Origin of the sequence: Polaribacter sp. MED152 (assembly GCF_000152945.2) — a bacterium.
Taxonomy (GTDB): domain Bacteria; phylum Bacteroidota; class Bacteroidia; order Flavobacteriales; family Flavobacteriaceae; genus Polaribacter.
In genome coordinates, this window is record NC_020830.1 from 2,810,051 (window position 1) to 2,867,721 (window position 57,671).

Consider the following 57,671-nt stretch of genomic DNA (forward strand, 5'->3'; position numbering starts at 1 on the left):
AGAAAAAGGTGTTGAAGGTCATTTTGATGGCGAAAATCCTTGGGTAACTTACCCTGAGTCTTTATCTGAAATGATGGCAAAAGTTGTAGGAGCAAAACCTATAGAAGTCATAATTATGGATACACTTACAGCTAATCTTCATTTTTTAATGGTTTCTTTTTACAGGCCAACAAAAAAGAGGCATAAAATTCTAATTGAGAGTGATGCGTTTCCTTCAGATAGGTATGCTGTACAATCTCAATTAAAATTTCATGGTTACTCAGAAGAAGATTTAATTTATTGGTCTCCACCAAAAGGTAAAGATCTTTTAGAAATAAAAGACTTAGAAAATATCTTGGAAGAACAAGGTGATGAAATAGCGTTGGTATTAATAGGAGGTGTAAATTATTACACAGGCCAAAGATTCGATTTTAAAAAAATAGCAGAACTTGGTCATGCAAAAGGTTGTGTAGTTGGGATAGATTTAGCTCATGGAGCAGGAAATATTCAGGCTAATTTACATGAATCTGGAGTAGATTTTGCTGCTTGGTGTACATATAAATATCTAAATTCTGGGCCAGGAAGTTTATCAGGAATTTTTGTTCATGAAAAACACGCTCATAATACTGAGTTACCACGTTTTGCAGGTTGGTGGAATCATAACAAAGACACACGTTTTAATATGAGGTTGCCTTTTGATGTAATGCCTGGAGCTGAAGGTTGGCAGTTGAGTAACCCTCCAATTTTAGCAATGGCACCAATTAAGGCGTCTTTAGAAATGTTTGAAGAAGTTGGTATGGATGCTTTAAGAGAAAAATCTATAAAATTAACAGGTTTTATGGAGTTTCTTTTTGAAGAATTAGGTTCAGATGCAGTGTCTATTATTACACCTAAGAATCCTGCTGAAAGAGGTTGTCAATTATCAATTCAAGTGAAAAATGCTGATAAAAGTTTACATCAAAAGTTAATGGACAAACACATAATTACAGATTGGAGAGAGCCTAATGTAATTAGATGTGCACCTGCACCAATGTATAATAGCTTTGAAGATGTTTACAAAATGGTGTCAATTTTAAAAGAAATTCTAAAAGATTACTAAAACCTTATATCGAATTCTATGAATAAAGACGATAAAATATTAATTATTGGAGCTGGTTTATGTGGAAGCCTTTTGGCACTTCGTTTAGCGCAAAGAGGTTTTAAAATAGAATTATTTGAAAGTAGACCAGATTTGCGTAAAGTAGATATTTCTGCTGGTAGATCTATAAACTTAGCATTGTCAGATAGAGGTTTAAAAGGGCTTAATTTATGTGGTGTTGCAGATAAAGCAAAAGAAATCTGCATACCAATGTTAGGTAGGCAAATGCATGATGTAAATGGTAATACTTTCGATTCTAAATATTCAGGTAGAGAAGGTGAGTATATCAATTCTATTTCTAGAGGAGATTTAAATGCAATTTTATTAGATGAGGTAGATTCACATAAAAACGTAAACATACATTTTAATAAAAAATGTACTCATGTAGATTTAGATGAAACCAGTATTGAGTTTTACGATTATGAAACGAAAGAGGAGTTTACAGTTACTGGTGATGTTATTTTTGGCGCAGATGGTGCAGGGTCTGTATTAAGAAAGCACTACATTTCAGAGCGAAAATTTTTATTTAGTTATTCTCAAAATTACTTAACTCATGGTTATAAAGAGTTAGAGATTCCTGCAGATGAAAACGGAAAACATCAATTAAGTAAAGGACATTTACACATTTGGCCTAGAGGAGATTTTATGCTTATTGCCCTACCAAATACGGATGGTAGTTTTACAGTAACTTTATTTTTAAGTTACGATGAAGGTGAATATAGTTTCGCTAATTTAACATCCGAAGAAAATATTACAGCATTTTTTGAAAAAGAATTCCCAGACGCTTTAGCTCTAATTCCGAATATAAAAGAAGAATTTTTGAATAATCCAACAGGATTTTTAGGTACTGTAAAATGTTCTCCTTGGAGCTATCAAAACAAAACTGTGCTAATTGGTGATGCCTCACACGCAATTGTGCCTTTTTATGGCCAAGGTATGAATGCTTCTTTTGAAGACGTTTTCGTGTTTGATGAAGTATTAAATAAAGGATTTAAAACGTGGCAAGAGGTCTTTAAGGCCTTCGAAAAAGAGCGTAAAAAAGATACAGATGCTATAGCAGATTTAGCAGTAGATAATTTTCATGAAATGAAAGATCATGTGGCTAATCCTTTATTTAAGGAGAAAAGAAAAATTGAGATGGATTTAGAAGAGCAATTCCCAGATGAATATTTTTCTAAATACGCTATGGTTACTTTTAAGGAGGATATACCTTACAGTGAAGCTATGAAAAAGGGTAGGGCTCAAGACAAAGCGTTATTGAATTTAATTGCTGACGATGAAATTAACACGCATTTAAATATGTCTAAAGAGGAATTACATCAAATTTTAAAAACGGTAAAGGAAGAGACAAACGAAATTTTACAAGAAGATAAAATAGCAGGTTTATAATTATGGATAAAAAAGTTACACCTAGAGGCGCCTATCCACATGTAAAAGTGGTTGGTGATTTTATTTTTGTATCAGGAACAAGTTCTAGAAGACCAGATAATTCGATAGCTGGTGTTGATATTATTGATGAAATGGGTACAAAAAGATTAAATGCTGAAACACAAACTAGGGAGGTTTTAAAAAATATAGATAGAAACTTACAGACTGTTGGAGCTAGCTTGAAAGATGTAGTAGATGTTTCTTCTTTTCTGGTAAATATGAATGATTTTGCTGGCTATAATAAAGCCTATGCAGAGTTTTTTGATAAAGAAACAGGGCCAACCAGAACAACTGTAGCTGTACATCAATTACCACATCCAGATTTGGTGGTAGAAATTAAAGTTACAGCTTATAAAAAACAGGACTAGACTTACATTTATGCAAATACAGAACTACATCAATGGCGAATTTGTAAATCCAATTTCAGATAGTTGGTTAGATAACTATAACCCAGCAAATGGTGAGGTTTATGGGAAAATTCCAAACTCGGATATCGCTGATGTAGAAAAAGCAATTGAAGCAGCTGAGCTCGCTTTTAAGAAATGGTCTAAAACTACCTTAGAAGAAAGAGGTCAGATATTATTAAAAATCTCAGAACTTATTTTAGCTAATCTGCAATCATTGGCAGAAGCAGAATCTAAAGATAATGGTAAGCCAGTTTCTTTGGCCAAAGAAGTAGATATACCAAGAGCTGCAAGTAATTTTAAATATTTTGCAAATTCCATTACTCAATTTTCATCAGAAGCTCACGAAAGTATAGGTCATAATGCAGTAAATTTTACGCTTAGAGAACCTTTAGGAGTGGTAGGTTGTATTTCTCCTTGGAATTTACCTCTCTATCTTTTTACATGGAAAATAGCACCAGCAATTGCAACAGGTAATTGTGTAATTGCAAAACCAAGTGAGGTTACTCCTGCAACAGCTTTTTTATTGGCAGGAATTTGCAAGGAAGCAGGTTTGCCAAAAGGAGTTTTAAATATCATTCATGGTTTAGGTTCTACCACAGGTCAAGCAATTGTTGCTCACCAAAAAATAAAGGCCATTTCATTTACAGGTGGCACCAAAACAGGAGCACATATTGCTAGAGTTGCTGCACCAATGTTTAAAAAATTATCTTTAGAATTGGGTGGTAAGAATCCTAATGTCATTTTTGCAGATTGCGACTATGATAAAATGTTAGCAACTACAGTTCGTTCTTCATTTGCAAATCAAGGTCAAATATGTTTGTGTGGCAGTCGAATATTTGTGGAGCATAAAATTTACGAACAGTTTAAAACAGATTTTATTCAGAAAGTATCAGAATTAAAAGTCGGTCATCCCTCTAAAGAAGAAACACAAATAGGTGCCTTAGTATCGCAACAACATTTAGAAAAAGTAAAATCTTATATTGATATTGCTGAAAAAGAAGGGGGTAAAATACTTTATGGAGGAAATAAGGTTGAGGTTGCTAATTTCGAAAACGGATACTATTTACAACCAACCATTATTGAGGTTAATAGTAACCTATGCAAATTAAATCAAGAAGAAATATTTGGGCCAGTTGTAACAATTATGCCTTTTAAAACTGATAAACAAGCTATAGAGCTAGCAAATGATACAAAATATGGATTATCAGCTACCTTATGGACGAACAATTTAAACAGAACCATGCAATTTTCGAAACAATTAAAAACAGGAATTGTTTGGGTTAATACATGGATGTTACGTGATTTAAGAACGCCTTTTGGTGGTCAAAAAGAAAGTGGAGTAGGCAGAGAAGGAGGTTTTGAAGCACTTCGATTTTTTACAGAACAAAAAAACGTTTGTATTAAATATGACTAGCAATATTTAGAACTAAACTAAAACATTAAAAACGAGTTAAAGAAAATAATATAGAAAAGTGTTTGAAAAAATCTTTTCTAGAAATACTGAATATGAATTTAGAATTAAAAAATAAGAATGCTTTGGTTTGTGGTAGCACACAAGGTATAGGTAAAGCAACAGCAATTATTTTAGCTGAAGAAGGTTCAAATGTTACATTGTTAGCCAGAAATGAAGAAAAGCTAAAAAAGGTGTTAGAGGCATTGCCAAATAATAATCAGCAACATAATTATTTAGTGGCAGATTTTTCTAATCCAGAAGAGTTAAAATCTGTATTAGAACAAAACTCTACAGAATACCACATTTTAATTAACAACACTGGTGGTCCTAGAAGTGGTGCTATTTTAGAGGCGACTTTAGAACAATTTCAAAATGCATTTTCGCAACATTTGTTATGTAATCATATACTTGTACAGCACCTTGTACCTTTTATGAAAAAAGAAGCATTTGGTAGAATTATTAATGTAATATCTACCTCTGTTAAAGAGCCAATTCCAGGTTTAGGGGTATCTAACACCATTAGAAATGCAGTAGGCAATTGGGCAAAAACCTTATCAGAAGAAATTGGTAGCTTTGGTATTACAGTAAATAACGTTTTACCTGGTTTTACAGAAACAGAACGTTTAAATGAAATTATTAAAATTAAAGCACAAAAGGCAGATACCAGTATAGAAAATATGACAGCAATCATGAAAAATTATACGCCAGCAAAGCGTTTTGCGATACCAGAGGAAACAGCATCAGCAATTGCATTTTTAGCAAGTAACAAGGCAAGTTATATTAATGGTATTAATTTGCCAGTAGATGGAGGCAGAACAAAAAGTCTTTAATTTTTTTAGAAGCTATTTCCTGCTTTCACTACTCGCTTTTTTATACTGAAAGCATCCAGTATAAAAAGAGCTCAAACAAAACGTTCAATCAGGGCTAAACTTGTTTGCTAGCTTTTAGAAAAAATCAGACTAAATATTGTCTTATTTAAGCATAAAAAACTAACTTTAACCAACAATATCAACGTTAATAAATAACAATTTATATGAATTTAGTACAACCTTTAAACTTTAAAAAATGGATAGACGAACATCGTCATTTATTAAAACCACCAGTTGGTAATAAACAAGTTTGGGATAATGGAGAGTATATTGTTATGGTTGTAGGTGGCCCAAATAACCGAAAAGACTATCATTATAATGAAACTCCAGAGTTTTTCTATCAATTAGAAGGTGATATGGTTTTAAAAATTATAGATGATAAAGGCAAACAAATTGATGTTGAAATAAATGAAGGAGATATTTATTTGTTACCTGGTAAAGTACCACATTCACCACAAAGAAAGGCCAGTACAGTTGGTTTGGTAATAGAATATCCTCGTTCAGAAGGCATGTTAGATGCATTAGAATGGTATTGTGAAAACTGCGAAAATCAATTGTATAGAGAAGAGTTTCCTCTAGACAATATAGAAACAGATATGCCAATTATTTTTGATAAGTTTTATTCTGATAAAGAAAAATGTACTTGTAATAATTGTGGTACTGTAATGCAGCCACCCAACAAAATAAAGTAAATGAATAGAAAAACTTTTTTAAAGAAAAGTTTGTACTCTGCAGTGGGTTTAGGCTTAGCTACAGGTCTTTATTCATGGCAAATTGAGCCTTTTTGGTTAGAGTTTGTTAAGGTTAAAATGCCAATTAGAAATTTGCCAGACAATTTGGTTGGTAAAACTTTAATGCAAATTAGCGATATTCATGTAGGTAATAAATTCGATTACAATTATTTAATTGAATCCTTTAAAAAAGCCAAAGAATTCAACCCAGATTTTGTAATGTATACAGGAGATTTTGTAGATTATGAAAACGAAGAACAATTTGCAAAATTAGAAACGGTTTTAAAACATACAGTAACTGGCACATTAGGTACTGTTGGTGTTTTAGGGAATCATGATTATGGTAAAGATTGGGTAGAACCAGAAGTGGCAAATAAAATTGTTTCAATATTAGAGGCAAATAATATTACTATTCTTAGAAATCAAGAAACACAACTGAATGGATTAAATATTATTGGTATTGATGATTATTGGGGTTTGAATTTTGACCCTAAAAAAGCCACACAAAATTTTAAAAAAGAACAGCCTTACATTGCTTTATGTCATAATCCTGATGTTTGCGACTTAGATGTTTGGAACAATTACGATAGTTGGATTTTAAGTGGACATACACATGGAGGTCAAGTAAAACCACCATTTTTAAAACCACCAATTTTACCCGTAAAAAACAAAAGATATACATCAGGTAAAATAGCCCTAGACAATAATAGAACTTTATATATCAATAGAGCTTTAGGTTGTTTATGGCAAGTTCGATTTAATGTTCGCCCAGAAATCACCATATTTACCTTAGAAAAAGCATAAAAATAAAAGTATAATTGCATCAATTTAATTTTTAAGATACAACATGCCAAACAGAAAACTAAGAATTAACGGCCATTCGCACTTATTACCTTATCCAGAAGAAATTCCGCAATTTATGAAGGATAAAGAAATTTTTTGGGTAGATGATGAGCGTAAACATATGTTGCAAAAAGGTTGGAAAAGACCTGTAACACACTCTAGTTTCTTTCTTGATGAAAAATTACTTTGGATGGAGAAAAACAAGATAGATCATGCAGTTGTTTTAAATCTTTCTCAATTGTATGGAAATGGTTTGCGTTTAGAGGAAATGAAGAAAGCTTTACGTTTTCAGAATGATTTTAACGCAAAGGTTCAGAAAAATCATCCAGATAAATTTACTTGCGGTTTTGTGGTGCATCCTGGTTTTATTTATGGAGCACTCTACGAAATGGAAAGATGTATTGAAGAATTAGATTTAAAAGTGTTGTGTTTGCCTACCCATTTTATGGATTCTATTGGACAATGGAGATGCGTGTTCGACGAAGAAAATGAACGAATTTTTGAACTAGCAGATAAATACAAATTGGCCATAGAAATTCATCCTTATGATGGAGATAAAATGATAAAACTAGAAAATACCAATTGGCGTTTTCACTTAATTTGGATGTTAGCTCAGTGTGGAGATGCGTATCATTTTTATACATTGAATGGTATGCAAGAGCGTTTTCCAAATATTAGAACGTGTTTTGCACATGGAGGTCAATTGGCTCAAATGAATCTAGGAAGAAGAATACAGGGTTTTGATGGTAGGCCAGATTTGTTTGAAGGTAAACATCACCCAAGAAAAGCGGTAGGTCATAAAAACATCTTTTTTGATACGCTTGTGCATGATACAGACTCTTTAAAATTAATGTTTCAAAGACAAGGAACGAGTCAGGTATTAATGGGCTTAGATGATCCTTATCCTTTAGGAGAAATGGAAAGTGATAAGCAATCTTCTTATCCTGGTAAAATTTTAGATTTGGCTATAGAGAAAGATTTAATTTCTGAGCAAGAAAAAAATGAAATTTGGGAAGATAATGTGCTTCAATGGATTTTTGGAGATGATGACGCAGCCAAACAAAAGTTGATCAATAAGATTATAAACTAAAAAAAAGCTTTCAGAACATCTCTGAAAGCTTTTTTATTCTTTACTCACTGCATTTTTTTAGAACATCTTCTGCTCTTTCTACCATAAATTTTGGGTAAAATTCTACAGTAATTTCTTCTGCTTTTCCTAGCTCAATTGCTTTTTTAATTTGCTCACAATAAGGTTTTGTAGATTTTCCAAAATATTGTGCAAAGCCCATATCCCATTCAGCTTTTCCTAAAATAACTCTTGGATTATTTGGTGCAATAGCCAAAGCTTGTTCGTACAACTGACTGTTTCTACCAGATAAAGTCATGCCGTATTTTTGTCCGTCAAAAGATATGTAGGCTAAGTTTAGTAAAGCTTGTGTTATTATAATTTCAGGATTATTTTCAGAATTAGCTTTAGCTGCATCTAAGAACGATTGTGCTTTTTTAAGTTTTGCAGTTAACTTGGCTTCATCTTTCATGCCAAAACTACTTAAAATTTCTACTTGAGCGGCATAATACGCAGGTAGCCAATTCTCTGATTCCGCTTTAGAAATTCTTTCAAATAATTGAGAAGCTTCTGTCATTTTTCCTTGTTCCCAAAGAGCAAAACCTTGTTGCATTCCTTTTTGGTATTTTGTTTGTCCAGTTACATTTAGAGCAAAGGCTAGCCCTATGAATAAAAATAAATTTTTCATAATTTGTTGTTATTAAGTTAGTTGTGTGTTTTTTTTGTTAAATTATTTAACGGTGATAGAAATGGTTTTATGATCGTCTAAAACAAATTTTGCTTCGTCAAAAGAAGGTGGTCCCATAAATCCTTTTGCATTATTAGAGAAACCATAAGGTTCTTTAGGAATACCAAACATTTTGGTATCCATAATATTATTGTCATTTGCATCATGAAAAACAGAAGCAGCATAAGCACCTTTTTTTAATCCTTTAAAATAGATAATTGCTTTACCATCTTTTACAATGGCATTTGCGCCTTTTGTGCCATCGCCTTTTTTTAGAAAACTTTCGGCTCTATCTGAAAGAGCTAAGAAAACTTTTCCACTATCTACTTCCATGCCTGAAACTTCAATAGTTAAGTCGTAGGTTTCTTCTTGTGCTTGTAGCGAAAAAATTCCTGTTAAAGTTAAAAGGCAAATGAATATTAAGTTTTTCATGATCTTATTTTTTGATGATTCAAATATCTGATGTTTTTGTGAAAATAAAACAATAATGATACCGAATTGTAAATTTAAACAGATGAATTGTAAATTTTATAAATTATCTAATTGATTTGATTTGTTATCGTCACTAATTGTCCAGAAAAAACCAATAAAGAAAAATCGATCTGCATTTGGTAAAATGGCTTGTCTATCAAAGTTTCCATTTATATCTGCTGTGTTATTGTAATTATAACCAAATACATTTTTAGTGCCTAAAACATTGTTTACAGAAAGATATAATATTTTCTGAGCATCTATTAAATAAGCCCAATTTAAACTAACAGAATTGTAATTTTTGGTTTTATTATTTAAAAAACCTGCTTCATTTGGGTTGGTATAGGTTCTACCAGAGGCAAAATTATAGGTAATACCAACTTGACTTTTCCAATCCTCGATCAAATGTTTTGCAACAAAAGAAAAGTTATGTTGAGATGCAAAGTTAGGTGTGGCTTTTATGGGGTAATTTCTATACTCTCTTTCTGTATCTAAAAATGAATAAGATACCCAATAATCTGTATTTTTAATTTTTTGATTTTGTCTCCAAAATACATCAATACCTTTGGCATAACCATTTCCATTATTATTAAAGTTGGTGTTAAAATTGGGCAAGTTTGTGTCGAATTTTATTAAATCTTTATAATTCTTAAGATAGGCTTCAACTCTAAATATCTGATTCTTTTTAGTATGTTGATAATTTGCAATTAAATGAGAGGTATTTTCTGATGAAAATTCTTGAGAAAACTTTAGATAATCATTTTTTGGATTTTGATAAAACATTCCATAAGCCAATGAAAATTGCGAGTTTTTACTTGCCTTTAATGATAAAGACATTCGTGGAGCAATCGTAAATTCATTTAAAACATTTGTGTATTCACCTCTAACACCTATTTGCGCTGCTAAGTTTTTCGAAAAGAAAATATCGGTTTCAGCAAAACTTGCAAAAATGGATTTGTTAAATCCGTAATTAAATTCTGGTTGATTTGTAGGAGTGTAATTTTCATCAAAATTGGTAATAAAATACTCAGAACCAAAACTTACTCTAAATCTGCTTGTAAATTGCTTTCTTAACTTTACTTTAAAATGAGCTGAATTTTCATTGCTATTAATAACATCATCAAATATTTTAATTGTAGAATTGTCGTTAGTAAAACTTAATCCTCCTTGTATTCTCCAATTATTACCAATCTTATTTTTGTAAGAACTATTTACATAAAGGTTTCTATTTTGTAAGCCAAAACGAAATCCGTCATCAAAATTGATGTCCTCTTGAATAATATCTAAATCAGAATAACTATAAGCGCCATAAATTTTAAGCATAGAATCATCTTTAAAACTATGTCTGTACACCATTTCTCCATTTAAAGATTGCACCGGTTTTAGCCATTTGTTTCTATCAGGAAAAGCCTCTAAATAAGGTGCTAAATTTATGTATGAAGCATTTACACTTAACGAATTGTTTTCCCAAATTTGGGTGTTTCCAACACCTAAACCTAAGGTCATCAAAGAGATGTCTGTTTTTTCTTGGTCTGGTTTATCTATAGTAGTTAAGTCTAGAACACTAGACAATGCTTGGCCATATTCAGCAGAATATCCTCCTGTAGAAAAGGTAATTCCTTGAAACAAAAAAGGTGAGTAACGTCCACGAGTTGGAGTGTTATTGGGTGTAGGACTGTATGGAGTAAATACTCGAATACCATCAATAAAAATTTGAGTTTCTTCAGCTTCTCCACCTCTTACAAACAAGCGCCCATCTTCATCTACAGTTGAGGTTCCAGGTAGGGTTAGTATGGCACCAAAAACATCTCCTAATGCACTAGCTGTAGTTACAATATCTAATGGTTTTAAAACAGTTACTTTGGCTTTTTCCCCAGCTTTAAAAGTACCAGCATTAATGGTAACTGCATCTAAAGAATTTACATCATCTTTAAGCTTTATGGTTAGATTTTGTAATAAACTAACTTCTGCAGTTTTGGTAAAGGTTTCAAAAGAAATAAAGGATACAACAATAGTTTGTGATTTATTTTCTTCGGTTTTGAAGCTAAATATTCCTTTTTCGTCAGTAGAAGTACCATCATAAGTGCCATCTAAATAAACACTTGCCCCGAAAATTGGGTTTCCTTTGCTGTCTAAAACTTTACCTGAAATAGTAGTTTGTGAATAGATAGATAATGAACAAAATAGGATTAGTAAATATAAAAATCGTTTCATGCTTTTGGTTTTTGATAGTACAAAAGTGAATCGATTTTAAGGGATAAAATAATTAGAAATACTGAGTTGTTATTTTTGATTGACGAATTGTAATTACGCTCTACTTGGTTTGTTTTGTAGTAAATAAAAAACTAAACCACCAATAAAATAGAGCAATGCATCTATAGGGTCTGAGGTATAACGAACTAGTTGATTGGGTAATAGGTACTCAAATATAAAGGCATAAAGTGCGCAAACATATAAAATGATTGGTAGCTTTAAAACAAAGTTAGTATCATTTCTAGACCATCTTAAAAATAGCAAACATACATAGAGCACTATTGGTATGATAAGAAAATCATTAAGATAATTATTTAACAATCTTGGTAGCGATAATTCTAAAGATTGAAAAATATAGACACTTGTGCCTAGTGTAAAAGATAAAATGCAAAAAATACTTAGCCTCAAATTCATATTAACCAGCAGCAACCATTGCAATTAACCAAGCTAAACCAGCACCAATTGCACTTACCACAGTTACCACAGAATAAATAAGCCAACCAATAATTCTATAAAATACATTATTGCTTTTTTTCAAACGTTCTGCAAGGTTCGGATTTTCTAATTCTTCAATAGCTTCATCTATTTGTTCTTGCTTAACTTCTGCAGCCTTTATTTCTCTCTTTTTTTCATCAGATATGAGTGTGTTACAGTTTTTGCAATACTCTCTATTGGTATTAAATACTCCACAATTAGGGCATTTTACAATTCTAGTGCTCATAGTTAAACAATATTTTTCTTTTTAAAAGGACGAATTATGAGGCGTGTTTCTCTATCAAATCGAATATAATTATACACCCAGTTTAAAAATACAATGGCTTTGTTTCTAAAGCCAATTAATGAAAATAAGTGAACAAACATCCATACAAACCAAGCGAAAACCCCTTGAAATTTCCATTTTGGCAAGTCTACTACAGCTTTATTTCTTCCTATTGTAGCCATAGAACCTTTATCATTATAAACAAAAGCTTTGGTTTTTTTATGAAATAGTTTAGCAATAATATTCTTGGCAACAAGTTTACCTTGCTGAATGGCTGGTTGAGCCATCATTGGGTGCCCATATGGATTTTTTTCTGATTTCATACAAGCAACATCACCAATAGCGTAAATGTTATCATAGTTTTCAACTTGATTAAACTCATTTACCCTATATCTTTCGACTCTCTCAATAATACAGCTAGAGTTTAATCCGTTAACAATTTCACCTTTTACACCTGCAGTCCAAATTACGGTTTCAGCTCTAAAATGGTCTTCACCATTTGTAGTTACAATTTTACCATCATAATTTAAAACACGAAGATTTTTCCAAACATTAACACCTAAACCAATCAAGAAATCTTCGGCTTTTTCAGAAGCTTCAGCACTCATACCCTTTAAAATTTCAGCAGAACTTTGTATGAGGTTTATTTGCATTTTTCTAATATCTAAATCTGGGTAATCTTTAGGTAAAATTCCCTTTTTCATTTCAGCTAAAGCACCAGCCAATTCTACTCCTGTTGGCCCTCCACCAACAATTACAAAATTCATTAAGGCATTGCGTTCTTCTAAATTATCGGTTAGTAATGCTTCTTCAAAATTTTCTAAAACCAAACTTCTAATGTCTAAAGCCTGTGGTACAGACTTCATTTCCATGGTGTTTTCTTGGATGTTTTTGTTCCCAAAAAAATTTGTTGTAGAACCAGTAGCAATGATTAATTCGTCGTAATCTAAATTTCCAATAGAGGTTTCTATGATTTTTTTATCAGGATGAATTTCTACAACCTCAGCCAATCTAAAAAAGAAATTTTTTACATCATTAAACCTTTTTCTAAGCGGAAAGGCAATAGAATCTGGCTCTAAACCACCTGTTGCTACTTGGTATAATAATGGTTGGAATGTATGATAGTTATGTTTGTCTACCAAAACAACTTGCAATTCTTGATTCTCTAACCCTTTTGCAGCAGCTAAACCTGCAAAACCTCCACCAATAATAACAACTCTAGGAAAACTTGACTGTGGTAAATTCATATCAATTTTTAATAAATCTAACACAAATTTACTGAAAAGAAAAGTGAATTATAATTCCTTCTAAGATTATCTTTAAAATGATAATCATATTGTTGAAACGATTATTTAAAGCTCGATTTAATTTGTACTAAGCTTTTATTGGTCGTTATAAATTCATCTACAATTTTGCGCTTTAAAATTGACGGTTTTTCATTGTAATAGGCTGTCCAGTTATCATTTTTAAGTAAATGCTTTATTTGTTTTACTTTTTTTTGCGCTTCAGAATAAGAAAATAACGCTTCTATTGTTGAAGAATTTTTAGGTTTTATTTCTGCAGAATTGTTAGTGTAATCAACTGAAATTGTAAAAAGTTTTTGGTTCGATAAAATAGGGTAGAAGTCTACCCAATTTGCATAGCCAATTACTTCACGTTGATTTTTATAAGATTGTTTAGAAATAAATTTCCACCTGCAATTGGCTACTCTTCCCCAATGATTAGATTTTCTAAAAACACCTTCTTCTGTATAGTAATATTTACTTTCAGATTTGCTTTTAAAGAATTTGTTGTCGGGAAAATTAAAATCATCTACCTCTTTAAATTCGCAAAAGGTGTGTTTAAAAAAGTTAGTTGAATTGTAGGTTTTTAAGTTCGACATTTATTTAATTACTAATTTGCGAGAAGGTTCACGCTCATAACCTTGAATAAAAATGGTGTCTTTTGTAAACTTGGCCTTTGCAAAGGCTGAGGTGTTTTCTGTATCAACCATACCTTTAAAAGTTAGATAATGAACATTGTTCACCATTTCATAACCACCTGCATGATTATGACCATTAAAGAAGAATTTTACATTTTTATAAGCTTTTATAATCTGTAAGAATTGTTCTCTATTCCAAATATTATGCTGATCTATAGGATAAATAGGAAAGTGACAATAAAAGCCTACATTTTGGTTTTTTGCTTTGGCTTCTTCTAATTCAGTTTTTACCCAATTTAATTGAGTCTTACTTAAACCACCATTGTATTTTTTAACATAAGGCAAGTTTTTATCTTTTAGTAGATTATAGAGAGAATCTGTTTGTTGCTTCTTAGTTTTAGTTGTTGAACCATAAAAGCTTAAATCATTTCCATCTAAGACAATAAATCTCCAATCACTTTTTGAAAAACTGTAGTATCTATTTTTTAAATCTAGCTTAGAAATAATTTTTTCTTTATTAGTTTCACCAACATCAAAATCATGATTTCCTAAAACGTGATAAGTATTAGATTTTAACTTGTGCCAAGTTGGTAAAATACTATCCAAACTTGCCATTTTTTGATCTATAAAATCACCCAAGTGAATGGTATAATTTAAAGAATCTTTATTTAGTTCTGTAACAGCGTCTTTTAGCCTTTGAGGTGATTTCTTGTAATAACGATCCCATTTAATTTCGCAATCACAATATTGACAATCAGCAATAATACCAATTTTAAAATCGGTGGTTTTATGAGTTGAGCAAGAGGTTATCAATACTAATATTGATAAAAAGAACAGTATGTTTTTCATGAGTTCAAAAATATATAAAATGATTAGTTTATAAATAAAAAACGCAATCAACTTAATGATTGCGTTTTACATTTATATAGACTCTAAATGGTTACATTTAGAAGGACTGCCTATTTTACTTCTTCAAAATCTACATCCTCTACATTATCTCCTTGATCTGCACTTGCATCTGGCTGACCTTGAGCTTGAGCTCCTTCAGCTCCTGCAGCACCACCTTGAGCAGCATACATTTCTTCAGAGGCAACTTTCCAAGCTTCATTAATCTTTTCCATTGCAGCATCAATCTGTGCAAGGTCTTTAGATTCATGAGCAGCTTTTAATTCAACTAAAGCAGCTTCAATTGGGTCTTTTTTATCCGCAGATAATTTATCACCAAATTCTTTTAATTGCTTTTCTGTTTGAAAAATCATAGAATCTGCAGCATTAATTTTTTCAGCAGTTTCTTTTGCAGCTTTATCAGCATCAGCATTTGCTTCTGCTTCTTGTCTCATCTTTTCAATTTCTTCTTCAGATAATCCTGATGAAGCTTCGATTCTAATTTCGTGAGACTTGTTAGTTCCTTTATCTAAAGCAGATACTTTAATAATACCATTTGCATCAATATCGAAAGTTACTTCAATTTGAGGTACACCTCTTTGTGCTGGTGGTAAACCATCTAGGTGAAAACGACCAATTGTATTATTGTCTGCAGCCATTGCTCTTTCTCCTTGTAGAACGTGAATTTCTACAGAAGGTTGATTATCTACTGCAGTAGAAAATACTTGAGATTTTTTAGTTGGAATGGTGGTGTTTGCATCAATTAATTTTGTGAAAACATTACCCATTGTTTCAATACCTAAAGATAAAGGTGTAACATCTAATAATAATACATCTTTTACATCTCCAGATAAAACTCCACCTTGAATAGCAGCTCCTAAAGAAACAACCTCATCTGGGTTAACTCCTTTACTTGGTGCTTTTCCAAAGAATTTTTCTACAGCTTCTTGAATAGCTGGTATTCTTGTAGAACCACCTACTAAAATAATTTCATCTATTTCAGAAGTTGATAAATCAGCATTTTTTAATGCAGTTTTACATGGCTCAATAGTTCTTTTCACTAAATCATCTATTAATTGCTCAAATTTAGATCTAGATAAAGTTCTTACTAAGTGTTTTGGTCCGCTAGCTGTAGCAGTAACATATGGTAAGTTAATTTCTGTAGAAGAAGAACTAGATAATTCAATCTTAGCTTTTTCTGCAGCTTCTTTTAAACGTTGTAAAGCCATTGGGTCTTTACGTAAGTCCATATTTTCATCTGCTTCAAACTCATCTGCTAACCAGTTAATGATTTTTTCATCAACATCATCACCACCTAAATGTGTATCACCATCAGTAGCTAATACTTCAAATACTCCATCTCCTAACTCTAAGATAGATACATCATGTGTACCACCTCCAAAGTCAAAAACAACAATTTTCTTATCGTCATTTGCTTTATCCATACCATAAGCTAATGCTGCTGCAGTTGGCTCATTGATAATTCTTTCTACTTTTAAACCAGCAATTTCACCAGCTTCTTTAGTAGCTTGTCTTTGTGCATCGTTAAAATATGCAGGTACTGTAATTACAGCTTGAGAAACATCTGCGCCTAAATAATCTTCTGCAGTTTTTTTCATTTTCTGTAATACCATTGCAGAAATTTCTTGAGGTGTATATAAACGACCATCAATATCTACTCTTGGTGTATCATTATCTCCGTTAACAACTTTGTAAGGTACTCTTTGCACTTCTTTAGAAGACTCAGAGAATTTATTACCCATAAAACGTTTAATAGAATAAACAGTTTTAGTTGGGTTTGTCACTGCTTGTCTTTTAGCAGGGTCACCAATCTTACGTTCTCCACCCTCAACAAAGGCAACAATAGATGGTGTAGTTCTTTTTCCTTCAGCATTAGGAATTACAACTGGCTCATTACCTTCCATAACAGAAACACATGAGTTGGTAGTTCCTAAATCTATTCCTATAATTTTACTCATAATTTTTATTTATATTAAATTTTATTTTTCAATTTTACAGTTACTATTAGTCAAAGGCTATGCCAACTGGTTTTTGATTAGAAAATGTCAGTTTTTTAAGTTTTGCCATTTAAAAATTATGACAAGATGACATAAATTCACTTTTTTTGATGCTCTAAAAAAGTGTTTCCTTTTCTGTTTTTAATTTCCTATATTTGGATAATACAATAAGAATTAAATCTTTAAACCAATAAATTAATTAGACACCATGAGTAAATTTGACGAAAAAGTTGCTTTGTACAAAAAATTTATGGACGATAGAAATCTACGTTCAAATACAGAATTATTAGCTGCTGTAACTAAAGGATTAGGTCCATCAATATATAAAGCCGATGCTGAAACAGTATCTGGTTCTGATGCAAAAGAACTGGCAACTGTAAAAAATAATTTTTTAATTAAAAAGTTAGGTTTAGCAGATAGTGCTGAGTTAGATGCTGGTATAGAGGAAGTAATGGAACGAATTGGTAAATCTGAAAGAAAAAAATACAGAGCAGTTGTTTATTATATGCTTGTTAAAAAGTTCGATAAAGAATCTGTTTACGGAATGTAACTAAAATACATTTTAATAAATTCAAAAAAATCCAGCTCATTGAGTTGGATTTTTTACATTTACACCAGAATTTATTTAAATTTTTAGGAATGTCTCAATTTATCAGTGTTTTTGATATGCTAAAGATTGGTGTTGGCCCATCAAGTTCTCATACATTAGGCCCTTGGAGAGCAGCACAAACTTGGATTCAAAAAGTAAAAGAAAATAAACAATTCGATCTTTTTGATGAGCTGAAAGTAGATTTATATGGTTCACTTTCATTAACAGGTAAAGGCCATGCAACAGACTTGGCCATTCTTCTCGGTTTAAGTGAAGCAGACCCAGAGTATATACCTATAGAAGATGTTTTTATTATTGTAGAAAGAATAAATACACAAGAAGAAATTCTTTTTAAAGGTGGCAAGCGCATTACGTTTCCTAAAAACTCCATAAAATTTAATAGAGAATTTTTACCCTTTCATGCCAATGGAATGACTTTTAGAGGATTTGCAAATGGTAAAGAAATTTCTACAGAAACCTATTATTCTATTGGAGGTGGATTTATTGTACAAGAAAATGACAATCTTGAAGATGAAATAGAAATCAACAAAAAGAACTTTCCTTATCCTGTAAATAGAGCAATACAATTAGAAGAATATTGTGAAAGAGATAATATCCATATTTCAGATGTAGTTTTAAAGAATGAATTAGAGTTAAAATCGGCCAAAGAAATAGATTTTGAATTAAATCGTATTTGGGAAACGATGTTAGAATGTATGTACATTGGTTGTCATACAGAAGGAAGATTACCAGGAGGACTTAATGTGAAAAGACGTGCTTTTGACACGCATCAAAAATTAATAAAGGAAGCGAAATATTCGAATCCTACAGAATGGATTGCAGCCATTAGAGGTTCTGAAGTTAAATTTAGAGAAATTTTAAAATGGGTTAGCTGCTTTGCCTTATCTGTAAATGAGGTAAATGCATCTTTAGGTCGCGTAGTAACTGCACCAACTAATGGTAGTGCAGGTGTTATTCCAGCTGTACTGATGTATTATTTAGTTATCGAAAATCACACAGCCGATTTTGAACATATTAAAAAATTCTTATTAGTTGCAGGAGAAATAGGAAGTATCTTTAAAAAGAACGCAACAATATCTGCAGCAATGGGTGGTTGCCAAGCAGAAATTGGAGTTTCATCTGCAATGGCTGCAGCAGCTCTAACTGAGTTGTTAGGAGGAACCCCAGCACAATGTTTATCAGCAGCAGAAATTGCAATGGAGCATCATTTGGGTTTAACTTGCGATCCTATAGCTGGTTTAGTGCAAGTGCCATGTATAGAAAGAAATTCTATGGGTGCAATAAAAGCTATTCACGCTGCAGAAATTGCTTTAGAAACAGATCCTAAAGATTCATTGGTTCATTTAGATAAGGTAATAGACACCATGTGGGAAACTGCAAAAGACATGAATAAAAACTACAAAGAAACCTCAGAAGGAGGTTTAGCTGTTACAGTAAGAATGGCAGATTGTTAAATACGATTTATTTTTAATCTTATTTTTAAAAAAAAGCCCAAAAACTTTGTGAAGTTTTTGGGCTTATAAATAATATTGTTTTTAATTTATTCGGATAACAAACTATTATTTCTTTATTTCGTCTGAACTTTGAACAGCTAAATTATAAATAACCAATCCAAAACCAATTTTGTTAATGGCATCTCCAATATTGTAAATAACATCTAAGTTCCATCCTCCAAAAATACTTTCGTACCAACCTGGAGTTCCAGCCATATATCCAATTGGGTAAATTGCCCAACCAACTAAAACGAACCAACATAGAGTTTTGTGCGCTTTTAATACAGAACCACCAGCAGCTACTGCTAATTTTTTAGCTTTACCTAACCAAATATCATAAACAATTACAAAATATGCAATACCAGAAACTAATCCCCAGAACCAAGCTTGCTCTCTAAATAGTACTTCTCCCATATATCCAGTAACTAACATTACTACAGATAAAAAGATTAATCGCCACATTAAAGACTTCTTTGCCCCTGCAACTTTTAATATTAAAAAGAACTCAACACACATTAATGGTACTGTTAAAACCCAGTCAACATATCTAAAGAATGTTGGTGATTCTGCGTTTGCAGCCCAATAATCTCTCATATACCAATAGTGCACTGCTGCAATAAAAGTAATTAAACCAGACACTAAAATTGATGTCCTCCATTTTTTATCAAAACTACTCATTGATAAAAAGAAAAATACTGAAGCAGCCATCATTGCCATGCAGCCTACAAAGAATGTAAAACCTACATAATCATCTGGTGCCATTTTTGCTACAGCTAAAAAATTTGTAATTAAACTCATGATATAATAAATTAAGTTAGTAAATAATGTTTAGCTTTTTTACTAAAAGCTTAAACAAAAATACAAAATAAAATAATACATTTGTAAAATGGATATGGATATTTTAAAAAATTATCAAAATTTTAAGATTTATTTTACATTTTTCTTGATTTGGGTTAGTATCCAATTTGGTGACCTTGTGGAGGATTATATTGGTTATGTATTAGTAATATCAATAGGAATTCTTCACGGAGCAAATGATTTATTGATCTTATCAATTAGACAAAAAGTTAAAATTCTTGATAAGAAAAATTTAATAACCTATTTGGGTATTGTCTTTATTTGTTTTCTACTCTTTTATATTCAGCCATTTTTTTCAATTTGTCTTTTTATTTTAATTAGTTCTTATCATTTTGGGGAAGAACATTTTAGCAGAAATATTAGTGTAAATTGGTGGTTTGATACATTTTTTTATACAACGTACGGAATCCTTCTTTTTGCAATACTTTTTACATTTGCTTTAGACAATGTTAAAGAGATCATGGTTGAGTTAACAGGTAATTATTTTAACAATAATGAAGTAACTATCACATTAATTACAAGCGGAGTTTTGTTTTTATTATTAAATGTATTTTTAATAATAAAGAAGAAGATAAATTTATCAAATTTTTTAAAGGAGCTTTTTTACCTTGCTTTAATAGCGGTAGTATTTAATACGTCTTCTTTAATTTTAGGATTTGCAATTTATTTTATTTTGTGGCATTCTATTCCTTCAATTTTAGGACAAATTGAATTTATTTCTGGAGATTTTAACAAAAAAAATATATTATTTTACTTAAAAAAAGGAGCTATATTTTGGGGTTTTAGTATCCTTGGTCTTTTACTTTTGTATGTTATTTTTATAGATGTAAAAATACTAAATTCGCTTATTTTTATGATACTTTTTGCAGTAACAGCCCCTCATATTTGGGTTATGAATAAGATGAAAAATTAACGGGTAAACACAATTTCATGCTCTGATGACATCGTTTCAGAAAAACGATAATTCTCTACATCAAAGTTTTTAAGTTCTTCTATCGTTTTAACATTATGGTCTATAATATAGCGTACCATTAAGCCTCTTGCTTTCTTAGCATAAGTCATGATCGTTTTATATTGCCCATTTTTAAAATCTTTAAAAACAGGAGTAACCATTGGTACTTTCAATACCTTTTTAGGAATCACTTTAAAGTATTCTGAGCTCGCTAAGTTTATTAGTAATTCATCATCTTGCAACTCTTCATTTAATGCTTTTGCTAAAGTGTCATCCCAAAACTTATAAAGATTGTCTTTTCTACTTACTTTTAATTTTGTTCCCATTTCTAAACGATAAGGCTGAATTAAATCTAAAGGTTTTAATAAGCCATATAATCCAGACAAGATTCTTAAATTCTCTTGTAAAAGTGGTAATTTTTCTTCTGGTAAAGTGGTTACATCAATTCCTTGAAAAACAGCACCAGTAAACGCATAAATTGCTTGTTTTGCATTATCTGTAGTAAATGGCGTTTGCCATTCTTGATTTCTCTCATAATTTAAAGAAGCTAAATCATTAGAAATAGACATTAAACTAGAAAGTTTGTTTTTAGATAATGTTTTTAGTTTTTTATTCAACTTTTCAGACTGCTCTAAAAATTGTGGTTGTGTGTGTAAACTAGTTTCAACTTTACTCTCAAAATCCAAAGATTTTGCTGGCGATATTATAATTTTCATATATAATTAGAATTAAATAGAAAGGGCTACTTTTATAAATGTAAAGATACAAACGCTTCAAAAAATAGTTGATGATTATACTTGAATTATATTGATATTTGTATTGAAATAATTTATACGATTTAAGGTTAAATAGTTTTTTGTTAATGAAAAAGATATATTTTAAATACAAAGAAAGCAAGTTTCATAAATACGTAAGAACACATAAAAAATATGCTCCTCTCTTATTTTTTATAGCTGGTTTTACATGGGATTCTTTAACCTTAGGAAGAATAGACAGAATGTATGATTTGGTTGTACTTTCATCTCACATGGTTTTGCTAACACTCTCTCTTTACTTATATAACTTATCAGAAAACGAAAAACCTTTGCTGAAAATTCCGGCTAAATATGCTGTTTATTTGCCATTGGCTATTCAGTTTTTTTTAGGAGGATTATCTAGTGCTTACGTAATTTATTTTGCCAGAAGTGTTTCTTTATCTAAAACTGCTGTATTCTTCTTTTTATTACTACTCTTATTTATTGCGAATGAATTTTTAAGAAAAAGAATATCGAATAAGTATTTACAATTTGGATTTTACTTTTTCGTAAATTTTATATTTCTAAGCTGTTTTATACCCATTATTTTAAAAAAAATGAATTCTGAAATATTTTATTTATCAGGATTTATAAGTTTAATTTTTACACTAGTTTTAGTGTATTTGGTTTACAAATCAAGTCAAACTGCAAGAGTAGAAATAGTAAGATATAAAATGATAACGCTCATTTTAAGTATTTACTTTTTAATTAATGCCTGTTATTATTTTAAATTAATTCCACCTGTGCCATTGGCATTAGATAAAGGACTAATTGCTTATGATATAAAGATTAAAAACGATAAATATTTGGTGACTTATGAAATAGACGATTGGCTCTATTTTTGGAGAGATCATAAAACCGATTTTAATAAATCTAAAAGAGAGCCTGTTTATGTTTTTACATCAGTTTTTGCACCAACAGATTTAGAGAAAAAAATATTTCATAGATGGATGTGGTTTAATAAAACTGCAGATGATTGGCAAGTGATGGATGAAATTGGTTTTAATATTACAGGGGGCAGAGACAATGGGTATAGAGGTTACAGTTATAAAAATAATGTTCTAGATGGTAAGTGGAAAGTAGAGGTGGTTACTGAGGGAAATCTGGTATTAGGTGTTGTAGATTTTAATATTAATCTTCAAAAAAATAATGATAACTCTAAATTAGTGACTAAAGAGTTTTAAAAAATAGAGGTGAAATTTATCATTTTAAATTAATTAATCGTAATATTGCAATATATAAATAATCATGGGTTTAACTAAGACAGAAATATTTACAGAACAGCAAAATAGAATTGCTACAATAGCTAAAGTATTAGGTCATCCTGCAAGAATAGCCATTTTAGAATTTTTAATAAAATTAGAAAGTTGTGTTTGTGGAGACCTTGTAAAAGATATTGGTTTAGCACAACCAACAATTTCGCAACACCTAAAAGAACTTAAAAAAGTAGGATTAATTAAAGGTACTATAGAAGGTACCAGCGTTTGCTATTGTATTCATGAGGAAAACTGGGAAGAAATTAGTGTTTTATTAGGCGCATTTTTAAATAAAAAATCAAAAGGCACTTGCTGCTAACCAATCAAATTATAAAAAATGAATGCTCAAATTGAAAATGTAATCCAAAACCTAAATACTGATACCTTATCATCAGAAAGAAAAGCCGTTTTACAACCTCTAATTGATTTTATATCAGAAAAGAAATCAGAGAACAAACCAATTCGAATCAATTTTATTTGTACTCACAATTCTAGACGAAGTCATTTAGGGCAAATCTGGGCACAAACTATGGCAAACTATTTTACTATAGATAATGTTACTACATATTCAGGAGGAACAGAAACTACTGCCATGTTTCCAAAAGTGGGTGAAACTTTAGTAAATCAAGGATTTAAGTTGCAGAAATTGTCTGAAACAGAAAATCCTGTGTACGCTATTCAGTTTGATGATAATTCACATCCTGTAATTGCTTTTTCTAAAAAGTATAGTGATGATTTTAATCCTTCATCTGAGTTTGCAGCAATTATGACTTGTTCACATGCAGATGGAAATTGCCCATTTATTGCTGGTGCAGAAAAGAGAATTCCTATTACTTATGAAGATCCGAAATTGTTTGACAATACAGATCAACAGGATGAAAAATATGCTGAAAGAAGTTTGCAAATAGCAACAGAAATGAAATACGTTTTTTCTAACATTTAAAATATTTTGTCATGAAATTATCAGAAATAAAAACACATTTAAAACAATTAAAAACTATTGGTTTTCAATTACCAAATGGTGAATTGGTAGCTCCTCATTTCCACGTAACCGAAGTTGGTAGAGTTAAAAAAGACTTTATAGATTGTGGAGGAAAAGTAAGAAGCGAAGCTGTAATTAATTTTCAATTATGGGAAGAGCGAGATTATGATCATAGGTTACACCCAGATAAATTATTAAATATTATCGAACTCTCTGAAAAGATTTTTGAATTTGATGATTTGGAAATTGAAGTAGAATATCAAGGTAAAGATACTATTGGCAAATATAATTTAGATTTTGATGGGACTAACTTTTTACTAACTTCTAAATTAACGGCTTGTTTAGCATTAGATGCCTGTGGTATTCCTGCAGAAAAGCCAAGAATTAAAATATCTGATTTGCAGAACAATTCCTGTGCTCCAGGTTCTGGTTGTTGTTAAGAAAATATACGTCAAATATAAAAATCCATTCTATTTTTAGAATGGATTTTATATTTATAACAAAAAGAAAATTACTCAATTTCCTCTTTAGAATGTTCACTGTATGTTCTCCACTTTTCTAAACATTCACTAATATCATCAGGAATTTCAGAATTGAAACTCAAAAATTCTCCAGTTGTTGGGTGTGTAAAGCCCAATGTTTTTGCATGTAAGGCTTGCCTTGGTAAAACTTTAAAGCAGTTTTGAACAAATTGCTTGTATTTGGTGAACGTTGTACCTTTTAAAATTTCATCTCCTCCATATCTTTCATCATTAAATAATGTATGACCAATATGCTTAAAATGCGCTCTAATTTGATGTGTTCTTCCAGTTTCTAACTTACATTGTACTAAAGTTACATAGGTTAAACGCTCCAAAACCTTAAAGTGAGTTACTGCATGCTTGCCAAAATCTCCATCAGGAAAAACAGCCATTTGCAAACGGTTTTTTAAGCTTCTGCCAATATTACCTTCAATTCTACCTTCATCTTCTTCAATATTTCCCCAAACTAAAGCGTAATACAAACGCTCTGTAGTTCTGTCAAAAAATTGTTTAGATAAATGAGCCATTGCAAATTCAGTTTTTGCAACAACTAATAACCCACTAGTATCTTTGTCTATTCTGTGCACCAAACCAGGTCTTTCATTAGAATTGGTTGGTAAATTTTCTATATGATGAATTAAACCATTTACTAGTGTTCCAGAATAATTTCCATGGCCTGGATGCACAACCATACCTGCAGGTTTATTGACTACAATTACAGCATCATCTTCATAAATAATATCTAAGGGAATATCTTCTGCAACCAATAAGTTTTCTGCAGGAGGATAAGCCAAAACTACACGAACAACATCTTTTGGCTTCACCTTATGATTTGATTTTACAGCAATATCATTCACCAAAACATTACCTGCTTTTGCAGCCTGTTGCACCTTATTACGAGTAGCATTTTCAATAAAATTCATTAAAAATTTATCTACTCTTAAAGGCTCTTGTCCATCTGCCGCAACAAATTTATAATGTTCGTATAAATCGTCGTTTTCTGATTCTAAATTTTGGTTTTCTTCCAAATCTCTTTTAATTATCTACCTTAATAATCTATCTATTTCCATCACCTAAAACCAACTCAATTAGAGAGTTTTTTGGCAATTTATCATTCGGATTTATAATTTTACCATTATGTCTTAATCCTCTAACCACATCTTTACCAATATCTTTTACGTAGGTGTATTCTGTACCTACAACAAAACCAATTGCTCGTAGTTCAGAAATTGCCTGTCTTTTGGTTCTTCCATTTAAATCAGGAATGGTAATATCTCTGTATTTAGAAGGATTTAACGTTAAGTATATTTTTCTGTTTTCTTTTACAAAATCACCTCCTGAAGGGCTTTGTTCAATTACCGATCTTTTTGGGTATTCTGGGTTATAACTTGCACTATCAATTACCTTGTAATCTAAATTTAGCTCGTTTAACTTTCTTTCAGCTTCACTAATTGTCATTTTATGCAAGTCTGGAACTTGAATTTTTTGATCGTGATTAGTCGTTACATTCAACCAAAATTTAAGGATAAAAAAAAGCAATACAAAACTAACGATAGCAATTGCTAATTGTTTAAAAAACGATTTACTTTTAAGAAACTGAAAAATACCCATAGAATGTTTTTTGATTGGTGCACAAATATATAAAATCTAAACGTTGCAGTTTCTATTTATATTTTGATAAATTTGTTTAAATAATAGAATTTGATGAAAAAAAATATTGCCATTATTATGGGTGGTTATTCATCTGAAGCAGATATTTCCATAAAAAGCGGAAACGTAGTATTTCAAAATTTAGATACAAATAAATACAATGTTTTTAGAGTACATATTTTAAAGGATAAATGGGTAGTTTTAGATGAATCTAATGCAGAATACCAAATTAATAAAGATGATTTTTCTTGCGTTATAAATCAGAATCACATAAAATTTGATTGTGTGTTTAATGCAATACATGGTAATCCTGGAGAAAATGGAATGATTTTAAGCTACTTAGAATTGCTTAATATTCCTCATACATCAGCTCCTTTTTATCAAATGGCACTCACGTTTAACAAAAGAGACACCTTAAGTGTTGTAAAAGAATATGGTATTAAAACTGCAAAATCTATCTATTTAAATAAGGGTGATGTTATTAATACTAAAGAAATAAAAGAGAAAGTAGGCTTACCTTGTTTTATAAAACCTAACAATGCAGGTTCTAGTTATGGTATATCTAAAGCATATTCAGAAGAAGAGATTTTTCATGGAATTTTAAAGGCGTATAATGAGGATTCAGCTATTTTAATTGAATCTTTTTTAGAGGGTACAGAGGTTTCTGTAGGTGTTATTGAGTATGAAAATGAAATAAAAGTTTTACCGATTACTGAAATAGTTTCTGAAAATGATTTCTTTGATTATGAAGCTAAATATGAAGGTAAATCGCAAGAAATTACACCTGCAAGAATTACAGAACAACAACAAAAAAGGGTAGAAGAGGTAGCCCAAAATGTGTATAAATGTTTAAATATGTCTGGCTTTTCTAGAGCAGAATATATCTTTGTTAATAATGAGCCATATTTCTTAGAAATAAATACAGTGCCAGGTTTAACCGAAGAAAGTATATTGCCTCAACAAGCTAAAGAGGCTGGCATTTCTTTAGCACAACTTTTTGATAACGCTATTCAAATGGCATTAAATTAAAATTATGAAAAAAGCAGTTTTTCCAGGTTCTTTTGATCCTATTACACTTGGCCATTTTGATATTATTGAAAGAGGTGTAAAACTTTTTGATGAACTAATTATTGCTATTGGTATAAATGCCGATAAAAAATACATGTTCAGTTTAGAAGAGCGTAAAAGTTTTATTGAAGAGACATTTAAGAACGAACCAAAAATTAAAGTAGTTACCTATCAAGGTTTAACAGTAAACTTTTGTAAAGAACAGAATGCCGAATTTATTTTAAGAGGATTAAGAAATCCTGCTGATTTTGAGTTTGAAAAAGCCATAGCACATACTAATAGAAAATTATCGGAAATAGAAACTGTATTCTTACTAACTTCTTCAGGTAAGAGTTATATATCATCATCTATTGTGAGAGATGTTATCAGAAATAATGGAGATTATACAGGTTTAGTGCCTGATGCAGTTAGAGTTAAAAAATAATTTATGAATAAATTTTTATTGAAAACCCTATTGGTTTCTGCCTTTATTTTTATTGTTTCTTGCAATAAATCATCTAAAGAAACTACAGATTTTACCACACTTTTCGAAAAATCTAAAGGTACAGAAACACCAGAGTACAAAGATGTAATTGGGTATTATACCAATTTAGCTGATGCTTACGAACAAATTTCATTGTTCAGTTTTGGACAAACAGATTCTGGAGAACCATTGCATTTAGTAGTTTATGATAGAAATGGAATTTATAATATTGATGAAATTAAAAGTTCATCAAAAAATAGAATTTTAATTAATAATGGAATTCATCCTGGAGAATCAGATGGAATTGATGCTTCTATGATTTTGTTAAGAGATATTGTTCAAAACGATTCTTTACAGAAAAAGTATCAAAATTCTATCATTTGTGTTATCCCTGTTTATAATGTAGGTGGTTCTTTAAATAGAAATTCGCACACTAGAGCCAATCAAAATGGACCATTAGAATATGGTTTTAGAGGAAATGCTAGAAACTACGATTTAAATCGCGATTTTATTAAACAAGACACAAAAAATGCTGCAGCTTTCGCCGAGATTTTTCATACGGTAAATCCAGATGTTTTTATAGATAATCATGTTAGTAATGGTGCAGACTATCAATATGCAATTACGCATCTCTTTACGCAGCATAATAAATTAGGGGGTAGTTTAGGTTCTTTTTTACAGAATAAAATGAGGCCTGGTTTAGAACAATCACTGGCACAAAAAGATATTATCATAACACCATATGTAAATGTTTGGGGCAATACTCCAGAAGTAGGTTTTTCTCAATTTTTTGATTCACCTAGATATTCTACAGGTTATACAACCCTGTTTAATACTTTAGGATTAATGGTAGAAACACACATGCTTAAACCTTATAAAATTAGAGTGGAGCAAACGTATGAATTACTATTTTCTGCTTTTGATTTTACGGAAGAGAATTCAGCTAAAATTAAGGAATTAAGAGCAAAAGCAACTGAAGAAATTTTAGCAAAGAAAAGTTATCCTATTCAATATGCTGTAGATAGAGAAAAATACAGAACTTTAAAGTTTAAAGGATATGAAGGTAGTTATATAGAAAGTAAAGTTACCAATGGTAAAAGATTGTTTTATGACAAAAACAAGCCATTTGAAAAAGACACTAAGTATTTTGATGAATTTAAAGTAACCAAAGAAATAGAAATTCCTGTTGCTTATATTTTACCTAAAGGATGGCATGACATTGTTGCTAGACTAGATAATAATTTAATTGAATATACTAGTTTTAGTAAGGACACTACAATTTCAGTAACCGTAAATCATGTAAAAGATTTTAAATCTAGAAATGCGCCTTATGAAGGGCATTATTTGCATTACAATACAGAAGTTTTTAGTTCATCAAAAGAAGTTACCTTTAAAAAAGGAGATTTATACATACCAACCAATCAAAATGGAGTGCGTTATTTGCTGGAAACTATGGAGGCTGAAGCTACAGATTCATTCTTCAATTGGAATTTCTTTGATACAGTTTTACAAAAAAAAGAGGGCTATTCTGCTTATGTTTTTGAAGATGTTGCAGAACAAATTTTAAAAGACAATGAGTTTTTGAAAAATGAGTTCGAAAATAAGTTAAAAGAGGATAAGGATTTTGAGAAAAACCCTAGAAAACAGTTGGATTTTATTTATAAAAATTCTCCTTATTACGAAAAAGCGCATTTAATGTTACCTGTATTCAAAGTTTATTAATTATGAAAAAAATAGTGCTGTTCGCTTTAATATTAGTTTGTATAAATTGTAAAACTACCAATATAGAATCTTCGGAATTAACCACTTTTTTTGTGGGAACATATACTTCTGGAGAAAGTAAGGGCATTTATAAATATGCCATCAACAAAGATGGGATTTTACAAAAAATAGGTTTAGCTACAGAAACCAACAATCCATCTTATTTGGCAAAATCTAATGATGGTAAAACCTTAGTAGCAGTAGATGAAACAGATGATGAAGGTACAGGTTTTGTAAAATCATATCGTATTGAAAACGATTCATTAATTTATTTAAGTACTTCAAAAACAGGTGGTGCACATCCTTGTTTTGTAACTATAAATTCAGATAATGAAGTTCTTGTAGCGAATTATACAGGAGGTAATATTGCAGCTTATAAAATTGATAATCAAAATGGATTAACCAATTTGTTGGCAGTACAACAACATTTTGGTAAAGGAACCACTGCAAGACAAGAAGCACCTCATGCACATTCAGCATATTTTCATCCTTCTAAGAATGAAATTATTACTGCAGATTTAGGAACCAATGAATTGTGGTTTTCTACCTATAATGATTCCGAAAAATCCTTTGAATTTACAAAACAGGAAAAAATTAAAATGGCAGATGGAGCAGGTCCAAGGCATATTGCTTTTCATCCAAGCAAAAATTGGTTTTATACCATAAACGAACTGAACAACAAAGTTTCTTTAATTGTAGAAAATGAAAACAAGTATAGTTTAAAAAATACTTTTTCAATATTGCCTGAAGATTTTAAAGGAAATAGCTATGCTGCAGATATTCATATCTCTGCTGATGGTAAATTTTTGTATGCTTCAAATCGTGGACATAATTCAATTGCTATTTTTGAAATTGATCCTCTAAATGGAAATTTACAAATTCTGGATTTTGAGAGTACAAAAGGTAATTGGCCTAGAAATTTTGCTCTTTCTCCAGATGGAGATTTTCTTCTTGTAGCCAATGAAAAATCGAGTAATATAGTTTCATTCAAACGAAATAAAAAGAATGGTAAATTAAGTTTTATTTCTGAAATTAAAGCACCAAACCCAGTTTGTATTTTGTTTTAATTAATGTACTAAAACATTATTTCTGCTTACAACTTTACCTTCTTTCTTAAACATAATAAAGTAATTCCCTTTTGGAATTGAAGAAATATCTATTTTGTTAGAAGTATAGTTTTGCTTTTCTAGAATTGTTTTTCCTAGAACAGAGTAAATGGTGAATCCATCAAAACTAATATTACTGTTTTCAATAGTTATAAAATTCTCTGAAGGATTTGGGTATATATTGATTGCATTATTTACTAGATTAACTTTATCTATAGATAGAGGTGAAGTTTCCTCAATACTAAAGTCGGCAAAAAGAACAGCTTCATCTTTTAAATCTTGTGCATTATTCAAACTTCTATAAATGCCCCATTTTGGTCTTGCAAATTCAGCTCCTGCTTGCCAATTATCTAAGTTAGAGTTTTGATAGTATAGAATAACAGCATCAGTTGCTGTATTTTTAATCTCAATTTCGTAGTTGCTATTTGTGCCATAAGTTAAATCAACTGTTATTGATACCCAGTTGCCACGCAACAAATCAAGATCTGCTGTTTTTATAGTATTTTGGTCGTTGGTACTTGTATATCTTAATTCCAATCGATCTGGAGTGGCTTTCCTTGCAGTTAACGTAAACATAGGGATTGATGCAAAATCACCTCCAACCGATTTTATTTGATGTAAATGGGTAAAATTAGGCGAAACTTGAAAATCAGAACTAATCTTCATTTTCCATTTATAGATGACACGTTCTCCTTCTAAGCCTATTAGATTATCAGGACTTTTATCATAAGATTTAATTTCAGTTCGTTGCCTGTCAAAGGTTTTACACCTATCATTATCTTCTGAAGTATGTGCAAAAAAGCGAAAAACATGCTTGTTTAATTCTGAATCAAAAATTTCATCTATATGTCTTCCAAAGGAGGTATGACCACAATCTGGAACTTCAACAACATTGTAATTTGGAGCCATAACTGAGTTAATCAACTCATAAGTATTTCCTGCACCATCTGCATTTAAAACCACTTGAGCTTTAAAATTTGGAGTTGTAGCAGTAAAAAGAAGTAGTAAAAAAAGGACTCTAAACATAAATCAATAATTGGTTAACCAATTTGGTTATCCAAATATACTAATTTTTAAATAGAAATAAATATTAATAGGTTATTGGATTCTAGGATAGTAATGTTCGTAGTTGATAACAAATTTTTGCTAAAAGAATAAATTATTTTAATACATTTAAAGTAAGCACGGTTTTTAATTTTGAGCTCACAAACTTCATATTGCTTTTAAAACACTACACTATTTAAAAAATTATAGTAGTATATATTAAAAAATATACTAGAATATTTATAAAAATATACTAGTATATTTTAAATTAACCTACTGTGTAATCAACTAAAAGTAGCTTAACTAATTATAATTTTGTTACCTTCTATTAATCAAAAGTTATAAGGTTTAAGTCTAAAACTTGTATTCGCTTAAAGGTTTTGGAAACTTCTCAGGATTTGCAGCTAGGTGATACCTTGGATCATCAATATTTTCTACAATAACATCTTTAAAAATTGGTGAAGCCTTGTATAATAAAACTTTACAATCTTCACTTAAATGTTTTAAAGTAACTTTTTTATTTAGTGCTTGGTATTTTTCTACCAGAGCAAATATGGCTTCAATTGCTGAATGATCGGATATTCTAGCTTCAACAAAATCTATTTCTACTTGATCTGGGTCATTTTTTACATCAAATTTTTCATTAAAAGCGGAAATACTACCAAAGAATAAAGGACCCCAAATTTCATATATTTTAGTTCCATCTTCTTTAAAACGTTTTCTAGCTCTAATTCTTCTTGCATTTTCCCAAGCAAAAACCAAAGCAGAAATAATTACACCTACAAAAACAGCAATCGCTAAATCAAAAATTACGGTTACAGCAGATACTGTAATTAAAACAAAGGCATCAGATTTAGGAATCTTCTTAATAATTCTAAAACTAGACCAAGCAAAGGTTTCAATAACCATCATAAACATAACACCCACTAAAGCTGCAATTGGCACTTGCTCTATTAATTTATCTGTAAATAGTATAAAAGTTAATAATGTAACAGCCATCATTATTCCAGATAATCTTCCTCTACCACCAGCGTTGATGTTAATAACGGTTTGGCCAATCATTCCACAACCACCTGTTCCACCAAACAAACCACTTACTATATTTCCTGCTCCTTGAGCTACACATTCTTTATTACCATTTCCTCTAGTTTCTGTTAATTCATCAACTAAATTCATTGTCATTAGAGATTCAATTAAACCTACAGATGCTGCTAATACAGCAAAAGGTAAGATAAAAGTTAGGGTGTCTAAATTTAATGGTAAGTTTTGCCATAGTTCTAAATTCGGAGTTGGAAACTCGCCTTTTAATCCTGTTCCTCCACCTTCTATAATGTAAGAACCTACTGTAGAAACTTCTAATCCAGAAAAAACAACGATTAGAGTAGTAATTAAAATAGCAGTTAATGATGCTGGAATTTTTTTAGTGATTTTAGGTAATATCCAAATAATACCCATAGTTAAGGCTACTAAACCAATCATAATATAAAGTTCATTGCCTTGCATAAATGTGCTTGTATATTCTTTTACACCTTCTGCAGAAACACTTAAAGATTTGTGTGAAAACATTTTTACTTGCGCCCAAAAAATAACGATAGCTAAACCATTTACAAAGCCCATCATCACTGGATGAGGAATTAATCGTACAAATTTTCCTAATTTAAAAACTCCTGCTAGAATTTGAATTACACCCATTAAAATTACACAACCCAAAAGGTAGAAGTAACCCATGTTATCTATTGGCGTGTCAAAAAGCATTCCTTTCGTATGCCCTTCAGCAATCATAGAAACAAAAATAACAGCAACAGCACCTGCAGCACCAGAGATTAAACCTGGTCTACCACCAAAAATAGCTGTAATTAAACCTATAATGAATGCTCCAGAAAGTGCTACTAAAGGGTCTATTTGTGCAACAAACGCAAAAGCAACTACTTCAGGAATCATTGCTAAAGATACTGTGATACCTGCTAAAACATCGTCTTTAACATTTGGGGTAATTTTTTTTATGAATTCTGTCATAACTTATAGGTTTTTAAAAGTCGGCAAATATAGTATGTTTTTTAGATTTAAGCCTGTTTATAAGCATCATAAACCAATTTAATATTGGCATATGTGTTAGAAAGTGTTTTTTTTATTTCTATAGTATTTAAGAAAACTACTTTTGTAATGCCTTCTTCTAATTGTGGTGTTAAGGGTGATGCATCATTAGAATGCATTAAAAACCAATGTGTTTCTTTAAGTTTTAGGCCTTTATGTTTATAAATGTGATAAGTTGTAGCTAATGGTTTTAAGATAGAAAGGTTGGTAATACCACATTCTTCTTCTACTTCTCTAACAGCCGCTAATTCTTTAGATTCCCCTTTTTCTATCCATCCTTTGGGTAAATCCCATGTTCCGTTCCTAAAAATAAATAGCACTGATTGCTGATTATTTACAACTAAACCACCTGCAGCAGGAATTACTTTTAAATTTTTAGTGAATATTTGCCAATCAAGTTCTAAATTTGCACTGACTAAAATGACGCCAAAAATAGTTTCCTCTTCTAATTTAAGAAGTACATCATCAAATTCAAGTTCAGAGAATGAATAAATTGGAAAATTTTTTTCATTTTTTGATGAAGATGTGATAATTATTGGTTTATCATTTACAAAAACTTTATACATTTGTGACATGGTTATGAACAAAGATACTTCAAAAAAAACAGCTGAACTTTTATTGCAAATAAAAGCGATTAAACTAAGTCCTAACGAACCTTTTCAGTGGGCTTCAGGATGGAAATCACCTATTTATTGTGACAATAGAGTTACCTTATCTTATCCTCCAGTACGTGTTTTTTTAAAGGAGGAAATTGCTAAAATTGCTGAGTTAGAATATGGTAAACCAGATGTAATTGCTGGGGTTGCAACAGGTGCTATAGCAATTGGGATTTTAGTTGCTCAAGAACTAGGTGTGCCTTTTGTATATGTTAGGCCAGAACCTAAAAAACATGGTAGAAAAAACCAAATTGAGGGGCATTTAGAAAGTGGTCAGAATGTTGTGGTTATAGAAGATTTAATAAGTACAGGTAACAGTAGTTTAAATGCAGTTGCAGCATTAAAAGAGGCTGGAGCAGTAGTTAAAGGTATGGTTGCTATATTTTCTTATGGTTTTGATGTAGCAACAGAAAACTTTAAAGACAAAAACGTAAATTTAAAAACATTAAGTGATTACGAGAATCTTTTAGAGCAAGCATTAGACAGTAATTATATTTCTCAAAAAGAATTAGCAACTCTACAAGAATGGAGAGCTAACCCTAGTGAGTGGAAACAATAAAATAAGTAAGCATGAATATACAAGGTACTAGAGTAGTAGTTGAGAAATCTCAAAAAGAAACATTCGAATTTTTATCTGATTTAAAGAACTTTGAGCAGTTAATGCCAGAATCTATTCAGAAATTTGAAGTAGATGGCGATTCATTTATTTTTGGTTTAAAAGGAATGCCAGAAATTAGATTGGTTTTGAAAGAGAAAACTCCTTATTCTAATGTAACTTTAGGAGCTGCAAGTAGTAAATTAGATTTTCAACTAGTGGCAGATATTCAGCCTGTAGATGAAGATTCATCTGAAGTACAATTAGAATTTCAGGGCAAGTTTAATGCAATGATGGCAATGATGGTTAAAAAACCATTAACGAGTTTTATTGAAACGCTTACAGATAATTTAGAAACAATTTAAGCAAAAGAAATTTCCTTAATTCCGAATTCTTTTATAGTCTCATCTCCGAGTTCTACTTTAAGATTTCCAGAATTAGAAATACCTATAATTTTACCCATAAATAAAGCATTCTCTGCTGTTTTAAACATGCTAGGAATGTTTTTTTTGTATAATACTTTAAGATAGTCATTTTCTAAGGTATCGTACTCTTTATCTAGCAATTGTTTTATTCTAAGTTTTATTGCAGTTACAACTTCTACAAGCAATTCATCTAAGTTGTAAGATTTGCCTGTAATATTTTTTAAAGATGATGCTTTAGATAGGTTCTCGTAAAATGTTTCTTGATTTACATTAATACCAATTCCAACCACAGCATATTTCATAGCACCTTTAGAAATTGAATTTTCAATTAAAATGCCACAAATTTTTTGATTAGCTGACAGAATGTCGTTTGGCCATTTTATAAATAACTGTTTATTAATGTACATAGAAATAGCATCATACACACCCAAACTAATGGCAAAATTAAAATATTTATAATGGTTTAATTCTAAATTTAAATCATTGATAAAAGCACTGAACGTAAGGTTTTTAAAAGGTTCTGAGGCCCAAGTATTTTCTTGTTGGCCACGCCCATTTGTTTGATCTTTAGCTACAACCACAGTATAGTTTTCTAAAGAAGAATTTTTCGCCATTTCTTTTAAAAAAGAATTTGTAGAATCAATGGCATTAAGTTTGATTAAATTCAATTGTTAAATATTGTGTAAACTAGTTCAATAATACACAAAATACTCGCAAAAAAATAATAACTTTGCATTAAATTAGAGAAGAGATTAATGACAAAAAAACAAGTAAGCACAGATGATTTAATCGCTGTAATTATTAAAGGAATTGATGATGTTAAAGGAGAAGACATCCAATTATTAGATTTAAGAGATATAGAAAATACCGTATGCGATTATTTCGTAATTTGCTCTGGTAATTCAAATACACAAGTGAACGCTATTTCTAGTTCAGTTCAAAAAGTAGTAAGTAAAGAGGTTAAAGATAAACCTTGGCATGTAGAAGGTCAAGGAAACTCTGAATGGGTTTTAATGGATTATGTAAACGTAGTTGTGCACATTTTTCAAAAGCATGTTAGAGATTATTATGATATTGAAAGCCTTTGGGGTGATGCAAAAATCACCGAAATTAACCCAGTATAATCCTATTGATTTTATAACACATGAGTGATTCAAATAAAGACAATAAGTCAAATATGCCTAAATTAAAATTCAGTTCTTATTGGATTTATGGAGGTATATTTTTAGCCATTATAGCTATTCAGTTTTTCAGCAGTGGAGATTTAGCATCTAAAAGTATTTCAAGAAATAAGTTCGAAGAAATATTGAAAGATAATGACATCAAGAAAATTGTTGTGATTAACAAAGATGTAGCTCAAATATTCTTAACACAAGAAGCGCTAAAAAAAGAGGAACATAAAAAATTTACAACCTCTACATTTTACAGACCTGGATCTGCAGTGTATGAATACAATTTTGGAGATCAAAGAACCTTTGAACAAAGTGTTATAGAGGCTAAGGAAGAAAAAAACTTAGTTGTAGATATTGATAACAAAGAAAAAACGAGCATTTTTGAAGCTATAGTTGGTTTCTTACCATTCATCATTTTAATAGCGATTTGGTTATTTTTTATGAAGAGAATGTCTGGTGGAGGAGCAGGTTCTGGTGGAGGAGGTCAAATATTTAGCATTGGGAAATCTAAAGCTAAACTTTTTGACAAAGACACTAAAGTAAAAACAACTTTTGAGAATGTAGCAGGTTTAGAAGGCGCAAAAGAAGAAGTACAAGAAATTGTAGATTTCTTAAAAAGCCCTGAAAAATATACTTCTTTAGGAGGTAAAATTCCAAAGGGAGCGTTATTAGTAGGTCCTCCAGGAACAGGTAAAACATTATTAGCAAAGGCAGTTGCAGGTGAAGCTGGTGTACCTTTTTTCTCACTTTCTGGTTCAGATTTTGTAGAGATGTTTGTTGGGGTAGGTGCTTCTAGAGTGCGTGATTTGTTTAAACAAGCACAGCAAAAATCGCCTTCTATTATTTTTATAGATGAAATTGATGCAATTGGTAGAGCACGTGGTAAAAACTCAATGACAGGTGGTAATGATGAGCGTGAAAATACGTTAAATCAATTATTAACTGAAATGGATGGTTTTGGTACAGATACTAACGTAATTGTAATTGCTGCAACCAACAGAGCAGACGTTTTAGATAAAGCTTTAATGCGTGCAGGACGTTTTGATAGACAGATTTATGTAGACTTACCAGATATTAGAGAAAGACAAGAAATCTTTGAAGTACATATTAAACCTTTAAAATTAGCAGATGATGTTGATGTTGAGTTTTTAGCACAGCAAACACCAGGTTTTTCTGGAGCAGATATTGCTAATATGTGTAATGAGGCTGCTTTAATTGCTGCTAGAAATGGTAAGAAAGCTATTCATCATCAAGCATTTTTAGATGCTGTAGACAGAATCGTTGGTGGTTTAGAGAAAAAGAAAAAACGTATTACACCAAAAGAGAAAAAAGTAATTGCATTTCATGAAGCTGGTCATGCCACTGTAAGTTGGATGTTAGAACATGCTGCACCATTAGTAAAAGTAACTATTGTACCTAGAGGTCAATCTTTAGGAGCTGCTTGGTACTTGCCTGCAGAACGTTTAATTGTGCAAACAGAGCAAATGTTAGACGAAATGTGTGCTACTTTAGGAGGAAGAGCTGCTGAAAAAATTATTTTTAATAAAATTTCTACAGGAGCATTAAGCGACTTAGAAAAGGTAACCAAACAAGCAAGAGCTATGGTTACAGTATATGGTTTAAATGATGAAGTTGGTAATATTACTTATTACGATTCTTCAGGTAATGATGCCTTTGTAAAACCTTATAGTGAGGAAACTGGTAAAATGATTGATAAAGAAATTTCTAAAATGATAGAAATTCAGTATCAAAGAGCCATTGAATTGCTTTCTAAACACAAAGAAAAACTTACAGTTTTAGCGGAATTGCTTTTAGAAAAAGAGGTGATTTTTAAAGACGATTTAGAGAAAATTTTTGGTAAAAGACCATTTGAGGCTTTAGATACAGAAGTAAAGTCAGAAGATGAAATAGACTTGCCAACAGAGAGTACTACAACAGAATCGTAATTTTTAATGGATTTTTTAAAGAAACTTTTTAATATCCCAATTAAAGAGGATAAACAAATACAAAATCAAGAGGTAAATTTATCTCTTGATGATTTGTTTGTACACAACTTTGTGAATAAAGGGGGTAAGTTTCTTTACTGCACAAGTGAGGCAGATGTAAAAACTAATTTTGCCAACATTCTATCAGAAAATAATTGGAATGCTGTACAGTTGTTAAATCCAAAATTAAAGTCTATTGTAAACCATAAAGAGGTTACAATAGCTACAAATACCAATTCAGACCTACCTGCTTTTACAACTTGTGAACATTTAATAGCAGATAATGGTGATGTTTTATTCTCATCGAATCAATTAAAAAGTACAAAACTTAAAGATTATACCAATAATTTTATTGTTTACGCAACTACCAGTCAATTAGTTAAAGACACAGGACAAGGCCTTACAGGAATCAAAACAAAATACGCAAATAACTTGCCTACAAACATATCTTCAATAAAAAATTACAACACTCAGAATGTTGATGATAATTTTTTAAACTATGGCAACAATAACTCAAAAAACCTATATTTGCTGTTGTTTGAAGATTTATAATATGCGCAACCTTTTAAGAAGGAGTTTTTCTGGAATTATTTATGTCCTTATTTTTATTTCTGCTATTCTCTTTTCTAAAGAGTCTTATATTGTTTTAATTACACTTTTTGGTTTTTTATGCATTTGGGAGTTTTCTAAACTCATCGCCCTAAAAAACTACGCTGCATATATTTTATTTCCTTTAACCTTATACCTTTTAATTAGTAGGCAATATAGCTACGCTTCAATAGGTATTCTTACTATAACGTTGCTATCATCTACCTACTTAGTTTATCAACTATTTGTAAAAAAAGAAATCAATTATAAAGATAACAGGCAAAAACTTGGGTTAACTTACAGGTATGTTATTTTCTCAATGTGTTTTTTGGTCTTGTTACCATTTTACGAGAACAGTTTTCATCCATATTTAATGATCAGTATTTTATCATTAATTTGGGTAAACGATTCTTTTGCATTTTTAATCGGTAAAAATTTTGGGAAACATAAACTTTTTCCATCAGTATCTCCTAAAAAAACAATAGAAGGTTTTGTTGGAGGATTGGTTTTTTCACTATTAGCGGCATTACTAATTAGTAAGTTTAATTTAGATTTCTCTATGCTGCATTGGCTAATTATAGGTGTTTTGGTTTCTGTATTAGGTACAACAGGCGATCTAGTAGAATCTAAATTTAAAAGACAAGCAGGTCTTAAAGATAGTGGAAACATTATGCCTGGTCATGGAGGAATTTTAGACAGGCTAGATAGTTTACTATTTGCTGCACCCTTTGTATATTTGTTTATTAATTATATAATTTAAAGCATGATTCGTTTTCATAAAGAAGGTTACAAAATTATTGTAATTACATTCATCATTGTAATTGCTGCTATTTTATTGGCAGAAAAATTTATTGATATTGTTTGGGTTACAAAGTCAATTCAAATATTGGCAGTAGCGTTTCTTATAATCGTTTTGCAGTTTTTTAGAAACCCTAAAAGAATAGCACAATTAAATGAAAATACAATTGTTGCGCCTGTAGATGGTAAAGTTGTAGTGATAGAAGAGGTAGAAGAACCAGAATATTTTAAAGACAAAAGATTACAGGTATCAATATTTATGTCTCCAATTAATGTGCATGTTACAAGATACGCCATGAGTGGTAAGATTAAATACAGCAAATATCATCCAGGAAAATACTTGGTAGCTTGGCATCCTAAAGCTTCTACAGATAATGAAAGAACCACCATTGTAATTCATAATGATAGTTTTGGAGATGTTTTATACAGACAAATTGCAGGTGCACTAGCCAAAAGAATTGTAAATTATGCCATTGAAGGTGAAGAAGTGGTTCAAGGTACAGATGCAGGTTTTATCAAATTTGGTTCACGAGTAGATTTGTATTTTCCTTTAGGAACTAAACTAAATGTTAGTTTAGGAGATAAAGTAAAAGGAGGTACACAAGTGATTGCAGAAAAATAGAAGTTATTAAAGATTTAGATCAAAATTTTAATGATGCTTTTCAAAAACTGTCTAAGCTTAAAAAAACGATTGCACCAGATTTAATGTTGCAACTGTATGCTTATCATAAGCAAGCAAACTTTGGAAATAACTTTTCGTTTAACAGTGGTTTAGATGTAAGAAGTGGCTTTAAATTTAATGCGTGGATGCAGTTGAAAGGTATGTCTTCAGATGAAGCTAAAGAGAAGTATATAGAATTAGCAAATCAAATTTTACAAAAAAATAAAGATAGTTAGATTATGAAAAAAGTATTAGTTACAATTTTTGCATGTGTATTAGTATTCAATTTAACATCTTGCAAATCAGAGAGTGAGTCCACTACTAAAACTACTCTTACAACAACTGAACCTAAGAAAAGTACTGCAGCTTTTAGTGTAGCTAACGCTAAAACTAATATAAAATTCACAGCATATAAAACCACAGAGAAAATTGGGGTTGCTGGTTCTTTTAAGAAAATTGATATTACTCATGGAGGTGAAGGAGCTAACATAAAAGAAGCAATTAACAATACTGAGTTTTCAATACCAGTAAGTGGCTTAATTACAAAAGATTCTAGTAGAGATTACAAGATTAAGAAATTCTTTTTTGGTGTAATGAACAATACTAAGCTTCTTTCTGGAGATTTAAAATTGGTTGATGATAGTAATGGAATTGCCAACATTACCATGAATGGAGAAACTCAGGCAGTACCTTTTACATATACCATTCATAGAAATGAATTCAATATGAAAGCTATTATAGACATAAATACCTGGAATGCTGGTAAAGCATTGGCCTCTTTAAATAAGGTTTGTCAAGATTTACACAAGGGTTCAGATGGTATCTCTAAAACTTGGAGTGAAGTAGATTTGAATATTTCTACTACTTTTTAAATAAGTTATTTAAGGCTTCAGCTAATTCTGGAAATTGAAAGGTAAATTTGTGTTTTCTAATTTTATCTGATGCTAGTCTGCTGCCTTCTAGTAAAATTTTAGCCATGTCTCCAAAAGCTAGTTTCAGCATAAAACTAGGTACATTAATTCCAACATAAGGTCTAGAAACACTTTTTGCTAGTTGTTTAGAAAATGTTGTGCTTGTATGATGCTCAGGAGCTACAGCATTAAAAACTCCGTTTACATTTTCTTCAATTTGATGTATATACATTTGGCATAAATCATCAAGATGTATCCATGGCATATATTGTTTACCAGAACCTAAAGCTGCAATTACAGGTGTTTTCATTTTTTCTAAAGCACCACCAGTTCTAGATAAAACAATACCTGTTCTTAAAATTGAAACAGGAATATTTATACTTTCAAATTGAAGTGCAGCTGCTTCCCATTTTTCACAAACCTCACCCAAAAAATCATTGCCTGCAGCATCATTTTCTTCAAAAATTTTATCGCTAGTTATCGCTCCATAATATCCACTTCCTGAAGCTGATATAAAACCTTTTAAAGGCAAGTTCAATGCTTTTACTTTGCTAAACAGTAGGTTTGCAGAATCTACTCTACTATCAATAATTACCTTTTTTCTTTTATCTGACCATCTTTCATCAGCAATACCTGCGCCTGCCAAATGAATAATATATTCAACATCCTTAAAAGCATCAACATCTATGGTTTGCTTAGATATATCCCATTTAAATTCGTTAGAAGCATCAGGTGTTCTTGTAAGAATGTTTACTGAATGTTCTTTTTCTAAGAGTAATTTTGTTAATTGAGTACCTACTAAACCTGTACCACCAGAAATTAAAATTTTTGCCATATGTAAAGATAAAAAAAACCGTAATCGAAAAGATTACGGTTTCTAATAAATAATTCTTAAAAATTATTTTATTTCTTTCATTGCGTTTGTAATCAACGTTTTTAAATGATTTTTGTGAGCTTTTGTTGCTACATCACCTTTACCATTGCTAACCCAACTTTTAATGGCATTTAAATTATAAATGGCCATAGACTTAGAAGCTACCGAAAAACGAGAGCTAGTTCTACCAGTAACCATAGCAATTAAACGTTTGGTATACACTGCTTGTAAATTTTGACGGAAAGAATTCACACTACCGTAAATGTCTGGCTTAAACATCATATTGTTTAAATCTGTCATGAATGTTGATAGCTTGTATTCGTTTCCATAAAGCTCAGAGTTCGATAACCTTTGTAGTGTGTTTGGATGCATGATATGTGCTAAAACACTTGTTTGATAGCCTAGTACTTGCTCATGAATTTTTGGATCTTCTGGACCTCCAAAGAAATTATATCCTCTTCTTTGTCTTGCTAGATAATTATATACTTCATTTGGAGTGCTGAATGCATCTGGGGCAAATATGTATTTGTCTAAAGCATCCATAGCTCTTTTTTGATCTTCTTTGGATACAGGTGTGTAAGGTTGCGTACCACCTTCTTGTCCATAAGTAGATCTGTCTACGTAAACTCCACCAATGAATCTAGAAACTACGCCACCTGCAATTCTGGTTTGGTTATGCAAAGTATAGTAAGCTCTTCTTAAATCTTCATAAGTTTCACCTTTTTTAGTAAACTGATTTTTAAGATTTTTCATCATATCATTTACAAGCTCAAATCTGTTGATAGAGTATGTAATTTGATCATTAGATAAATCACCAATCATTACTCGAGGGTCAATTGCTTTACCTGGAGAACGCATATCATCTGCATCATTACCAAAAATTAATTCTGGTTCTGTAGATCTTTCTAATAAAGCTTCTCTTTCTGATGCATTTTTAAAAGGAGTATACCCAAACTGAATAGCCCAAATATCATATGGCCCAACAGCCATATCATAGTACTGTCCTTGTTTGCTTCTGTCATTAGTAATGTTAATTCCTGCATAATCCATTACAGAACCTGTAAGTGCTTTTCCTTTAATAAAGTTAGCATCTGCCAATTGTTCAGGAGAATATACTTGACTCGCTTTCATATTATGATTTAAACCTAAAGTATGCCCAACTTCGTGCATAATTAAAGATTTCATTCCTTCTTTTTTGATACCTTCCATATCCAACTCAGAAGCACCTGTAGCTTGTAAAACTGCAGTACCTAACTGTAAGTTTTCGTGCATGATATGTCCTGCAGAACACAATAATAAGTTGTTTTTAGCTAAATATTTCTTAGCTCTTAATTCAGCAGATGTTTCTAAATGCATATTGGCAGCAGCGTTATTATATAATTCATCAGCAAAAACTCTATTTGTAAAGTGCACATATTCTAGCATAATATCTGCTCCTAAAATTTCACCAGTTCTTGGGTTTACAAAACTAGGTCCATAACCTCCAAAAGGTGGATTAGGAGAAGATGTCCAACGTAAAACATTGTATCTTACATCTCCAGCATCCCAAGTAGCATCATCTGGTTGCATTTTAACAACCATAGCATTATTAAAGCCAGCTTTTTCAAAAGCTTCGTTCCAAGCTAAAACACCTTCTTTAATGGTTTCTCTCCATTCTACAGGTGTTGATTTTTCCATCCACCAAGTAATAGGCGTTACAGGCTCAGAAATAGCTGCTTCCGGATTTTTCTTTACCAATCTCCATCTGTGAATCATATCTCTATAATTTACAGTTTCTGTGGTAGTCATATCATTTGTTTGCGTTAAGAAATACCCAACTCTAGCATCATCCATTCTTGGTTCATAGCCATCTTCTGGCATATTCATAAATGTGTGAAATACTTTAATAGAAACATTTCTACCATCTGTAACTGCCGCAGAACCACCATTAATTACGTTTGGATTGCTGTAAACGTATTCTGTTTTAATATTTGTGTTTTCTGGATAGTTTTTAATCTCGTTAATTTTAGATTTCGATTTGTCAAATCTACCTAAGCTAAACGCAAAAGGAGATTGACCAGGAAATCTTGGTTGCTTAATTCTTGTAAATATTTCAGATAAAAACAATCCATTTGCATCAATTAAATACTCACCTTTTTCTTCATCAGAAGCCAATAGTTTTCCACTTGCAATTACAGCATCACTAATATTTGCTTCAGAAGATTTAGAAATTGCATTATCCTTATCGAAATAGAAGGCAGTATTTGGCGCCATAAATTCTAAACGATTAAAATATTTTGTAACATGAAATACGCTAGAACCATTGTAAGAACCTCTATATGCATTAGCTTCTGTTACACCATCTGCAATTTGAGAGAAATAAATAAAGTCTTTATCTAATTGGTCTTTTTTAACTAATAGTTTAACAGAACCTGTTACAGTATCTTGATAAATGGTAAATAAACCATCTATTTTTTTACTACTTTTTGTAAGTGATTTAATGGTTTTACCTTTCTTTTTAGGTGGTGTTTTTTTGGCAGGAGCCTCTTTTTTAACTTCCTTTTTTTTCTTTTTCCAAAACTGTGCATTTGTGTTTGGAACTCCTAGAATTCCGAACACCATTAAAAATGAACACAGAATTTTAAACTTCTGAAAATGGTTTGATTTCATTGTAATGTCGATTTAATTTTAATTATGTGTCAAGTTAGGATAGAAATACAACATAAATGTTAATTATATACTAAAATTAATAGGTTTAAATTTCTGATATTATTGAATTTAGTGACTTATTTAAAGGTATCAATTAAACTAATTGATACATATGCTAAAGCAATGTTAATATTTTTTATCAGCTTAATTAAAGGCGTATTTTTATAGTGATGAAAGAAAATATAAAAAGAAAAGGATTTGTTTTTAAAACTTATGAAGCAGACAAGCAGTCTCCTTTCGAAAAATTGTTCGAAATTTTTAAGGAACTAATTACCCATACTTCAGGTGATTTTGATGAGGCTATAGATTGGTTACGATCTTTAGATAAAGAATATAAGCTAACTGATGAGAATTATACTATAGATGATTTCATAGAAGACTTAAAGAAAAAAGGATATATAAAAGAAGAGATTAAAGCAGATGGTACAGGAGGTACAGCAATAACCTCTAAAACAGAAAGAGCAATTCGTCAACAGGCCTTAAACCACATTTTTGGTAAAATTAAAAGAAGTGGTTCTGGTAATCATAAAAGTAAATCACCAGGAATTGGAGATGAGCATACAGGAGATTTTAGAGCGTATCAGTTTGGAGATAATTTAGATAAGGTTTCTATGACAGAGAGTATAAGAAATGCTCAAATTAATAATGGCATAGGCGATTTTACATTGTCTGAAAATGATTTGGTTGTAGAAGAAACGCTGCATAAAAGCCAAATGAGTACCGTTTTAATGATAGATATCAGTCATTCTATGATTTTATATGGTGAAGATAGAATAACACCTGCCAAAAAAGTAGCTATGGCTTTGGCTGAATTAATTACAACTAGATATCCAAAAGACACTTTAGATATTTTAGTATTTGGAAATGATGCTTGGACTATAAAAATTAAAGATTTACCTTATTTACAAGTAGGGCCTTATCATACCAATACTGTTGCTGGTTTGCAATTAGCTATGGATTTGTTGCGCAGAAAGAAAAACACCAATAAACAAATTTTTATGATAACAGATGGTAAACCAAGCTGTTTGCGTTTGCCTGATGGTCAATATTATAAAAACAGTAATGGCTTAGATAAATACATTGTAAATAAATGTTATGCAATGGCTCAACAAGCTAGAAAATTGCACATACCAATAACCACTTTTATGATTGCTCAAGATCCTTACTTAATGCAATTTGTAAAGGCATTTACACAGGCAAATCAAGGAAAAGCATTTTATACTGGCTTAAAAGGTTTAGGAGAAATGATATTTGAAGATTATGAAACAAACAGAAAAAAAAGAATTAGAGGATAGATGAATTTAGAGAATATAAAAACATTAGGAGAATTAAGAAAAACAGGTTACGAATCAAAATCGATCAAAGATGAGCTGAGAGAAAATCTAATCAGTAAGATGATGAATAACGAAACTGTTTTTAAAGGAGTACATGGTTATGAAAACACAGTTATTCCAGAACTAGAAAGAGCTATTTTAAGTAAACATAATATAAATTTATTAGGTTTAAGAGGTCAAGCCAAAACACGTTTGGCAAGACTTATGGTAGATTTATTAGATGAATACATACCTGTTGTAGAAGGTTCAGAAATTAATGATGATCCTTTAAAGCCTATATCTAGATTTGCAGTTGAGTTAATTAATGAAAAAGGAGATGATACACCAATTTATTGGTTACATAGAAACGATCGTTTTGCAGAAAAATTAGCAACACCAGATGTAACTGTAGCAGATATTATAGGAGATGTAGATCCTATAAAAGCAGCTAATTTAAAGTTGAGTTATGCAGATGATAGAGTAATTCATTATGGAATGATTCCAAGAGCAAACAGATGTATTTTTGTGATTAATGAATTACCAGATTTACAAGCTAGAATTCAAGTTGCATTGTTTAATATTTTACAAGAGGGGGATATTCAAATTCGTGGATTTAAACTAAGATTGCCTTTAGATATGCAATTTGTTTTTACAGCAAATCCTGAAGATTATACCAACAGAGGTAGTATTGTAACTCCTTTGAAAGATAGAATTGGTTCACAAATATTGACACATTATCCAGAGGATATTGAAACTGCTAAAACCATTACTCAACAAGAAGCAAATAAAGTAGCTTCTCAGAAAGAATTTATACAAGTACCTGAGTTAGCAAAAGATTTGCTGGAGCAAGTTGTATTTGAAGCTAGAGATAGTGAGTACATAGATGCTAAAAGTGGTGTAAGTGCACGATTAAGTATTTCTGCTTTTGAGAACTTATTAAGTACTGCAGAAAGAAGAGCAATTTTAGCAGGAGATTCAGAAACCATGATTCGTTTAAATGATTTTGATGGAATTATTCCTGCAATTACAGGTAAAGTAGAATTGGTTTACGAAGGTGAACAAGAAGGTGCTCAAGTAGTTGCAGAGACTTTAATAAAAAGAGCAATTAAAACATTGTTCCCAACTTATTTTCCAGAAATTAAAAAGTTAGAAAGGCAAGATGCAGAAACACCTTATGATGATATTGTTTCTTGGTTCTTTAATGCTGAAGAAGATTTTGAATTGTTAGATGATTATTCTGAAGAAGCATACAAAAAAGAGTTAGATAAAATTAAACCTTTAGATGATTTTCTAAAAGAACATCAACCAAACATGAATAAAGCTGATGCTTATTTTGTAAAAGAGTTTGTGTTATGGGCATTAGTTGAATTTAAGAAACTAAGCAAATATCGTTTTGCTGAAGGAACTCAATTTAAAGATCCTTATGGTAATTTTATAAACGGATTGTAATTTAAAATTAAACCCTTCAGCTTTTTAACTGAAGGGTTTTTTATTGGAAATCGTTTTATTTTGTTTCGTTTGTTTTATGTCTAGCTAGGTTCATTTTATTGCCAACGAAACTGAAAATTTTAGAAGATGAACGTATTATTCTAATTTAAAAATTTTCATAGGATCAAAATTTCTTCGTTTTAAATTCTCACAAAGAATAAGAGCTTTATCTATTTTTTGCTGACTGGTTTTAAATCTTTTCACTCCATAAATAATACTTCTTTGTTTCCCTTTCGTTAAAGTTTCAAAAATTGTGAAAGCTTCAAAATCAGTTAAGAAAACTTCTTCTAATTCTTCTGGTACATCTACACCATATTTAGAGGTGTCTTCAAAGAGTTGCATGGTAAAAGAATCACCCAAATTTATTTGAAGTTCTTTTTGCTTTTGTTTACTAAACATCATTTTAAAATCTCCAGAACCTTTATCTCTTTTTACAGCTGCATAAAATTTTAGATGATAATTTTCATGAGTAATTTCTACTTGAACCCTGCCCATTTTTTGATCCGCAAAAGGTCTAAATATGTTATATGGAATATAAATATTGTAAGTATCTATTAGTGTAACTGTAAATGGGGCCGTTTTTAATTCCTTCATGCTGCAAAATAATAAAAAGACACTTTATAATTAGCAAGCTAAGAATAAAATGTCTCACTTAGTGAACTATCTATCAATTAGAAGTTAATCACAAATAAGTTTAAACTATTTCTTAAAGTTTTATCTAGTTCTGTTTTTAAAATTTTATTTAGATATGGGTACACACTTTTTCCAATTTGAAACTCAACATCCTTACTAATTTCGTAAGTTTTAATTAACTTATTTCTCAATTGGTTATATTCTATATACAATGCTGTATTTTTATCTCCATAAGTTAATGCTTCATTAGTATTCAAATTTTTAAGTAATTCTAAAGCTAATTTTTCTTCGATAATTGTATTTACAAAATTACCTTTAACATCTGTAGTTAAGCTATTAGCATCATCTACATTTCTCTTACTTTTTGTAACCACAATACTTTTATTACTTAAATTATTAGCAAGCAAACTCTCTTTTTCTATAGATTTAATTAAAAACTTTCTTTCGGTATTCATATTAGAATTTACATCTAAAAAGTTTACGTCTGTAAAAAGATTTAAAAGTTTATCATTTTCACCTAAAAAGTAATTTTCTTTAATATCCGTTTCAAAATTTACGGTATTAATGGTTGTTGATAATTCATTATTTGTCTGAGCAAACAATGTGTTTGTTAATAAAAATGCGGCTAGTATAAATATATTCTTCATGTTGTTTATTTTTATCTCTAATATAATAGTAATACTTTTAAAAAGGAAATAAAAACTCTTATTTAACATTTCGATTAACAAAATTTTAACGATATTGAGTGCAATAAAGTGTTTTTCCAAAATTTAGGTAATGATTTCAATATTTTATTGGTAATCAAAAGTTTACAGAAAATTGATGATTAAATTATTTTACGATCTTTATTACGTTTAATTGGTTTAAAATTATGGCTGAAATAGTTTGTTTTGGGGAGGTTTTGTGGGATGTTTTTCCTAATATTAAAAAAATTGGAGGAGCGCCTTTGAATGTTGCCTATCGTTTAAAGTCCTTTCAGCATAATATAATTTTAATTAGTGCTATAGGCAATGACCAATTAGGAAAAGAAATCATAGATTTTTTGGAAAACTCTTCAATAGATGGTGATTCTATCCAAATTCTAGACGATTATAAAACTGGAAAAGTATCTGTAAAACTAGACAATGAAGGTGTTGCAACTTATACAATAGATTACCCAAAAGCTTGGGATAAAATTGAAATTACAACAGAAAATCTTAAAGCTACAGTAAAGGCTGATGCTTTTATTTTTTGCAGTTTAGCAACAAGAGATCAAATTTCTAAGATTACTTTGTATCAATTGCTAGAAGTTGCAAACTACAAAGTTTTTGATGTGAATTTAAGAGCTCCTTTCTATGATTATGAAATTATTATAGAACTCATGCAGAAAGCAGATTTTATCAAATTGAACGAAGAAGAATTGATAGAAATTGCAAATGCAATGCAATCTTCTTTTAAAAAATTAGAAGAAAATTTACGTTTTATTGCTCACGAAACAAATACTAGACATGTATGTGTTACCAAAGGTGCTTCTGGAGCAGTGTTATTATATGATGATCAAATGTATTATCATAAAGGTTATAAAGTAAAAGTGGCAGATACAGTAGGTGCAGGCGATTCTTTTTTAGCGGGTTTAATTCATAAAATTTTAAATAATGAAAAACCTCAACACGCTTTAGTTTTTGCTTCTGCAGTTGGTGCATTAGTGGCAAGTAAAAAAGGGGCTAATCCTAAATTAGATGCGAGTTCTATTCAGCAATTGCTTCGTTCGTAATTTTATTCTTTGCATACCTACCTTTTTTGTATTTAGAAGATGGATGCGTATTTAAAATAAAAGGGATAGATACAAATCCATTTGTAGTCGGTTTGTAAACTGCAAAATGCAAATGTGGTTCTGTACTCATGCCTGTATTTCCAGAATATGCAATAGGCTGTCCTTTTTTTACAGTATCTCCAATTGCTACAATTGCACCCTCTTTTTTTAGATGTACGTATTGCGAAAATGTACCATCTTTATGAGCAATTACAAGATAATTACCATCCTTAAGGTATTTTTTGTTTCTACCACCTTTGTTTGAATCCTCTTTTACATTCACCACCAATCCATCTCTTATAGCACAGATAGTTTGGCCTACATTCATTTTAAAATCTATAGCATACCTAGAAAAACTACCTTTATGCGTAAAATTGGTATTCTGCCCTTGAAGTATTTTATAGCGTTTTCCTTTTAAAAATGGTAAGCCATAATTATATAAGGTGTCATAGCTTTTAAGATTTGATTCTCCATAATATAAATTGAACTTGTATTTATTAAGAATTGCTAGGGTATCTATTTCAGTTGTTGAAAATTTCAACACACGAATAGAATCTCGGTTTTGAAAATCAATATAACGTTCTGTTTGCTTTTCTACATTCCTGATTTTTAGAAAAGAATTGCCTAAAACAGGTGTTTTTACCACAACAGCTATAGAATCATTATTTGCTACAAATTTTATGTACTTAGGCTTTTTGTTCAATTGACTCTGAGCACAAGATGAGCACAAAATAATCAGTAAGAAAAAACAATTACGCACTTTTACCTCATTATCTTATTTGGAAAAACAACCATACTTTCATGCCCATTTTCACCAACTGCAGCAACTCCAAAGAAAAAATTGTCTATAACAATACCTTCTAAAGTAAACTCAGTAACTTCTACATATCTAGCATTATCCCAAGTAGGAGAGGTGGTGTCTCTCCAATAAATTTTATAACCTTTTGCACCTTCTACTGGAGACCATTTTAGTTTTGCAGAAGCCTCAACTTTACCACCAAGTTCAACTACTTTAGGTGCTGCAGGTGCCCAAGCTAAACTAGCCAAGTTGATTGCGTTTACAGCCGTTAATTTTTTTGCATATGGAAAATTAACATGTTCAAAAGTATCTCCATACTTAATGCCATTTTCAGTTCTAATATCTTGATGTTGCTGTGTGTAATTTTCATGAGCTTCCATAATTCGAATTCCTGCAAATCCTAAATCATTAAAAGGTCTGTGATGACCTCCTCTACCAAATCTATCTAATCTATAAATCATCATAGGATTCATTTCTGGCATGTACGTTTTTGTAGTTTTATGCACATATCTAGCCAATTGACGAGAAATTCCATCTACTTCACCACCATAGAATCTACGCATTCTTCTTTGTCTTTCAGTTTCATTAGCAGGTACTGGTTCAGAAAAAATTCGAAATGCTCTATTATCTGTAACACCATCTACACCTGTGATATTACCTATCATATCGTTGTTTAGAATACCAATAATATCCCAGCCTTTATCTTTTGCATATTTAGCTAAGCCTGCACCACCAAAAAGACCTTGTTCTTCTCCAGATAAACCTACATAAATTATACTACTTTCAAATTTGTATTTACTTAAAACTCTAGCAGCTTCAATAGTACCAGCCATACCTGATGCATTATCATTAGCACCTGGAGCATCTTTGGTAAAGTTAGAGCCATCGCTATTTCTAGAGTCAATATCTCCACTCATAATAATATATCTGTTTGGATATTTTGTACCTTTTTGTATTGCAACCACATTCACAACATACGCATCATGAGGCACTCTTTTACTCATACCTGTAGTTACTAAATCTTTTTGATAAAAGACATTTAAACAGTTGTTACAATTGTTTGATATTTTATTGAATTCAGCTTTAATCCATCTTCTTGCAGCTCCAATTCCACGTGTATCAGAAATGGTGTCAGAAAAAGTGTTTCTCGTTCCAAATTCAGTTAGTGTTTTTACATCTGCTTTAATTCTGTCTTCAGAAACAGCATCAATAATATTATAAATTTTTAAATCGGTTTGCGCAGTTACAACTGTGGTAAAAAGTAGTACTAAGAATGTAATATTTTTCATGTGAAATCGTAAATTTTAATTTTTTGAGATATAAAGGATACAATATACATCATCTTTTTTTCTTCTTCATTTTTCATTAAATTTTTAACATATATTAATCTGTATTTTAGATTTTACTTCATGATTTCGTAAAAAGCAAAATCCCTTTTCTGATAAGAAAAGGGATGTATACAAGTGGTAAAAGTTCTAACTATTTTGGTTCTTGCATTTTTCTAATTTGTTTTAATAATATACTTTTTGGTGTTATTGGAATTGCTTTCATCATTACTTTTTGCGGAAAACTTACTCCTGAAATTATATCTAAAGCTCCTTCTAACATTGCATCATAACCTTCTTGGGCAACCACTTTTGAATCTGCAGCATTTTGGAATAGGGCTGTTTTATCCATCCCTGAAGTTTTACCAAAATCGGTTTTCGTTGCTCCTGGCATTAAAGTAGTTACTGTAACTTTGGTATCATGTAATTCTTCTGCTATGGCATTACTAAATGAGGTTACAAATGCTTTTGTAGCAAAATATACTGCTTGCATGGGCCCAGCCATTAAACTTGCTGTAGACGAAACATTTAAAATTTTACCTTGATTTCTTTCAACAAAATCGGGTAAAAACTTTCTTGTTAAATCAGTTAGTGCAATAATATTTAATTGAATCATTGCCAAATCTTGTGCCCAAGCACGTTCATGAAATTTACCAATTCCGCCAAAACCAGCGTTATTGATTAAGTAATCAATTTCAATTTTGCTGAACTTCACAAAATTGTAAACTTCTTGAGCTGCATTTGGCTCGGTTAAATCTTTTTCTATTATACTAACATGTACACCATGTTTTTTCTCTAACTTTTCTTTTAGCTTTTGTAGTTTGTCTTTGCTTCTTGCAACAATAACTAAATCTCCACCATTTTTTGCGTGAATTTTTGCAAACTCTTTTCCTAAACCACTACTTGCTCCTGTAATTAATGCTGTCTTTCTCATATCTACTTTCTTTATAACGAAAGTACTCGCATATCTATTATTTGATTAACTGAATAGCAAAAAAAAATAACTGAAAAAGAGAGCGTAGTAATTGGAGATTTAGGTTAGATCTAAATAGAGAACATCATTAGGTCTTGTTTCTCTATCTGAAATAGGAAAATCGTATAAAGCAATTTTTTGGAAACCAACTTTTTCATAAAACTTTAATGCTCGATAATTTTTAATCCAAACATAGAGCCAGATTCCTTTCTGATTATTTCTTTTAACGAGATTCACATTAAAATCAAATAGTTTTTTGCCTAAACCTAAACCATAAAATTCTTCTAGTAAATACAAGCGCTCCATTTTAGTTACATTTTTATGAGGAATATGCTCATTTTCTGTATTCAGAATTATTTTAGAAAAACCAGCTAATTCATCCTTGTAGAAAATTAAATGATATTCATAATTATCTTGAGTAACTTCTTTAGCTAGGGTTTCTTCATTAAAACTTTCCTTTAAATAATTGTCCATTATCTCTTTAGGAATTGCATGCTGATGAGGTATAAAAAAAGCTTTTTTAGAAACTATGGCTAGTTGTTTTACATCATTTACAGTAGCTTTTCTAATAGAAATCATTGTAGTATTTATAAAGTTGTTGCATTAAACGTATCACCTTGATTGATGTCTCCAGTGTCAAATCCTTTTTTGAACCATCTCATTCTCTGAGCAGAAGTTCCATGAGTAAAAGAATCTGGGACAACTCTACCTGAAGATTGTTTTTGTAATCTATCATCTCCAATTGCATGAGCTGCATTTAGAGCTTCTTGCAAATCACCTTGGTCTAAAATCAAATCCATATTTTTTGCATGATGTGCCCAAACTCCAGCTAAGAAATCTGCCTGTAATTCTAATTTTACAGAGAATTTATTGTATTCTTTTTGGCTTACTCTACCTCTTAATTGTTGCATCTTGTCTGTTGTGCCCATTAAATTTTGAATGTGATGACCCACTTCATGTGCAATTACATAAGCTTGTGCAAAATCTCCAGGTGCATTTAAACGAGATTCCATTTCTTGAAAAAAGCTTAAGTCTATATATAATTGATTGTCTCCTGGACAATAGAAAGGTCCTGTGGCACTAGATGCTGAGCCACAAGCAGAAGAAACTGAATTTGTAAATAAGACTAACGTAGGTTCTTGATAATTGTTTAAAATGGAGTTCCAAACATCTTCTGTGCTTCTTAAAACGCGATTACTGAATTCCGCTAACTCATTTTCTTCAGCAGTACCTTTATATGTTGTATTTGTAACTTGATTTGTTGTTCCTCCAGATAGAAATTGTAATGGATTTACACCTGTAAAATACATTAGCAAACCAACTACTACTACTATTAGTAATCCTTTTTTGGTACTTACTAATTTTAGAAGTAAAGGAATTAGCATTCCTCCTAAGCCACCACCACTAAAGCCTCTTCCAGAACTTGCACCTCTTCTATCGTTAACATTAGAACTTCTTTTGTTACTTCTCCATTTCATAACTTTTTGGTTTTGTTTTGAGATTTAAAAGTACAAATAATATGGAAAAATGGGAGAGAATTGACTTACTAACATTAGCTCATAAAAATTGAATTTTAACTCAATTAATCAATCTTTGTAAAGATTTCGATGTTTTTAAATACGGTATCATTTCTATAATAAGTATTTACTTGTTTATAAGAATCTGTATAGAAATCAATAGGAATTACGTAAGTATTAATATTACTCTTCATAGATTTAGAAGTTGAGGTAAGTGTTTCTGTGATGGTGTCATTTTTAAAAGTATAGGTACCATAACCACTCCAATCTACGCCATTGGCATCAGTTTCTGCATTCCATAATACGTGACCATTTAAATATATTTTATGCTGCACTTTGCTGTAGTCTTTAACAATGGTGTCTGCATTTGCTAAGGTGTAGAAAGCATTTAATTTCCAAACACCTTGTAAAGGATCTTCATTTTTCTTCTCTAACTTTGTATTTGAGTTACATGATGCTAAGAATACAAGAAATAGACTAGCTATAATTGTTTTTAAAACTTTTAATTCGATTTCCATTTTTGTATTGTTTAGGTTGATTTAAATTTAGTTTTGAAGTTTTAACGCTAAATTAACTCTAATACCAGCGTTTTTTCTTCTTCTTAGAAGCTGCAGATTTTCTGCTTTTTTTATGTTTACTAACAGTGTTTGCTTGCTTTTTGGTATGTTTTGGTTTGTTGATTGGGTAAGGATGATCTTCTATAACCTTAATCGATTTTTCGATTAAATTTTCTATGGAAGCAATGTAATTATTTTCATCTGGCGAACAGAATGAAAATGCAATTCCAGATTTACCAGCTCTACCAGTTCTACCAATTCTATGTACGTAAATTTCTGGTACATTTGGAATGTCAAAATTTATAATAGCATCAACATTTGTAATATCAATACCTCTTGCAGCAACATCTGTAGCTATTAAAATTGAAGCTTTTTTACTTTTAAAATCTTCAATGGCTTTGTTTCTAACTCCTTGAGTTTTATCACCATGAATACTGGCAACATTATAGCCGTTTTTTATTAAAGTTTGCTCAAGTTTATCTACGGCAAATTTAGTTCGTCTAAAAATGATAATTTTACCATTGATTGTATTTCTAAGAAGATGTAAACATAAATCTGTTTTATTCTTTTTTGGTAAATAATACAATAACTGACCAATATTTTTTGCTGTGGTTTCCTCAGGATTTATATCAACTTTTGTAGCATTTTTTACAATACTTTTTGATAATTCATCAATCTTTTCAGGAATAGTTGCCGAAAATAAAAGTGTTTGTTTTTTTCTAGGACAAAGTTTTTCAATCTTTTTTATATCGTTGATAAACCCCATGTCTAGCATTAAATCAGCTTCATCTAACACAAAGATTTCTAATTGGCTCAAATCAATGTTTCCTTGCATTTGCAAATCAATCAATCTACCAGGTGTTGCTACTAAAATATCTACACCTTTAGCTAAAATCTCTTTTTGTGGTTCTAATGAAACACCACCAAAAACAGCAGTACTTCTTAAGTTTGAATATTTACTGTAGGATTTAAAGTTTTCTAAAATTTGAATTGCTAATTCACGAGTGGGTGTAATTACTAATGCTTTTATTTTTTTTTCTCCTTTCTCTGCATCTTGCTTATCAAATAGTAAATTTATAATTGGTAATGCAAAAGCAGCTGTTTTTCCTGTACCAGTTTGCGCAGCAACAATTACATTTTTTTTATCTAAAACTAATGGAATTGTTTTTTCTTGTACTAAAGTTGGTTTGTGAAAACGAGCTTCAGCTATTGCTTTTTGTATGGATTTGTTTAATGGAATATCAGAAAACTGCATGAATTATTTTTTAGCAAAGGTAGATTAAATAGAATTGTTAGTCTGTGGCAATACCAAAATAAACCCAAGTAACATCTTCTAAAAATGGATTGCGCATAGAATGGAACTCACCTTGCTCAATAGTAATACAATCACCAGTAACTACATTATGTTTTTTACTATTCACAATAAACTCAGCTTTACCAGATAAAATGTAGAAAACCTCACACATAGTATCATGTTTATGGGTGTCTACTTCTTGACCTGGAGTAAATGTTGCAGAACCAAACATCATTAATTTTGGTATTTCCTCTTTTTTAATGAATACTTTTTTCTTGATTGCTTCATTATGAGTTGTACCTATTTCTGGTAGTTGATTTGTATGTATTAATTTCATAATAATTTAATTGTAGACTCTAATGTACCAAAAATAGAATAGGCTAAAAATAAAAAGCCTCTTTGCTTTCACAAAGAGGCTCTGTAATTCTTAAAGTATTAACTATTTAATTAGCTCATAAGAACGTTTGATAAAATTAGTTAACTCTTCACCATGTAAAAGGTTTTGAGATAATTTTGCTAAATCAAAAGCTTGAGAAATTAAATTTTTCTGCTTGTCTTCATCAGCTGCTAAAATTTCAGAAACTAATGGGTTGTTAGTGTTTACAACTAAGTTGTACATATCTGGGAAATTACCCATTCCCATCATTCCTCCACCTCCAGATGCTTGCATTTCTTTCATTCTACGCATAAATTCTGGTACAGTAATTATAAAAGGAGATGAGTTAGAATCCATAGCTTCTAATTGAACTGTGTATGTTTCTTTAGGCACAGCAGCTTCAATAATTGGCTTTAATTTATCTTTTTCTTCATCAGATAATTTAGAAATAACATTTTCGTCTTTCTTAATTAAATTATCTATAAAATCTGCATCTACTCTTGTAAACTTAACTTTAGCATCTCCACCCTCTAATTTTTGCATTAAATGCGAGATAATTGGTGAATCTAAAAGTAAAACTTCGTAACCTTTTGCTGTAGCTTCTTGTATGTAACTGTGTTGTGCATCTTTATTAGAAGCATATAAAATTA

General features: G+C 30.8%; 60 protein-coding genes (2 of these 60 running past the window's edge). 31 read left to right on the plus strand and 29 right to left on the minus strand.

Annotated elements, in window-relative coordinates:
- From kynU to MED152_RS12605, 8 genes are all read left to right on the plus strand, one after another.
- Positions 1-1,078, plus strand: partial view of a kynureninase gene (kynU, locus tag MED152_RS12570; protein ID WP_015482273.1) — the 3' portion only. The gene continues 191 nt to the left of window position 1, outside the view; 1,078 of the gene's 1,269 nt are visible here — the last part of the coding sequence; the start codon falls outside the window, past its left edge; its stop codon occupies positions 1,076-1,078.
- 18 nt (positions 1,079-1,096) lie between these two features.
- The gene (locus MED152_RS12575) at positions 1,097-2,506 is read left to right on the plus strand and encodes an NAD(P)/FAD-dependent oxidoreductase (protein WP_015482274.1); all 1,410 of its coding nucleotides are present in this window, start codon (positions 1,097-1,099) and stop codon (positions 2,504-2,506) included.
- A gap of 2 nt (positions 2,507-2,508) precedes the next feature.
- Entirely contained in the window at positions 2,509-2,913 is a 405-nt protein-coding gene (locus MED152_RS12580) for a RidA family protein (RefSeq protein WP_015482275.1), read from the plus strand.
- 10 nt (positions 2,914-2,923) lie between these two features.
- Positions 2,924-4,366, plus strand: coding sequence for an aldehyde dehydrogenase (locus MED152_RS12585; RefSeq protein WP_015482276.1), 1,443 nt, complete (start codon positions 2,924-2,926; stop codon positions 4,364-4,366).
- Positions 4,367-4,458: 92 nt separating this feature from the next.
- Entirely contained in the window at positions 4,459-5,235 is a 777-nt protein-coding gene (locus MED152_RS12590; protein WP_015482277.1) for an SDR family oxidoreductase, read from the plus strand.
- 203 nt (positions 5,236-5,438) lie between these two features.
- Positions 5,439-5,966 (plus strand): 3-hydroxyanthranilate 3,4-dioxygenase, encoded by a 528-nt coding sequence (locus MED152_RS12595; RefSeq protein ID WP_015482278.1) that lies wholly within the window; start codon positions 5,439-5,441, stop codon positions 5,964-5,966.
- Positions 5,967-6,809: a metallophosphoesterase gene (locus MED152_RS12600; protein WP_015482279.1), complete on the plus strand. Its 843-nt coding sequence runs from the start codon at positions 5,967-5,969 to the stop codon at positions 6,807-6,809.
- A 43-nt stretch (positions 6,810-6,852) separates the two neighbouring features.
- On the plus strand, positions 6,853-7,938 hold the full coding sequence (locus MED152_RS12605; protein ID WP_015482280.1) for an amidohydrolase family protein: 1,086 nt from the start codon (positions 6,853-6,855) through the stop codon (positions 7,936-7,938).
- Between the two features lie 40 nt (positions 7,939-7,978).
- Here the strand turns inward: MED152_RS12605 and MED152_RS12610 are convergent, their stop codons facing one another.
- The 8 genes from MED152_RS12610 to dnaK all read right to left on the minus strand — a co-directional run bounded on the left by MED152_RS12610 (position 7,979) and on the right by dnaK (position 16,910).
- Entirely contained in the window at positions 7,979-8,602 is a 624-nt protein-coding gene (locus tag MED152_RS12610; RefSeq protein WP_015482281.1) for a M48 family metallopeptidase, read from the minus strand.
- A 42-nt stretch (positions 8,603-8,644) separates the two neighbouring features.
- Complete coding sequence (locus tag MED152_RS12615) at positions 8,645-9,073, minus strand: DUF2141 domain-containing protein (protein ID WP_015482282.1); 429 nt, start codon at positions 9,071-9,073, stop codon at positions 8,645-8,647.
- A gap of 96 nt (positions 9,074-9,169) precedes the next feature.
- Entirely contained in the window at positions 9,170-11,326 is a 2,157-nt protein-coding gene (locus MED152_RS12620) for a TonB-dependent receptor (RefSeq protein ID WP_015482283.1), read from the minus strand.
- A gap of 454 nt (positions 11,327-11,780) precedes the next feature.
- On the minus strand, positions 11,781-12,086 hold the full coding sequence (locus MED152_RS12625; RefSeq protein WP_015482284.1) for a hypothetical protein: 306 nt from the start codon (positions 12,084-12,086) through the stop codon (positions 11,781-11,783).
- Between the two features lie 2 nt (positions 12,087-12,088).
- Positions 12,089-13,372, minus strand: a complete 1,284-nt coding sequence (locus tag MED152_RS12630) for an NAD(P)/FAD-dependent oxidoreductase (protein ID WP_015482285.1) — start codon at positions 13,370-13,372, stop codon at positions 12,089-12,091.
- Between the two features lie 101 nt (positions 13,373-13,473).
- Complete coding sequence (locus tag MED152_RS12635) at positions 13,474-14,007, minus strand: hypothetical protein (protein WP_015482286.1); 534 nt, start codon at positions 14,005-14,007, stop codon at positions 13,474-13,476.
- Positions 14,008-14,895 carry a metallophosphoesterase gene (locus MED152_RS12640; RefSeq protein WP_015482287.1) on the minus strand — a complete coding sequence of 296 codons (888 nt, stop codon included), beginning with the start codon at positions 14,893-14,895 and terminating at the stop codon, positions 14,008-14,010.
- Positions 14,896-15,005: 110 nt separating this feature from the next.
- On the minus strand, positions 15,006-16,910 hold the full coding sequence (gene dnaK, locus MED152_RS12645) for a molecular chaperone DnaK (RefSeq protein ID WP_015482288.1): 1,905 nt from the start codon (positions 16,908-16,910) through the stop codon (positions 15,006-15,008).
- A gap of 247 nt (positions 16,911-17,157) precedes the next feature.
- Here dnaK and MED152_RS12650 point away from each other — a divergent pair, with 247 nt between their 5' ends.
- The gene (locus tag MED152_RS12650; protein ID WP_015482289.1) at positions 17,158-17,499 is read left to right on the plus strand and encodes a DUF2853 family protein; all 342 of its coding nucleotides are present in this window, start codon (positions 17,158-17,160) and stop codon (positions 17,497-17,499) included.
- An 89-nt stretch (positions 17,500-17,588) separates the two neighbouring features.
- Entirely contained in the window at positions 17,589-19,013 is a 1,425-nt protein-coding gene (locus MED152_RS12655) for an L-serine ammonia-lyase (protein WP_041383694.1), read from the plus strand.
- 105 nt (positions 19,014-19,118) lie between these two features.
- Here the strand turns inward: MED152_RS12655 and MED152_RS12660 are convergent, their stop codons facing one another.
- The gene (locus MED152_RS12660; protein ID WP_015482291.1) at positions 19,119-19,850 is read right to left on the minus strand and encodes a bacteriorhodopsin-like; all 732 of its coding nucleotides are present in this window, start codon (positions 19,848-19,850) and stop codon (positions 19,119-19,121) included.
- 88 nt (positions 19,851-19,938) lie between these two features.
- On the opposite strand from MED152_RS12660, the gene MED152_RS12665 reads away from it, so the two are divergent.
- The gene (locus tag MED152_RS12665; RefSeq protein WP_238559141.1) at positions 19,939-20,823 is read left to right on the plus strand and encodes a Brp/Blh family beta-carotene 15,15'-dioxygenase; all 885 of its coding nucleotides are present in this window, start codon (positions 19,939-19,941) and stop codon (positions 20,821-20,823) included.
- Here MED152_RS12665 and yaaA read toward each other — a convergent pair.
- Complete coding sequence (gene yaaA, locus MED152_RS12670; RefSeq protein ID WP_015482293.1) at positions 20,820-21,578, minus strand: peroxide stress protein YaaA; 759 nt, start codon at positions 21,576-21,578, stop codon at positions 20,820-20,822. The genes MED152_RS12665 and yaaA overlap by 4 nt on opposite strands.
- Positions 21,579-21,724: 146 nt before the next feature.
- Between yaaA and MED152_RS12675 the strand changes: the two genes are divergently transcribed.
- The 4 genes from MED152_RS12675 (at position 21,725) to MED152_RS12690 (ending at position 24,334) form a co-directional block, all read left to right on the plus strand.
- Positions 21,725-22,840: a DUF2914 domain-containing protein gene (locus tag MED152_RS12675; protein ID WP_015482294.1), complete on the plus strand. Its 1,116-nt coding sequence runs from the start codon at positions 21,725-21,727 to the stop codon at positions 22,838-22,840.
- A gap of 64 nt (positions 22,841-22,904) precedes the next feature.
- On the plus strand, positions 22,905-23,231 hold the full coding sequence (locus tag MED152_RS12680) for a helix-turn-helix transcriptional regulator (RefSeq protein WP_015482295.1): 327 nt from the start codon (positions 22,905-22,907) through the stop codon (positions 23,229-23,231).
- Positions 23,232-23,249: 18 nt separating this feature from the next.
- Complete coding sequence (locus MED152_RS12685; protein WP_015482296.1) at positions 23,250-23,855, plus strand: low molecular weight phosphatase family protein; 606 nt, start codon at positions 23,250-23,252, stop codon at positions 23,853-23,855.
- Positions 23,856-23,866: 11 nt separating this feature from the next.
- On the plus strand, positions 23,867-24,334 hold the full coding sequence (locus tag MED152_RS12690) for a DUF6428 family protein (protein WP_015482297.1): 468 nt from the start codon (positions 23,867-23,869) through the stop codon (positions 24,332-24,334).
- Positions 24,335-24,405: 71 nt separating this feature from the next.
- Here the strand turns inward: MED152_RS12690 and MED152_RS12695 are convergent, their stop codons facing one another.
- Together MED152_RS12695 and MED152_RS12700 are read right to left on the minus strand one after the other, a co-directional pair.
- Complete coding sequence (locus MED152_RS12695; protein ID WP_015482298.1) at positions 24,406-25,443, minus strand: RluA family pseudouridine synthase; 1,038 nt, start codon at positions 25,441-25,443, stop codon at positions 24,406-24,408.
- A gap of 28 nt (positions 25,444-25,471) precedes the next feature.
- Entirely contained in the window at positions 25,472-25,873 is a 402-nt protein-coding gene (locus tag MED152_RS12700) for a PASTA domain-containing protein (protein WP_238559142.1), read from the minus strand.
- A 246-nt stretch (positions 25,874-26,119) separates the two neighbouring features.
- On the opposite strand from MED152_RS12700, the gene MED152_RS12705 reads away from it, so the two are divergent.
- Genes MED152_RS12705 through MED152_RS12720 form a run of 4 tightly spaced genes read left to right on the plus strand, consistent with a single transcriptional unit; the run spans position 26,120 to position 30,424 of the window.
- The gene (locus MED152_RS12705; RefSeq protein WP_015482300.1) at positions 26,120-27,094 is read left to right on the plus strand and encodes a D-alanine--D-alanine ligase; all 975 of its coding nucleotides are present in this window, start codon (positions 26,120-26,122) and stop codon (positions 27,092-27,094) included.
- Between the two features lie 4 nt (positions 27,095-27,098).
- The gene (coaD, locus tag MED152_RS12710) at positions 27,099-27,557 is read left to right on the plus strand and encodes a pantetheine-phosphate adenylyltransferase (protein WP_015482301.1); all 459 of its coding nucleotides are present in this window, start codon (positions 27,099-27,101) and stop codon (positions 27,555-27,557) included.
- 3 nt (positions 27,558-27,560) lie between these two features.
- On the plus strand, positions 27,561-29,318 hold the full coding sequence (locus tag MED152_RS12715; protein WP_015482302.1) for a M14 family metallopeptidase: 1,758 nt from the start codon (positions 27,561-27,563) through the stop codon (positions 29,316-29,318).
- 2 nt (positions 29,319-29,320) lie between these two features.
- Positions 29,321-30,424 carry a lactonase family protein gene (locus tag MED152_RS12720; protein WP_015482303.1) on the plus strand — a complete coding sequence of 368 codons (1,104 nt, stop codon included), beginning with the start codon at positions 29,321-29,323 and terminating at the stop codon, positions 30,422-30,424.
- Here the strand turns inward: MED152_RS12720 and MED152_RS12725 are convergent, their stop codons facing one another.
- The 3 genes from MED152_RS12725 to MED152_RS12735 all read right to left on the minus strand — a co-directional run bounded on the left by MED152_RS12725 (position 30,425) and on the right by MED152_RS12735 (position 34,167).
- A complete protein-coding gene (locus MED152_RS12725; RefSeq protein WP_015482304.1) occupies positions 30,425-31,489 on the minus strand; it encodes a T9SS type A sorting domain-containing protein in 1,065 nt (354 codons plus the stop codon). It lies immediately after the preceding gene.
- A 372-nt stretch (positions 31,490-31,861) separates the two neighbouring features.
- The gene (locus tag MED152_RS12730) at positions 31,862-33,523 is read right to left on the minus strand and encodes a SulP family inorganic anion transporter (protein ID WP_015482305.1); all 1,662 of its coding nucleotides are present in this window, start codon (positions 33,521-33,523) and stop codon (positions 31,862-31,864) included.
- A gap of 47 nt (positions 33,524-33,570) precedes the next feature.
- A complete protein-coding gene (locus MED152_RS12735) occupies positions 33,571-34,167 on the minus strand; it encodes an NUDIX hydrolase (RefSeq protein ID WP_041383696.1) in 597 nt (198 codons plus the stop codon).
- A 7-nt stretch (positions 34,168-34,174) separates the two neighbouring features.
- Here MED152_RS12735 and pyrE point away from each other — a divergent pair, with 7 nt between their 5' ends.
- Together pyrE and MED152_RS12745 are read left to right on the plus strand one after the other, a co-directional pair.
- Positions 34,175-34,816 carry an orotate phosphoribosyltransferase gene (pyrE, locus tag MED152_RS12740; RefSeq protein WP_041384040.1) on the plus strand — a complete coding sequence of 214 codons (642 nt, stop codon included), beginning with the start codon at positions 34,175-34,177 and terminating at the stop codon, positions 34,814-34,816.
- Positions 34,817-34,827: 11 nt separating this feature from the next.
- Complete coding sequence (locus tag MED152_RS12745) at positions 34,828-35,217, plus strand: hypothetical protein (RefSeq protein WP_015482308.1); 390 nt, start codon at positions 34,828-34,830, stop codon at positions 35,215-35,217.
- On the opposite strand, the gene MED152_RS12750 is transcribed toward MED152_RS12745, so the two are convergent.
- Entirely contained in the window at positions 35,214-35,945 is a 732-nt protein-coding gene (locus MED152_RS12750) for a biotin--[acetyl-CoA-carboxylase] ligase (protein WP_015482309.1), read from the minus strand. The genes MED152_RS12745 and MED152_RS12750 overlap by 4 nt on opposite strands.
- Positions 35,946-36,032: 87 nt before the next feature.
- Here MED152_RS12750 and rsfS point away from each other — a divergent pair, with 87 nt between their 5' ends.
- The 7 genes from rsfS (at position 36,033) to MED152_RS12785 (ending at position 41,353) form a co-directional block, all read left to right on the plus strand.
- A complete protein-coding gene (gene rsfS, locus MED152_RS12755) occupies positions 36,033-36,401 on the plus strand; it encodes a ribosome silencing factor (protein WP_015482310.1) in 369 nt (122 codons plus the stop codon).
- Between the two features lie 20 nt (positions 36,402-36,421).
- The gene (gene ftsH / locus MED152_RS12760) at positions 36,422-38,395 is read left to right on the plus strand and encodes an ATP-dependent zinc metalloprotease FtsH (protein WP_015482311.1); all 1,974 of its coding nucleotides are present in this window, start codon (positions 36,422-36,424) and stop codon (positions 38,393-38,395) included.
- Positions 38,396-38,401: 6 nt separating this feature from the next.
- Entirely contained in the window at positions 38,402-38,986 is a 585-nt protein-coding gene (locus MED152_RS12765; protein WP_015482312.1) for a hypothetical protein, read from the plus strand.
- 1 nt (position 38,987) lies between these two features.
- Positions 38,988-39,782, plus strand: coding sequence for a phosphatidate cytidylyltransferase (locus MED152_RS12770; protein WP_015482313.1), 795 nt, complete (start codon positions 38,988-38,990; stop codon positions 39,780-39,782).
- Positions 39,783-39,785: 3 nt separating this feature from the next.
- On the plus strand, positions 39,786-40,442 hold the full coding sequence (locus MED152_RS12775; RefSeq protein WP_015482314.1) for a phosphatidylserine decarboxylase family protein: 657 nt from the start codon (positions 39,786-39,788) through the stop codon (positions 40,440-40,442).
- Between the two features lie 68 nt (positions 40,443-40,510).
- Positions 40,511-40,717, plus strand: coding sequence for an acyl-CoA-binding protein (locus MED152_RS12780; protein ID WP_238559171.1), 207 nt, complete (start codon positions 40,511-40,513; stop codon positions 40,715-40,717).
- Positions 40,718-40,720: 3 nt separating this feature from the next.
- Positions 40,721-41,353 (plus strand): YceI family protein, encoded by a 633-nt coding sequence (locus tag MED152_RS12785; protein ID WP_015482316.1) that lies wholly within the window; start codon positions 40,721-40,723, stop codon positions 41,351-41,353.
- Here MED152_RS12785 and MED152_RS12790 read toward each other — a convergent pair.
- Positions 41,343-42,227 (minus strand): TIGR01777 family oxidoreductase, encoded by an 885-nt coding sequence (locus tag MED152_RS12790; RefSeq protein ID WP_015482317.1) that lies wholly within the window; start codon positions 42,225-42,227, stop codon positions 41,343-41,345. The two genes, MED152_RS12785 and MED152_RS12790, sit on opposite strands and share 11 nt — an antisense overlap.
- A gap of 63 nt (positions 42,228-42,290) precedes the next feature.
- Positions 42,291-44,915, minus strand: a complete 2,625-nt coding sequence (locus tag MED152_RS12795; protein WP_041383700.1) for a zinc-dependent metalloprotease — start codon at positions 44,913-44,915, stop codon at positions 42,291-42,293.
- A gap of 209 nt (positions 44,916-45,124) precedes the next feature.
- On the opposite strand from MED152_RS12795, the gene MED152_RS12800 reads away from it, so the two are divergent.
- Entirely contained in the window at positions 45,125-46,249 is a 1,125-nt protein-coding gene (locus tag MED152_RS12800) for a VWA domain-containing protein (protein ID WP_015482319.1), read from the plus strand.
- Positions 46,250-47,716 (plus strand): magnesium chelatase, encoded by a 1,467-nt coding sequence (locus tag MED152_RS12805; protein WP_015482320.1) that lies wholly within the window; start codon positions 46,250-46,252, stop codon positions 47,714-47,716.
- A 135-nt stretch (positions 47,717-47,851) separates the two neighbouring features.
- On the opposite strand, the gene MED152_RS12810 is transcribed toward MED152_RS12805, so the two are convergent.
- Positions 47,852-48,349 (minus strand): YdeI/OmpD-associated family protein, encoded by a 498-nt coding sequence (locus MED152_RS12810; RefSeq protein WP_015482321.1) that lies wholly within the window; start codon positions 48,347-48,349, stop codon positions 47,852-47,854.
- Positions 48,350-48,426: 77 nt separating this feature from the next.
- Positions 48,427-49,035 (minus strand): hypothetical protein, encoded by a 609-nt coding sequence (locus MED152_RS12815; protein ID WP_015482322.1) that lies wholly within the window; start codon positions 49,033-49,035, stop codon positions 48,427-48,429.
- A gap of 224 nt (positions 49,036-49,259) precedes the next feature.
- Here MED152_RS12815 and MED152_RS12820 point away from each other — a divergent pair, with 224 nt between their 5' ends.
- Positions 49,260-50,141, plus strand: coding sequence for a carbohydrate kinase (locus MED152_RS12820; RefSeq protein WP_015482323.1), 882 nt, complete (start codon positions 49,260-49,262; stop codon positions 50,139-50,141).
- Here the strand turns inward: MED152_RS12820 and MED152_RS13875 are convergent.
- The 9 genes from MED152_RS13875 to htpG all read right to left on the minus strand — a co-directional run.
- Positions 50,116-50,883: a M23 family metallopeptidase gene (locus tag MED152_RS13875; RefSeq protein WP_015482324.1), complete on the minus strand. Its 768-nt coding sequence runs from the start codon at positions 50,881-50,883 to the stop codon at positions 50,116-50,118. The genes MED152_RS12820 and MED152_RS13875 overlap by 26 nt on opposite strands.
- Before the next feature lie 59 nt (positions 50,884-50,942).
- On the minus strand, positions 50,943-52,268 hold the full coding sequence (locus MED152_RS12830; RefSeq protein WP_015482325.1) for a M28 family peptidase: 1,326 nt from the start codon (positions 52,266-52,268) through the stop codon (positions 50,943-50,945).
- Between the two features lie 190 nt (positions 52,269-52,458).
- Positions 52,459-53,238: an SDR family oxidoreductase gene (locus tag MED152_RS12835; RefSeq protein ID WP_015482326.1), complete on the minus strand. Its 780-nt coding sequence runs from the start codon at positions 53,236-53,238 to the stop codon at positions 52,459-52,461.
- A 99-nt stretch (positions 53,239-53,337) separates the two neighbouring features.
- Entirely contained in the window at positions 53,338-53,856 is a 519-nt protein-coding gene (locus MED152_RS12840) for a GNAT family N-acetyltransferase (protein WP_015482327.1), read from the minus strand.
- An 8-nt stretch (positions 53,857-53,864) separates the two neighbouring features.
- A complete protein-coding gene (locus tag MED152_RS12845) occupies positions 53,865-54,755 on the minus strand; it encodes a neutral zinc metallopeptidase (RefSeq protein ID WP_015482328.1) in 891 nt (296 codons plus the stop codon).
- Positions 54,756-54,859: 104 nt separating this feature from the next.
- Complete coding sequence (locus tag MED152_RS12850) at positions 54,860-55,312, minus strand: hypothetical protein (protein ID WP_015482329.1); 453 nt, start codon at positions 55,310-55,312, stop codon at positions 54,860-54,862.
- 58 nt (positions 55,313-55,370) lie between these two features.
- A complete protein-coding gene (locus MED152_RS12855) occupies positions 55,371-56,606 on the minus strand; it encodes a DEAD/DEAH box helicase (protein ID WP_015482330.1) in 1,236 nt (411 codons plus the stop codon).
- A gap of 37 nt (positions 56,607-56,643) precedes the next feature.
- Positions 56,644-56,982 carry a cupin domain-containing protein gene (locus tag MED152_RS12860; protein WP_015482331.1) on the minus strand — a complete coding sequence of 113 codons (339 nt, stop codon included), beginning with the start codon at positions 56,980-56,982 and terminating at the stop codon, positions 56,644-56,646.
- Between the two features lie 102 nt (positions 56,983-57,084).
- A protein-coding gene (gene htpG, locus MED152_RS12865) for a molecular chaperone HtpG (RefSeq protein WP_015482332.1) crosses the window boundary here: on the minus strand, positions 57,085-57,671 show its end. Its footprint extends 1,321 nt past the window's final position; the window shows 587 of its 1,908 coding nt (coding positions 1,322-1,908); the start codon falls outside the window, past its right edge — the gene reads right to left on this strand; the stop codon is at positions 57,085-57,087.

What these genes read in the sequence shown, in the direction of transcription:
- MED152_RS12575 (WP_015482274.1), top strand. Translation starts at nt 1,097, where the DNA reads ATGAATAAAGACGATAAAATATTAATTATTGGAGCTGGTTTATGTGGA.
- MED152_RS12580 (WP_015482275.1), top strand. Translation starts at nt 2,509, where the DNA reads ATGGATAAAAAAGTTACACCTAGAGGCGCCTATCCACATGTAAAAGTG.
- MED152_RS12585 (WP_015482276.1), top strand. Translation starts at nt 2,924, where the DNA reads ATGCAAATACAGAACTACATCAATGGCGAATTTGTAAATCCAATTTCA.
- MED152_RS12590 (WP_015482277.1), top strand. Translation starts at nt 4,459, where the DNA reads ATGAATTTAGAATTAAAAAATAAGAATGCTTTGGTTTGTGGTAGCACA.
- MED152_RS12595 (WP_015482278.1), top strand. Translation starts at nt 5,439, where the DNA reads ATGAATTTAGTACAACCTTTAAACTTTAAAAAATGGATAGACGAACAT.
- MED152_RS12600 (WP_015482279.1), top strand. Translation starts at nt 5,967, where the DNA reads ATGAATAGAAAAACTTTTTTAAAGAAAAGTTTGTACTCTGCAGTGGGT.
- MED152_RS12605 (WP_015482280.1), top strand. Translation starts at nt 6,853, where the DNA reads ATGCCAAACAGAAAACTAAGAATTAACGGCCATTCGCACTTATTACCT.
- MED152_RS12610 (WP_015482281.1), bottom strand. Translation starts at nt 8,602, where the DNA reads ATGAAAAATTTATTTTTATTCATAGGGCTAGCCTTTGCTCTAAATGTA.
- MED152_RS12615 (WP_015482282.1), bottom strand. Translation starts at nt 9,073, where the DNA reads ATGAAAAACTTAATATTCATTTGCCTTTTAACTTTAACAGGAATTTTT.
- MED152_RS12620 (WP_015482283.1), bottom strand. Translation starts at nt 11,326, where the DNA reads ATGAAACGATTTTTATATTTACTAATCCTATTTTGTTCATTATCTATC.
- MED152_RS12625 (WP_015482284.1), bottom strand. Translation starts at nt 12,086, where the DNA reads ATGAGCACTAGAATTGTAAAATGCCCTAATTGTGGAGTATTTAATACC.
- MED152_RS12630 (WP_015482285.1), bottom strand. Translation starts at nt 13,372, where the DNA reads ATGAATTTACCACAGTCAAGTTTTCCTAGAGTTGTTATTATTGGTGGA.
- MED152_RS12635 (WP_015482286.1), bottom strand. Translation starts at nt 14,007, where the DNA reads ATGTCGAACTTAAAAACCTACAATTCAACTAACTTTTTTAAACACACC.
- MED152_RS12640 (WP_015482287.1), bottom strand. Translation starts at nt 14,895, where the DNA reads ATGAAAAACATACTGTTCTTTTTATCAATATTAGTATTGATAACCTCT.
- dnaK (WP_015482288.1), bottom strand. Translation starts at nt 16,910, where the DNA reads ATGAGTAAAATTATAGGAATAGATTTAGGAACTACCAACTCATGTGTT.
- MED152_RS12650 (WP_015482289.1), top strand. Translation starts at nt 17,158, where the DNA reads ATGAGTAAATTTGACGAAAAAGTTGCTTTGTACAAAAAATTTATGGAC.
- MED152_RS12655 (WP_041383694.1), top strand. Translation starts at nt 17,589, where the DNA reads ATGTCTCAATTTATCAGTGTTTTTGATATGCTAAAGATTGGTGTTGGC.
- MED152_RS12660 (WP_015482291.1), bottom strand. Translation starts at nt 19,850, where the DNA reads ATGAGTTTAATTACAAATTTTTTAGCTGTAGCAAAAATGGCACCAGAT.
- MED152_RS12665 (WP_238559141.1), top strand. Translation starts at nt 19,939, where the DNA reads ATGGATATGGATATTTTAAAAAATTATCAAAATTTTAAGATTTATTTT.
- yaaA (WP_015482293.1), bottom strand. Translation starts at nt 21,578, where the DNA reads ATGAAAATTATAATATCGCCAGCAAAATCTTTGGATTTTGAGAGTAAA.
- MED152_RS12675 (WP_015482294.1), top strand. Translation starts at nt 21,725, where the DNA reads ATGAAAAAGATATATTTTAAATACAAAGAAAGCAAGTTTCATAAATAC.
- MED152_RS12680 (WP_015482295.1), top strand. Translation starts at nt 22,905, where the DNA reads ATGGGTTTAACTAAGACAGAAATATTTACAGAACAGCAAAATAGAATT.
- MED152_RS12685 (WP_015482296.1), top strand. Translation starts at nt 23,250, where the DNA reads ATGAATGCTCAAATTGAAAATGTAATCCAAAACCTAAATACTGATACC.
- MED152_RS12690 (WP_015482297.1), top strand. Translation starts at nt 23,867, where the DNA reads ATGAAATTATCAGAAATAAAAACACATTTAAAACAATTAAAAACTATT.
- MED152_RS12700 (WP_238559142.1), bottom strand. Translation starts at nt 25,873, where the DNA reads ATGACAATTAGTGAAGCTGAAAGAAAGTTAAACGAGCTAAATTTAGAT.
- MED152_RS12705 (WP_015482300.1), top strand. Translation starts at nt 26,120, where the DNA reads ATGAAAAAAAATATTGCCATTATTATGGGTGGTTATTCATCTGAAGCA.
- coaD (WP_015482301.1), top strand. Translation starts at nt 27,099, where the DNA reads ATGAAAAAAGCAGTTTTTCCAGGTTCTTTTGATCCTATTACACTTGGC.
- MED152_RS12715 (WP_015482302.1), top strand. Translation starts at nt 27,561, where the DNA reads ATGAATAAATTTTTATTGAAAACCCTATTGGTTTCTGCCTTTATTTTT.
- MED152_RS12720 (WP_015482303.1), top strand. Translation starts at nt 29,321, where the DNA reads ATGAAAAAAATAGTGCTGTTCGCTTTAATATTAGTTTGTATAAATTGT.
- MED152_RS12725 (WP_015482304.1), bottom strand. Translation starts at nt 31,489, where the DNA reads ATGTTTAGAGTCCTTTTTTTACTACTTCTTTTTACTGCTACAACTCCA.
- MED152_RS12730 (WP_015482305.1), bottom strand. Translation starts at nt 33,523, where the DNA reads ATGACAGAATTCATAAAAAAAATTACCCCAAATGTTAAAGACGATGTT.
- MED152_RS12735 (WP_041383696.1), bottom strand. Translation starts at nt 34,167, where the DNA reads ATGTATAAAGTTTTTGTAAATGATAAACCAATAATTATCACATCTTCA.
- pyrE (WP_041384040.1), top strand. Translation starts at nt 34,175, where the DNA reads ATGGTTATGAACAAAGATACTTCAAAAAAAACAGCTGAACTTTTATTG.
- MED152_RS12745 (WP_015482308.1), top strand. Translation starts at nt 34,828, where the DNA reads ATGAATATACAAGGTACTAGAGTAGTAGTTGAGAAATCTCAAAAAGAA.
- rsfS (WP_015482310.1), top strand. Translation starts at nt 36,033, where the DNA reads ATGACAAAAAAACAAGTAAGCACAGATGATTTAATCGCTGTAATTATT.
- ftsH (WP_015482311.1), top strand. Translation starts at nt 36,422, where the DNA reads ATGAGTGATTCAAATAAAGACAATAAGTCAAATATGCCTAAATTAAAA.
- MED152_RS12765 (WP_015482312.1), top strand. Translation starts at nt 38,402, where the DNA reads ATGGATTTTTTAAAGAAACTTTTTAATATCCCAATTAAAGAGGATAAA.
- MED152_RS12770 (WP_015482313.1), top strand. Translation starts at nt 38,988, where the DNA reads ATGCGCAACCTTTTAAGAAGGAGTTTTTCTGGAATTATTTATGTCCTT.
- MED152_RS12775 (WP_015482314.1), top strand. Translation starts at nt 39,786, where the DNA reads ATGATTCGTTTTCATAAAGAAGGTTACAAAATTATTGTAATTACATTC.
- MED152_RS12785 (WP_015482316.1), top strand. Translation starts at nt 40,721, where the DNA reads ATGAAAAAAGTATTAGTTACAATTTTTGCATGTGTATTAGTATTCAAT.
- MED152_RS12790 (WP_015482317.1), bottom strand. Translation starts at nt 42,227, where the DNA reads ATGGCAAAAATTTTAATTTCTGGTGGTACAGGTTTAGTAGGTACTCAA.
- MED152_RS12795 (WP_041383700.1), bottom strand. Translation starts at nt 44,915, where the DNA reads ATGAAATCAAACCATTTTCAGAAGTTTAAAATTCTGTGTTCATTTTTA.
- MED152_RS12800 (WP_015482319.1), top strand. Translation starts at nt 45,125, where the DNA reads ATGAAAGAAAATATAAAAAGAAAAGGATTTGTTTTTAAAACTTATGAA.
- MED152_RS12805 (WP_015482320.1), top strand. Translation starts at nt 46,250, where the DNA reads ATGAATTTAGAGAATATAAAAACATTAGGAGAATTAAGAAAAACAGGT.
- MED152_RS12810 (WP_015482321.1), bottom strand. Translation starts at nt 48,349, where the DNA reads ATGAAGGAATTAAAAACGGCCCCATTTACAGTTACACTAATAGATACT.
- MED152_RS12815 (WP_015482322.1), bottom strand. Translation starts at nt 49,035, where the DNA reads ATGAAGAATATATTTATACTAGCCGCATTTTTATTAACAAACACATTG.
- MED152_RS12820 (WP_015482323.1), top strand. Translation starts at nt 49,260, where the DNA reads ATGGCTGAAATAGTTTGTTTTGGGGAGGTTTTGTGGGATGTTTTTCCT.
- MED152_RS12830 (WP_015482325.1), bottom strand. Translation starts at nt 52,268, where the DNA reads ATGAAAAATATTACATTCTTAGTACTACTTTTTACCACAGTTGTAACT.
- MED152_RS12835 (WP_015482326.1), bottom strand. Translation starts at nt 53,238, where the DNA reads ATGAGAAAGACAGCATTAATTACAGGAGCAAGTAGTGGTTTAGGAAAA.
- MED152_RS12840 (WP_015482327.1), bottom strand. Translation starts at nt 53,856, where the DNA reads ATGATTTCTATTAGAAAAGCTACTGTAAATGATGTAAAACAACTAGCC.
- MED152_RS12845 (WP_015482328.1), bottom strand. Translation starts at nt 54,755, where the DNA reads ATGAAATGGAGAAGTAACAAAAGAAGTTCTAATGTTAACGATAGAAGA.
- MED152_RS12850 (WP_015482329.1), bottom strand. Translation starts at nt 55,312, where the DNA reads ATGGAAATCGAATTAAAAGTTTTAAAAACAATTATAGCTAGTCTATTT.
- MED152_RS12855 (WP_015482330.1), bottom strand. Translation starts at nt 56,606, where the DNA reads ATGCAGTTTTCTGATATTCCATTAAACAAATCCATACAAAAAGCAATA.
- MED152_RS12860 (WP_015482331.1), bottom strand. Translation starts at nt 56,982, where the DNA reads ATGAAATTAATACATACAAATCAACTACCAGAAATAGGTACAACTCAT.